This is a genomic window from Pseudomonas sp. PvP089 (assembly GCF_017875165.1).
In the GTDB taxonomy this organism is placed as follows: domain Bacteria; phylum Pseudomonadota; class Gammaproteobacteria; order Pseudomonadales; family Pseudomonadaceae; genus Aquipseudomonas; species Aquipseudomonas fortuita.
On record NZ_JAGGME010000001.1, the window covers coordinates 1306631 to 1363408 of the forward strand.

51 protein-coding genes and 1 tRNA gene (2 of these 52 only partly in view) are annotated in these 56778 nt (G+C 62.2%); 23 read left to right on the plus strand and 29 right to left on the minus strand.

The genetic code is table 11. The features are described 5' to 3' along the window. The 3 genes from J3A71_RS05990 to bglX all read right to left on the minus strand — a co-directional run. Window positions 1-628 carry the beginning of a sigma-54 dependent transcriptional regulator gene (locus J3A71_RS05990; protein ID WP_023047318.1) on the minus strand. The gene continues 707 nt to the left of window position 1, outside the view, so only the first 628 of its 1335 coding nucleotides appear in the window; it begins with the start codon at window positions 626-628; its stop codon lies beyond the left edge, outside the window. Beyond that, complete coding sequence (locus J3A71_RS05995; RefSeq protein ID WP_016488856.1) at window positions 622-2379, minus strand: ATP-binding protein; 1758 nt, start codon at window positions 2377-2379, stop codon at window positions 622-624. The genes J3A71_RS05990 and J3A71_RS05995 overlap by 7 nt, the downstream gene beginning before the upstream one ends. Window positions 2380-2526: 147 nt before the next feature. Then, on the minus strand, window positions 2527-4818 hold the full coding sequence (gene bglX / locus J3A71_RS06000) for a beta-glucosidase BglX (protein ID WP_016488855.1): 2292 nt from the start codon (window positions 4816-4818) through the stop codon (window positions 2527-2529). Between the two features lie 186 nt (window positions 4819-5004). Between bglX and J3A71_RS06005 the strand changes: the two genes are divergently transcribed. The 4 genes from J3A71_RS06005 to J3A71_RS31305 all read left to right on the plus strand — a co-directional run bounded on the left by J3A71_RS06005 (window position 5005) and on the right by J3A71_RS31305 (window position 7958). Then, window positions 5005-5622: a TPM domain-containing protein gene (locus tag J3A71_RS06005; protein WP_016488854.1), complete on the plus strand. Its 618-nt coding sequence runs from the start codon at window positions 5005-5007 to the stop codon at window positions 5620-5622. A gap of 144 nt (window positions 5623-5766) precedes the next feature. Beyond that, window positions 5767-6981, plus strand: a complete 1215-nt coding sequence (locus J3A71_RS06010) for an SAM-dependent methyltransferase (protein ID WP_016488853.1) — start codon at window positions 5767-5769, stop codon at window positions 6979-6981. A gap of 189 nt (window positions 6982-7170) precedes the next feature. Continuing rightward, window positions 7171-7446, plus strand: coding sequence for a hypothetical protein (locus J3A71_RS31300; RefSeq protein ID WP_083283771.1), 276 nt, complete (start codon window positions 7171-7173; stop codon window positions 7444-7446). A gap of 5 nt (window positions 7447-7451) precedes the next feature. Beyond that, entirely contained in the window at window positions 7452-7958 is a 507-nt protein-coding gene (locus J3A71_RS31305) for a DNA-binding protein (protein WP_245353427.1), read from the plus strand. A gap of 20 nt (window positions 7959-7978) precedes the next feature. Here J3A71_RS31305 and J3A71_RS06020 read toward each other — a convergent pair whose 3' ends face one another. The 7 genes from J3A71_RS06020 to J3A71_RS06050 all read right to left on the minus strand — a co-directional run bounded on the left by J3A71_RS06020 (window position 7979) and on the right by J3A71_RS06050 (window position 14930). Continuing rightward, window positions 7979-8989, minus strand: coding sequence for a DUF4917 family protein (locus J3A71_RS06020; RefSeq protein WP_096426703.1), 1011 nt, complete (start codon window positions 8987-8989; stop codon window positions 7979-7981). A gap of 217 nt (window positions 8990-9206) precedes the next feature. Then, window positions 9207-10913: a SulP family inorganic anion transporter gene (locus J3A71_RS06025; RefSeq protein ID WP_016488850.1), complete on the minus strand. Its 1707-nt coding sequence runs from the start codon at window positions 10911-10913 to the stop codon at window positions 9207-9209. 210 nt (window positions 10914-11123) lie between these two features. Next, a tRNA-Gly gene (locus J3A71_RS06030) sits at window positions 11124-11197 on the minus strand. Between the two features lie 111 nt (window positions 11198-11308). Continuing rightward, entirely contained in the window at window positions 11309-12196 is an 888-nt protein-coding gene (locus J3A71_RS06035; RefSeq protein ID WP_209952708.1) for an alpha/beta hydrolase, read from the minus strand. Window positions 12197-12541: 345 nt separating this feature from the next. Then, window positions 12542-13234 carry a pseudouridine synthase gene (locus tag J3A71_RS06040; RefSeq protein ID WP_016488848.1) on the minus strand — a complete coding sequence of 231 codons (693 nt, stop codon included), beginning with the start codon at window positions 13232-13234 and terminating at the stop codon, window positions 12542-12544. A 9-nt stretch (window positions 13235-13243) separates the two neighbouring features. Continuing rightward, window positions 13244-13456, minus strand: coding sequence for a cysteine-rich CWC family protein (locus J3A71_RS06045; RefSeq protein WP_080641083.1), 213 nt, complete (start codon window positions 13454-13456; stop codon window positions 13244-13246). Then, window positions 13449-14930 carry a diguanylate cyclase gene (locus J3A71_RS06050; RefSeq protein WP_016488847.1) on the minus strand — a complete coding sequence of 494 codons (1482 nt, stop codon included), beginning with the start codon at window positions 14928-14930 and terminating at the stop codon, window positions 13449-13451. The genes J3A71_RS06045 and J3A71_RS06050 overlap by 8 nt, the downstream gene beginning before the upstream one ends. Before the next feature lie 212 nt (window positions 14931-15142). On the opposite strand from J3A71_RS06050, the gene J3A71_RS06055 reads away from it, so the two are divergent. Beyond that, window positions 15143-15592 carry a hypothetical protein gene (locus J3A71_RS06055; RefSeq protein ID WP_016488846.1) on the plus strand — a complete coding sequence of 150 codons (450 nt, stop codon included), beginning with the start codon at window positions 15143-15145 and terminating at the stop codon, window positions 15590-15592. A 30-nt stretch (window positions 15593-15622) separates the two neighbouring features. On the opposite strand, the gene J3A71_RS06060 is transcribed toward J3A71_RS06055, so the two are convergent. Then, window positions 15623-16729 (minus strand): enoyl-CoA hydratase/isomerase family protein, encoded by a 1107-nt coding sequence (locus J3A71_RS06060; protein WP_016488845.1) that lies wholly within the window; start codon window positions 16727-16729, stop codon window positions 15623-15625. A 125-nt stretch (window positions 16730-16854) separates the two neighbouring features. On the opposite strand from J3A71_RS06060, the gene ung reads away from it, so the two are divergent. Next, window positions 16855-17547, plus strand: a complete 693-nt coding sequence (gene ung / locus J3A71_RS06065) for a uracil-DNA glycosylase (protein WP_016488844.1) — start codon at window positions 16855-16857, stop codon at window positions 17545-17547. A 25-nt stretch (window positions 17548-17572) separates the two neighbouring features. Here the strand turns inward: ung and J3A71_RS06070 are convergent, their stop codons facing one another. The 6 genes from J3A71_RS06070 to J3A71_RS06095 all read right to left on the minus strand — a co-directional run bounded on the left by J3A71_RS06070 (window position 17573) and on the right by J3A71_RS06095 (window position 24888). Further along, complete coding sequence (locus J3A71_RS06070) at window positions 17573-19255, minus strand: bifunctional metallophosphatase/5'-nucleotidase (protein ID WP_016488843.1); 1683 nt, start codon at window positions 19253-19255, stop codon at window positions 17573-17575. Between the two features lie 122 nt (window positions 19256-19377). Continuing rightward, window positions 19378-20403, minus strand: coding sequence for an AbrB family transcriptional regulator (locus J3A71_RS06075; protein WP_016488842.1), 1026 nt, complete (start codon window positions 20401-20403; stop codon window positions 19378-19380). After that, window positions 20396-21910 carry a tripartite tricarboxylate transporter permease gene (locus J3A71_RS06080; protein ID WP_016488841.1) on the minus strand — a complete coding sequence of 505 codons (1515 nt, stop codon included), beginning with the start codon at window positions 21908-21910 and terminating at the stop codon, window positions 20396-20398. Before J3A71_RS06080 ends, J3A71_RS06075 begins: the two co-directional genes overlap by 8 nt. A gap of 3 nt (window positions 21911-21913) precedes the next feature. Then, a complete protein-coding gene (locus J3A71_RS06085) occupies window positions 21914-22372 on the minus strand; it encodes a tripartite tricarboxylate transporter TctB family protein (protein ID WP_016488840.1) in 459 nt (152 codons plus the stop codon). Window positions 22373-22571: 199 nt separating this feature from the next. Next, window positions 22572-23552: a tripartite tricarboxylate transporter substrate binding protein gene (locus J3A71_RS06090; protein WP_016488839.1), complete on the minus strand. Its 981-nt coding sequence runs from the start codon at window positions 23550-23552 to the stop codon at window positions 22572-22574. Between the two features lie 46 nt (window positions 23553-23598). After that, entirely contained in the window at window positions 23599-24888 is a 1290-nt protein-coding gene (locus J3A71_RS06095; RefSeq protein ID WP_016488838.1) for an OprD family porin, read from the minus strand. Between the two features lie 200 nt (window positions 24889-25088). Between J3A71_RS06095 and J3A71_RS06100 the strand changes: the two genes are divergently transcribed. Together J3A71_RS06100 and J3A71_RS06105 are read left to right on the plus strand one after the other, a co-directional pair. Beyond that, the gene (locus J3A71_RS06100) at window positions 25089-25760 is read left to right on the plus strand and encodes a response regulator (protein ID WP_016488837.1); all 672 of its coding nucleotides are present in this window, start codon (window positions 25089-25091) and stop codon (window positions 25758-25760) included. After that, window positions 25753-27132, plus strand: a complete 1380-nt coding sequence (locus J3A71_RS06105; protein ID WP_096426702.1) for a sensor histidine kinase — start codon at window positions 25753-25755, stop codon at window positions 27130-27132. The genes J3A71_RS06100 and J3A71_RS06105 overlap by 8 nt, the downstream gene beginning before the upstream one ends. Before the next feature lie 125 nt (window positions 27133-27257). Here the strand turns inward: J3A71_RS06105 and J3A71_RS06110 are convergent, their stop codons facing one another. Together J3A71_RS06110 and J3A71_RS06115 are read right to left on the minus strand one after the other, a co-directional pair. Continuing rightward, window positions 27258-28064, minus strand: a complete 807-nt coding sequence (locus J3A71_RS06110) for an HDOD domain-containing protein (RefSeq protein ID WP_016488835.1) — start codon at window positions 28062-28064, stop codon at window positions 27258-27260. Between the two features lie 55 nt (window positions 28065-28119). Next, window positions 28120-29061, minus strand: a complete 942-nt coding sequence (locus J3A71_RS06115) for a folate-binding protein YgfZ (protein WP_096426701.1) — start codon at window positions 29059-29061, stop codon at window positions 28120-28122. 134 nt (window positions 29062-29195) lie between these two features. Here J3A71_RS06115 and J3A71_RS06120 point away from each other — a divergent pair, with 134 nt between their 5' ends. Both J3A71_RS06120 and J3A71_RS06125 read left to right on the plus strand, forming a co-directional pair. Beyond that, window positions 29196-29450, plus strand: coding sequence for a succinate dehydrogenase assembly factor 2 (locus J3A71_RS06120; RefSeq protein ID WP_016498168.1), 255 nt, complete (start codon window positions 29196-29198; stop codon window positions 29448-29450). Then, window positions 29434-29892 carry a protein YgfX gene (locus J3A71_RS06125; protein ID WP_016488832.1) on the plus strand — a complete coding sequence of 153 codons (459 nt, stop codon included), beginning with the start codon at window positions 29434-29436 and terminating at the stop codon, window positions 29890-29892. Before J3A71_RS06120 ends, J3A71_RS06125 begins: the two co-directional genes overlap by 17 nt. Window positions 29893-29994: 102 nt before the next feature. Here J3A71_RS06125 and nadB read toward each other — a convergent pair whose 3' ends face one another. Further along, entirely contained in the window at window positions 29995-31599 is a 1605-nt protein-coding gene (nadB, locus tag J3A71_RS06130; RefSeq protein WP_023047119.1) for an L-aspartate oxidase, read from the minus strand. Between the two features lie 445 nt (window positions 31600-32044). Here nadB and rpoE point away from each other — a divergent pair, with 445 nt between their 5' ends. The 10 genes from rpoE (at window position 32045) to pdxJ (ending at window position 42056) form a co-directional block, all read left to right on the plus strand. Then, window positions 32045-32626 carry an RNA polymerase sigma factor RpoE gene (gene rpoE / locus J3A71_RS06135; protein WP_003252049.1) on the plus strand — a complete coding sequence of 194 codons (582 nt, stop codon included), beginning with the start codon at window positions 32045-32047 and terminating at the stop codon, window positions 32624-32626. A gap of 31 nt (window positions 32627-32657) precedes the next feature. Further along, window positions 32658-33254, plus strand: a complete 597-nt coding sequence (locus tag J3A71_RS06140; protein ID WP_016488830.1) for an RseA family anti-sigma factor — start codon at window positions 32658-32660, stop codon at window positions 33252-33254. Window positions 33255-33262: 8 nt separating this feature from the next. Continuing rightward, window positions 33263-34228 carry a MucB/RseB C-terminal domain-containing protein gene (locus tag J3A71_RS06145; RefSeq protein WP_016488829.1) on the plus strand — a complete coding sequence of 322 codons (966 nt, stop codon included), beginning with the start codon at window positions 33263-33265 and terminating at the stop codon, window positions 34226-34228. A 176-nt stretch (window positions 34229-34404) separates the two neighbouring features. Beyond that, window positions 34405-35844: a DegQ family serine endoprotease gene (locus J3A71_RS06150; RefSeq protein ID WP_023047121.1), complete on the plus strand. Its 1440-nt coding sequence runs from the start codon at window positions 34405-34407 to the stop codon at window positions 35842-35844. 182 nt (window positions 35845-36026) lie between these two features. Further along, the gene (lepA, locus tag J3A71_RS06155; RefSeq protein ID WP_024717450.1) at window positions 36027-37826 is read left to right on the plus strand and encodes a translation elongation factor 4; all 1800 of its coding nucleotides are present in this window, start codon (window positions 36027-36029) and stop codon (window positions 37824-37826) included. Window positions 37827-37831: 5 nt separating this feature from the next. After that, complete coding sequence (lepB, locus tag J3A71_RS06160; protein ID WP_016488826.1) at window positions 37832-38686, plus strand: signal peptidase I; 855 nt, start codon at window positions 37832-37834, stop codon at window positions 38684-38686. 161 nt (window positions 38687-38847) lie between these two features. Further along, a complete protein-coding gene (rnc, locus tag J3A71_RS06165) occupies window positions 38848-39537 on the plus strand; it encodes a ribonuclease III (RefSeq protein ID WP_016488825.1) in 690 nt (229 codons plus the stop codon). Next, a complete protein-coding gene (gene era / locus J3A71_RS06170; RefSeq protein WP_003252061.1) occupies window positions 39530-40432 on the plus strand; it encodes a GTPase Era in 903 nt (300 codons plus the stop codon). The genes rnc and era overlap by 8 nt, the downstream gene beginning before the upstream one ends. 156 nt (window positions 40433-40588) lie before the next feature. Beyond that, window positions 40589-41272, plus strand: a complete 684-nt coding sequence (gene recO / locus J3A71_RS06175) for a DNA repair protein RecO (protein WP_016488824.1) — start codon at window positions 40589-40591, stop codon at window positions 41270-41272. A 43-nt stretch (window positions 41273-41315) separates the two neighbouring features. Continuing rightward, on the plus strand, window positions 41316-42056 hold the full coding sequence (pdxJ, locus tag J3A71_RS06180; protein ID WP_095115986.1) for a pyridoxine 5'-phosphate synthase: 741 nt from the start codon (window positions 41316-41318) through the stop codon (window positions 42054-42056). A gap of 128 nt (window positions 42057-42184) precedes the next feature. Here the strand turns inward: pdxJ and J3A71_RS06185 are convergent, their stop codons facing one another. Both J3A71_RS06185 and J3A71_RS06190 read right to left on the minus strand, forming a co-directional pair. After that, window positions 42185-43567 (minus strand): heavy metal sensor histidine kinase, encoded by a 1383-nt coding sequence (locus J3A71_RS06185; protein WP_060519996.1) that lies wholly within the window; start codon window positions 43565-43567, stop codon window positions 42185-42187. Then, window positions 43564-44238 carry a heavy metal response regulator transcription factor gene (locus tag J3A71_RS06190; RefSeq protein WP_016488821.1) on the minus strand — a complete coding sequence of 225 codons (675 nt, stop codon included), beginning with the start codon at window positions 44236-44238 and terminating at the stop codon, window positions 43564-43566. The genes J3A71_RS06185 and J3A71_RS06190 overlap by 4 nt, the downstream gene beginning before the upstream one ends. 258 nt (window positions 44239-44496) lie before the next feature. Here J3A71_RS06190 and J3A71_RS06195 point away from each other — a divergent pair, with 258 nt between their 5' ends. Then, on the plus strand, window positions 44497-44700 hold the full coding sequence (locus J3A71_RS06195) for a hypothetical protein (RefSeq protein WP_016488820.1): 204 nt from the start codon (window positions 44497-44499) through the stop codon (window positions 44698-44700). Window positions 44701-44769: 69 nt separating this feature from the next. Here the strand turns inward: J3A71_RS06195 and cmoB are convergent, their stop codons facing one another. After that, on the minus strand, window positions 44770-45726 hold the full coding sequence (cmoB, locus tag J3A71_RS06200) for a tRNA 5-methoxyuridine(34)/uridine 5-oxyacetic acid(34) synthase CmoB (RefSeq protein WP_096426700.1): 957 nt from the start codon (window positions 45724-45726) through the stop codon (window positions 44770-44772). After that, the gene (cmoA, locus tag J3A71_RS06205; protein ID WP_016488818.1) at window positions 45723-46466 is read right to left on the minus strand and encodes a carboxy-S-adenosyl-L-methionine synthase CmoA; all 744 of its coding nucleotides are present in this window, start codon (window positions 46464-46466) and stop codon (window positions 45723-45725) included. The genes cmoB and cmoA overlap by 4 nt, the downstream gene beginning before the upstream one ends. A gap of 202 nt (window positions 46467-46668) precedes the next feature. Here cmoA and J3A71_RS06210 point away from each other — a divergent pair, with 202 nt between their 5' ends. Both J3A71_RS06210 and J3A71_RS06215 read left to right on the plus strand, forming a co-directional pair. Further along, entirely contained in the window at window positions 46669-47859 is a 1191-nt protein-coding gene (locus J3A71_RS06210) for an alpha-xenorhabdolysin family binary toxin subunit A (RefSeq protein WP_024717449.1), read from the plus strand. Between the two features lies 1 nt (window position 47860). After that, entirely contained in the window at window positions 47861-48796 is a 936-nt protein-coding gene (locus J3A71_RS06215) for an alpha-xenorhabdolysin family binary toxin subunit B (protein WP_016488816.1), read from the plus strand. Between the two features lie 6 nt (window positions 48797-48802). Here the strand turns inward: J3A71_RS06215 and J3A71_RS06220 are convergent, their stop codons facing one another. From J3A71_RS06220 to J3A71_RS06240, 5 genes are all read right to left on the minus strand, one after another. Then, window positions 48803-49195, minus strand: a complete 393-nt coding sequence (locus J3A71_RS06220) for a protease inhibitor I42 family protein (RefSeq protein WP_016488815.1) — start codon at window positions 49193-49195, stop codon at window positions 48803-48805. Between the two features lie 107 nt (window positions 49196-49302). Beyond that, window positions 49303-51720: an endopeptidase La gene (gene lon / locus J3A71_RS06225; RefSeq protein WP_016488814.1), complete on the minus strand. Its 2418-nt coding sequence runs from the start codon at window positions 51718-51720 to the stop codon at window positions 49303-49305. Window positions 51721-51960: 240 nt separating this feature from the next. Next, complete coding sequence (locus J3A71_RS06230; RefSeq protein ID WP_023047124.1) at window positions 51961-54372, minus strand: glucose/quinate/shikimate family membrane-bound PQQ-dependent dehydrogenase; 2412 nt, start codon at window positions 54370-54372, stop codon at window positions 51961-51963. Between the two features lie 32 nt (window positions 54373-54404). Continuing rightward, window positions 54405-55739: a carbohydrate porin gene (locus tag J3A71_RS06235; protein ID WP_023047125.1), complete on the minus strand. Its 1335-nt coding sequence runs from the start codon at window positions 55737-55739 to the stop codon at window positions 54405-54407. Window positions 55740-55958: 219 nt separating this feature from the next. Then, window positions 55959-56778 carry the 3' portion of a TonB-dependent receptor gene (locus J3A71_RS06240; protein ID WP_096426699.1) on the minus strand. 1235 nt of this gene lie beyond the right edge of the window, so 820 of the gene's 2055 nt are visible here — the last part of the coding sequence; its start codon lies off the right edge, out of view; the stop codon is at window positions 55959-55961.

Below are 56778 nucleotides of genomic sequence, written 5' to 3' on the forward strand. Positions count from 1 at the left end.
CGAACAGCGACTCGGGGATGGCCGCGCAGTTGAGTGCGACGAAGGGTTTGCTGGCGCGCGGCCCAAAATCGTGCAGGCAGCGGGCCACGCGCTCCTTGCCACTGCCGGTTTCGCCACGGATCAGCACATTGACCGGCAGGCTGGCCAGCTCCAGTACTTGTCGGCGCAGCTGTTGCAGGCCCTGTGACATGCCCAGCAGCGTGCCTTCCAGGCGGGACTTGAGGTCTGCCTGTTCGTGCAGCCGGCGGTTTTCCAGCACCAGCTGGCGCTTTTCCAGGGCCCGGCGCAGGCTGCCCAGCAGGTGCTGCGGGGTGAAGGGTTTTTCCAGGAAGTCGTAGGCGCCGCTGCGCATGGCCTCCACTGCCATCGGCACGTCGCCGTGGCCGGTCAGCAAGATGACAGGCAAGTCGGGGTCTTCCGCCTGCAGGCGTTCGAGCAACTGCAGGCCATCCATGCCCGGCATGCGCACATCGCTGATGATTACCCCGGGAAAGTGCTGCGGCAGGTGTGCCAGGCACTCTTCGGCGCGTGCGAACAGTTGCACGCCGAAGCCGGACAGGCTCAGCCATTGCTCGACCGCGGTGCGGATACTGGCTTCGTCATCGACGACGATCACTGAATTCAACATACAGGCTCCAGGTCACGGGGCAGGATAAGGCTCAGGCGTGCGCCACCGGGCAGGTTTTCGGCCTGCAACTGGCCACCGGCCTCGTGGACGATGCCGTAGGAAATGGCCAGGCCCAAGCCCAGTCCTTCGCCCACCGGTTTGGTGGTGAAGAACGGGTCGAAGACCTTGGCCAGGTCGGGCTGGGCAATGCCGCCCCCCGAGTCCAGCACACTCAGGCACCACCGCTCGCCCTCGGGCTCGATGCGCACCTCCAGGCGTTTGTAGCGCTTGTCGGCCATGGCGTCGAGGGCATTGCGCAACAGGTTGATCAGCACTTGCTCCAGGCGGATGGCATCGCCGCGTACCCAGGCCGGGCGCGCCAGGTACAGGGCAACCTCTACCTCCTCAGTGCGAATGCGGGTTTCCAGCAGATGCAGTGCCTGGTCGACAACGGTGGCCAGGTCGAGGCGCTCGCGCAGCCCGACCGGGCTGTTGCGGGCAAAGGTTTTCAGGTGGCTGGTGAGCGCGGCCATGCGCGTCAGCATTTGCTCCAGTGGCTCCAATGCCTGGCGCGCTTCGTCATGGCGGCCATGGTCGAGCAGCAGGCGAAGGGTTTCCAGTTGCATGCGCTGGGTGGTCAGTGGCTGATTGATTTCGTGGGCCATGGCGGCTGACATCTGCCCGAGCGCCGCCAGCTTGGCTGATTGCACCAGGCCTTCTTGAGCAGTACGCAGTTCGCGGGTGCGCTCCTCGACCTGGCGCTTTAGTTCTTGCCGGCTGCGTTGGCGCAGACGGGCCAGGCGCAGGCGCTGGCTGACGAACAGGGCGGCGAACACCAGGCTCAGCCAGACGGCAGCGGCGCCGAGGGCGGCATTGCGGCCGTCGGCGGCGACCTGCGGTTTGCGCAGCAGGTGCAGGGTCCAGTTTTCGCTTTCCAGTGGCAGGCTTTCCCACAGGTACTCGGCGCTGCCCTCGGGGCCTTGCACGCGGCTGAGGGTACTGTTGGCGGCAAAGCGCGTCAGCACCTGATGCTGCAACGGCACCAGCGGTTGCTTGTCGTACTGGCGTGTTTCGGCCAGTTCGGCACGGTCGGCACCACTGAGCGGCTGCAGCTCGCGGTAACGCCAGCCGTCCTGGTTGGCAATGAAGGTGATGCCGCGGGCGTCGCTTACCAGCAGGATGTCGCTGCCCTGGCGCCACTCGCGTTCAAGCTCGGGGAACTCCAGCTTCACCACCATGGCGCCGAGGAAGCGGCCATGCTCGTCGTTCACCGCGCTGGCGAGGAAGTAGCCCGGCACGCCACTGGTCACGCCCACGGCGTAAAAGCGGCCACTGCCCTGGCTGCGGGTCTGCTTGAAGTAGGGCCTGAAGCCGTAGTTGGAACCGACGTAGCTGCTGGGCAGCCGCCAGTTGCTGGCGGCGATGGCCAGGCCGGTGCGGTCAAGCAGTTCGAGCGTGGAGGAATTTGCGGCGCCGTTGATGCGTTCGAGCTTGCGGTTCAGGGCGTTCTGCACCTGTTCGCTGACAGGGTCGCGCAGGGCGGCGATCAGTTCCGGGTCCAGCGCCAGCACGGCGGGCAGGGCGCGGTAGCGGTCTATCAGGGTGTGCAAGGTATTGGCGTACAGGCCCAACTGCTGGCTGGCACGCCGGGCGTCGTCTTCCATGGCCTGGCGCTTGGCCTGGTGCATGGCCCACCCGGCACTGAGGGCGGTGCCCAGCACGATCAACAGGGTGATCAGCCCCAGACGCAGGGCGCGAAAGGAAAAGGGCATCGGGGCGGATCCGGATGATGGTGATATCGGGGTTGGCCTCTTCGCGGGCTTGCCCGCTCCCACAGGTACTGCACAGGTCCATCGGGCTGTGAGTATCCTGCGGGAGCGGGCAAGCCCGCGAAAGGGCCGGTACAGGCGACCTTTCAGTTACAGCAGTTCGAAGCTCTGCTGTTGCACCGCCTGGGAATCCAGCCCGACCTGGACATTGAACTCCCCTGGCTCGGCAACCCGCTGCAGCTGGCCATTGTAGAACTTCAGGTCTTCCTCACTGATGCGGAAGGTCAAGGTGCGTGACTCGCCCGGCTTGAGCATCAGCTTCTGGAAGTTCTTCAGTTCCTTTACCGGGCGGCTCATCGACGCCGACACATCTTGCAGGTACAACTGCACCACGGTCTCGCCGGCTACCTTGCCGGTGTTCGCCACCGTCACCTTAGCCTCCAGTGTGTCCCCGCGCTTCAGGTCCTTGTTCGAAAGCTTCAGGCCCGACAGCTCGAAGCTGCTGTAGCTCAGACCATAGCCGAACGGGTACAGCGGGCCGTTGGGCTCTTCAAAGTACTGCGAGGTGTAGTTGCCCGGTTTGCCAGGGGTGAAGGGCCGACCGATGCGGGTGTGGTTGTAGTACATCGGGATCTGCCCGACCGAGCGCGGGAAGGTGATGGCCAGCTTGCCGGACGGGTTGTAGTCACCGAACAGCACGTCGGCAATGGCATTACCGCCTTCAGTTCCGGCAAACCAGGTTTCGAGAATGGCGTCGGCCTGCTCTCGCTCCCAGCTGATCGACAGCGGCCTGCCGTTCATCAGCACCAGCACCAGCGGTTTGCCGGTGGCCTTGAGGGCTTTGATCAGCTCGCGCTGGCTGGCCGGAATTTCCAGGGTGGTACGGCTCGAAGACTCGTGGGACATGCCGCGGGACTCGCCGACCACTGCCACCACCACATCGGATTGCCTGGCCGCCTTGACCGCTTCATCGATCAGCACCGCAGGCGGGCGCGGGTCGTCGACGATTTCCGGGGCGTCGAAGTTGAGGAAGTTCAGGTAATCGAGGATCGCCTTGTCGCCAGTGACGTTGGAGCCTTTGGCGTAGACCAGCTTGGCCTTGCCTTCCACGGCGCGGCGCAGGCCTTCGCGTACGGTCACCGAATGCACCGGTTTACCGTCGGCGGCCCAGCTGCCCATCATGTCGATCGGGGCATCGGCCAGCGGGCCGACCAGGGCGATGGTGCCGGCCTTTTTCAGCGGCAGGGTCTGGTTGCGGTTTTCCAGCAGCACCAGGCTGCGGCGTGCCACGTCGCGCGCAGCTTCGCGGTGCAGGCGGTCGTTGCCGTAATAGTCTTTCAGGTCGGTTTCGGCTTTGCCGATGCGCACGTAGGGGTCCTTGAAAAGGCCCATGTCGTACTTGGCACCGAGCACTTCGCGTACCGCCTGGTCCAGTTCGCGCTGGGTCACTTCGCCGGACTTCAGCAGGCCTGGCAGCTCTTCGCCGTACAGGGTGTCGTTCATGCTCATGTCGATGCCGGCCTTGATCGCCAGCTTGGCGGCTTCACGGCCGTCACGGGCGACGCCGTGGCGGATCAGCTCCTGGATGGCGCCGTGGTCGCTGATGGTCACGCCTTTGAAGCCCCACTCCTTGCGCAGCAGGTCATTCATCAACCAGGTGTTGGAGGTGGCCGGCACACCGTTGATCGAGTTCAGCGCCACCATCACCCCGCCAGCACCGGCGTCAAGCGCGGCGCGGTACGGCGGCAGGTAGTCGTTGTACATTTTCGGCAGGCTCATATCGACCGTGTTGTAGTCGCGCCCGCCTTCCACTGCACCATACAGGGCGAAGTGCTTGACGATGGCCATGATGCTGTCGGGGTTGGCCGGGCTGCTGCCCTGGAACGAGCGCACCATCACCTGGCCGATCTTCGAGGTCAGGTAGGTGTCCTCGCCGAAGCCTTCGCTGGTACGGCCCCAGCGCGGGTCACGGGCGATATCGACCATGGGGGCAAAGGTCATGTCCAGGGCGTCGGCCGAGGCTTCGATGGCGGCAGTGCGGCCGACCTTGGCGACGGCGTCCATGTCCCAGGTGGCGGCCATGCCCAGGCCGATCGGGAAAATGGTGCGTTCGCCGTGAATGGTGTCGTAGGCGAAGAACATCGGGATCTTCAGTCGGCTGCGCATGGCCGCGTCTTGCATGGGGCGGTTTTCGGGTGCGGTGCGCGAGTTGAAGGTACCGCCGATGCGGCCTGCTGCGATTTCTTCGCGGATCTTTTCGTGGGGCATTTCCGGGCCGATGCTGATCAGGCGCAGCTGGCCGATCTTCTCGGCTTCGGTCATCTGGCTGATCAGGTGCTCGATGAACGCCTGCTTGTCCTGCAGGGGCGGGGCGTAGGGGGCGGCAAGAGCCGCCTGACTGGCAAGGCCCATGGCCAGGCCCAGCAAAGACAGTTTCATCATCAATTCCGTTGTGGGGCCTCTGCCGTATCCAGGGTGATACGCGCGCGGCCGGAGTTTTCAGGCGGCTATTGTTGTACGATTTGCAGGCTTAGGTTCCAGCAGCGGATTATGCCTGAATATGTCCCCTGCGGATGAAGCCCCGAGTGCCGGGACAACAACTATAAGAACGCTCAAGAGACCGACGGCATGACCCCCTTCGACGAGTACCATCAACGGCAGATTGCCGAAGCCATTGCGCGTGCCGAACGGCGCACCGATGCCGAACTGGTGACGGTGCTGGCCCGCCGTGCCGACGATTACGCCTATTGGCCGTTGTTCTGGGCCGCCGTGCTGGCGCTGGTTGTACCGGGCCTGTTGCATTGGCTGCTGGGCTGGCCCGGCGTGCGCGGCTTGCTGGTGGCCAACGTGCTGCTGTTCGTCGGCTTGTGCCTGCTGCTACGCAACCCGCGCCTGGCCGGCTGGCTGATCCCCCGTGGCCTGCGTCGCTGGCATGCTTCTCGGCTGGCCCGCCAGCAGTTTCGCGAGCAGAACCTGCAGCGCACCGCAGGCGCCACGGGCGTGCTGATTTTCGTCAGCGAGGCGGAGCGGCATGTGGAGATCCTGGTCGATCGGGGTATCGAACACTGCCTGGATGCTGAAGCCCGCGCGGCCATGGGTGCCCGCCTTGCCGAACAGGTGCGCCAGGGCCAGACGTTGCAGGGCTTTGTCGAGTGCATCGAGGCGTGTGGCGAGCTGCTTGGCCAGCACGTGCCGGCAACCCATGCCCGTAACGAGTTGCCCAACCGGCTGGTGATTCTCGATTGATTCGGATCCGCCTGGCTTGACGCGTTCCCTGTGGGAGCGGGTTCACCCGCGAATGCTGCCTGGAGGCTACCGACGCTTTCGCGGGTAAACCCGCTCCCACAGGGTGTAGAATGCGCTTCCCGCTATTCGAGGCACCGTTTCTCCATGTCCGCCAGTACTTCCGCCCACTCCGCGCCGGATGCGCGCGCTCAGTTTCTCGACCTGCTGAACGCCGCCCTGCACGGCGATACCTTGGTCAAACTGGTGCTGGCGCGCCATGTCGGTGCCGACCAGACATTGCAACGGATCATCGCCAAGCCGCTGCAGGTCAAGGGCCAGCCGTGCCTTTCGCTGGTCTACCGCCACCAGACGCGTGACATCACCCGCAACCTGCCGCTGGACCAGGCCCAGGCGCTGGTCGCCGAGCTGCTGCCAGACAGCTTCCGCAACGCCCACCTGTTCGATGCTGACGGCGAAGTGCAGCTGACCTTCAGCAAGAAGGGCAAGCCGATGCTGCAGCGTCACGGCGCACAGGCACCGCGTGATGTCACTGCCAGCAGCGGCCATGACCGCGAGAAGAAGCGTTACCTGGCGTTGTCGCGCCCGTTTTTGCGTGACCTGGGCGTAACCGATGCACAAGGCGCGCTGATTCCGTCGATGTCGCGCAAATGGAAGCAGATCAACAAGTTCATCGAGGTCTTCGACCACGCCCTGGCCAGCGCTCCGGTGCCGGCCGGGCAGGCACTGCGGGTGGCCGACTTTGGCTCGGGCAAGGGTTACCTGACCTTCGCCATGCACGATTACCTGCGCAACAGCCTGGGCCGCGACGCACAGGTAACTGGCGTGGAACTGCGCCAGGACATGGTCGACCTGTGCAACAGCGCTGCCGCACGCCTCGACCACCCGGGCCTGGAGTTTCAGTGCGGTGATGTGCGCAGCGTGGTGCCTGAGGCCATCGAAGTGATGATCGCCCTGCATGCCTGTGACATCGCCACCGACTACGCCATCCATACCGGTATCCGCTGCAACGCCGCGATCATCATGTGCTCGCCGTGCTGCCACAAACAGATCCGCCCGCAACTGCATAGCCCGGGGTTGCTGCAACCCATGCTGCAGTACGGCCTGCACCTGGGCCAGCAGGCCGAAATGCTGACCGACAGCCTGCGCGCGCTGTACCTGGAAGCCTGCGGTTACGAGACCAAGGTGTTCGAATTTATCTCGCTGGAGCACACCAACAAGAACAAGATGATTCTTGCGGTGAAGCGGCCCAAGGCGGCAGATAACGGGGCGTTGCTGGAGAAGATTGGCCAGCTCAAGGCGTTCTATGGGGTGCAGGAGCATTGCCTGGAGACGTTACTGCGGGCGGATGGGTTGCTCTGACGGCTGCACGTCGGACCTGATTGAGGCGCACATTGGGTATGAATCTCCAATCGATGTAGGGAAATTCCTAATCGCACTTTGCGGCGATTTCTTTCATCAGCCTTTCTGTACTGTGGCGTGCACGCTTGTCGAGCGTTTTGGTTGTCAATTGACAACTCTCGGGTGGCGGGCTCACACTGGAGAAAGCTGATGGCACGCCCCTGTCACGCCAAGAAAGAGGTCGAGCAGGCCTTGAGGCACGCAGAGTCAAAGGGATGGAAAATCGTAGTGGGCGGTGGGCACTGTTGGGGAAAGATGTATTGCCCCCTCAATGATGCCGATTGCCGGTGCGGGGAATACTGCATTGTCAGCGTATGGAGCACGCCGAAGAGTGCTGGCAATTTTGCGCGACAGCTAAAGCGTGTGGTCGACAACTGTTCGGGCAGCCGGAAGGCAGCTCATGCGCCGAATGCTTGGAAGGAGTAATCGCAATGGAGTACGAGTTCACCCTGAAGTATCAATTGGGCGAAAACGAAGATACCGATGTGCTATTGGAGCGTCTGGCTGAAGGCGGGTGTGATGATGCGTTGGTTGGCGTAGGTCAGCCGGGTCGGTTGGCACTGGCATTCATTCGCGAATCTTCCTCTGCCAAAGAGGCTATCGAGAGCGCGCTTGCTGACGTTGGCAAAATTGTTCCGCGGGCTCGCCTGATCGAAGCGACTCCCGATCTCGTGGGGCTTACCGATGTGGCTGAGATCATCGGCATGTCTCGGCAAAACATGCGGAAATTGATGGTGGCGCATTCGGTCAGCTTTCCTGCACCTGTTCACGATGGCAGTACTTCTCTCTGGCACCTTGCCGACATTTTGCTCTGGTTGCAGGAGCGAGGCAGCTACTCGATTGCTCAGGGCACCTTGGAGCTGGCTCGCATAGCGATGGCTGTCAATGTTTCCAGTTCATACAAGCGTGTTTTCGGCGAGTCTGGCTTGGTCCATTGAGCTTGAGCACCGAGCCCACCTCATCTTCGGTTAAGCGGCATCTCAATAGCTAACGCCGCCAGCCCCAACGGATGCGTACTGGCATCAAAGAAATGCACCTGCGTCCCCGCCAGATTTCCGAATCGATCAATATAGTGTTGCTTCTGGTTGATCACTGAAGCCTCGCTCAATGGCCTTATGGCAATCGACAGATGCTGTGGCCGCGCCTGGCGGATGGCTTCGAGCAGGTGCTGGTCACTGCTGTCCAGATGCTGCCCGAACAGGCATAGCCCCTGGCTTTCCCGGGCCAACTGCCCAAGGCACCAGCTCAGGTAGTCCGAGTTGCGGATGGCGCGCAGTTTTTCGTCGCTGCGGTCTTCGTTGACGAACAGCGGCACCTCTGCGGGGATGTTCACCGCAAAGCCATCGAGCAGCTCGGCGTTGTCGGCGCTGCGTTGGCGTGTGGTGCCGTCAGGCAGCTTGAGCAAGTGCAGGCCGCCATGCAGGTGCAGCACCTGGGTGCCTTCGCTACGGGTGCGGCGCACATCGAAAAAGCCTTGCTCGTCGAACAGGTTGGCGAAGCCCTGCGGAGCATGTTGTACGGCCCAGGGCAGCAGCAAGTCGTAGTTGCTGGTGTAGATACTGCGGTAGCCGCGCAGGGCCTGGTTGAGGGCTGCCAGGGTGGTGGCTGGCATCAGTGACCACGGCAGGTGCACCGTGCGCACGGCGTGGATCAACCCTTCCTTGATCGAGTAGTAGCGGTTCAGCGGCGCGGTGGAGTTGATGGCCAGCGCGGCGTTGGCGCGCACGGTGGTGTTGAGGGCGCTGAGCACGGGCTCGAACAGTTCTGTGCCCAAGGATTTGAACAGCGCCTGGTCGCTGACCGCCAGGCCTTTCTTGCGGCCGGCGCGTTGCGCTTCCTCGAACAGCGAGAAGTAGCCAAACGGCTTCCACACTGCGCGGCTGGCACCGTTGCCCAGCAGCAGGGCGTCGCAGGGGTGGCGGGCAGCGAGTTCTGGCCAGGGGGTGAGGGTGGCGTCAAGTGCGGGCATGCTGGGGTCCGTTGGGTGGAGCGGAGAACGGGGGCGACTTTAGCATGCCATGCACGGTGTGCGAGGGTTGGTGTCCACGCCAGGGTCTTGTGTTGGCTGCACTGGCCCTGTCGCCGGCAAGCCAGCGCCTACAGGTACGGCACAGCCCATGAGCCTTGCGTCGTACCTGTGGGAGCTGGCTTGCCGGCGATAGGGCCAGTGGTCATAAAACACCTCTTTAGTCCTGCTCGGCAGCCGGCACACTGCGGTTCCGGTTGCGCCACACCCGGTACGCGCGAATCCCGGCCCGTACCGATCCGAACAGCAGCTTGTCTTCCATTTCCCGCGCCATCCCCGAGCGTACCAGCATGCGCAGGAACGTACCCCGGGCGCGTGCGATGGCAAAGAAGATGCCTTGCGCGGCCAGGGTGTCGCGTACTTCACGCAGGGCAGCGATGCCGCTGACGTCGATGTTGGTGACTGCTTCGGCATCGAACAGCACGGCCTTGGGCTGGTCCTGGCTCTGTACCGCCTCGAGCAGGCGCATCTTGAAGTAGTCGGCGTTGAAGAACAGGATCGCGTCGTCGAAGCGGTACACCACCAGCCCTGGCACGGTGCGCGCGTCCTTGAATTTGCGGATGTCGACCTGGCCTTCGGTCCCAGGCAGCCAGCCCAGTACGGCATCGGTGGGCTGGTAGATGCTGTACAGCAGGCGCAGGATCGCCAGGGTGACGGCAAACACGATACCGGGCAGCACGCCCAGACCCAGTACGCCGACCGTGGTCAGCAGACACAGCCAGAACTCGAAGCGGCTAAGACGCCGGATGCTGCCCAGTGACTTGATGTCGATCAGCCCCCAACCGGCCATGAGCAGCACGGCGCCCAGTGCACCCTGCGGGATCCACGCCATGGGCGCGGTGAAGAACAGCAGGATCAGGGCGATCACCAATGCCGCGATGATGCCCACCAGCTGGCTTTTGCCACCGACCATGTCGTTGACTGCCGTACGCGAGTCGGCGCCGCTGATGGCAAAGCCCTGGGAGATGCCGGCCGCCAGGTTGCTGACGCCCAGGGCGACGAACTCGTGGTTGGCGTTGATCGCATAGCCATGCCGGGCGGCAAAGCTGCGCGCTGTCAGCATCGCGCTGCAGAAGCTGACGGTGGCAATACCCAGGGCGTCGCGCAACAGGCTTTTCATTTCCTCCAGGTTGCTGTGCGGCCAGGCCAGCTGCGGGATGCCGGCAGGTACCGGGCCCAGGACGGCAACGCCGAAGCGGTCAAGGCCGAACAGCCCGGCCAGCAGCATGAACAGCGCCACTACCGTGAGGGCTGCAGGCAGGCGCGGGTAGCGCCGCGGCAGCCAGATCAGCAAGCCCAGGGCGGACAGGCCGATGAGCAACGTGACCCAGTGAATTTCCCCCAGGCGCTGGAAGAAATTGATCAGGCTGAGGATGAAACCGTCGCCTTCGATCTTGAACCCTACCACTTTGGACAGCTGCCCCGCGATCAGGCTCAGGCCGATGCCGTTGAGGTAGCCGATCAGGATTGGCCGCGAGAAGAAGCTGGCGATGAAGCCGGCACGGGCAAGGCCGGCAGCAATCAGCATCACGCCGACCAGCACGGTGACGATTACCGACAGTTCGACGATGCGCTGCGGGTCGCCCATGGCCAGCGGAGCCACAGCACCGGCGATCATCGCGCAGGTGGCGGCATCGGGGCCGACCATCAGTTGCCGCGAGCTGCCGACCAGGGCATAGACCATCATGGGCAGAACGCAGGCATACAGGCCGTATTGTGGCGGCAGGCCGACGATTTGCGCATAGGCGATGGCGATGGGGATCTGGATCGCTGCGACCGAGAGCCCGGCCTGCAGGTCGGCATGCAGCCACTCGCGGCGGTAGTGCAGCAGGTTGGCAAGGCCCGGTAGCCAGCGGGAAAGAAACATGCGTCATCCTTTCGAAATGTTTCACGAATCCATTGAGCATATGCGCCACAAGCCGTTTCGCGTGCACGCGTATACATCCGCAGGGCATTGAAGCGGATCAGCAGGCAATTGGCCATGGGCCAGGTCAACGTGGGGGCAGAAACGAAAAAAGGAGCCAAGGCTCCTTTTGACTGCGATGACGTTGCTGGAACGTCATGCTGGAATGCAATGTGGAGCGGGTAGAGGGAATCGAACCCTCAACTAAAGCTTGGGAAGCTTTCGTTTTGCCACTAAACTATACCCGCGTCTGCGCAGCACTTTTTACCAGAACCCTCCAAGAATTAGAAGCCCAAGTTATAAAAAAAGCTTGTCGGCACCCCATGGCTTGCGGGATCAGCTACAGAGTGCCGAGGCGCTCAGATGGCCAACGCATGCTGCCCCTGCTGAACCTGCCGGTAGTGTTGACGAGGCTCACGCACAGTCGGCTTGAGGAAGCCCAGCAAGGCGCTACGGGTATTTTCGCAGGCGGTCTTGTTTTCCATGTCGAGGAAATGCCCCGCGTCGCGGATCACGCTGAACTGGCTTCTGCCCACATGCTTGCCGAACTGCCGGGCATCTTCGGCCGTGGTGTATTCGTCGCGGTCGCCGTTGACGAATAGTACCGGGATGTCGATATTCCGCGCACCCTCCAGCGCTCGTCCCAGGTCGTGTTGCAGTACCTGGTTGATGTGAAAGTGCATCTGCGCGTACTCGTGGCTGTCCAGGCTGCTGACGTGCCGGTAGTTGAAGCGCTTGAACAGTGACGGCAAGTGCTTGCCGATGGTGTCGTTTACCAGGTTGCCGACCTGATACCGGTCGCAGGCGGCCAGGTACTGGCAGCCACGGTCCAGATAGTCGCGCATCGGCTCGTTGATCACCGGCGAGAACGAACTCACCACTGCCTTCTTCACGTTCCGCGGCTGGTGCGCCAGCGCCAGCAGCGTGCTTGCGCCACCCCACGAGAACGACATTACATGGTCTGCCTGAAAGTGCTCTATCAGCTCCAGGAGGATATGCGACTCGGTCTCCTTGCTGATCAGGCGCTCCTGACGGTTATGCGGCTTGGACTTGCCGGCATATGGCTGGTCGAACAGTACTACATTGAACTGCGGGTGCAGGTTACGTACCGTCTGGGCGAACGAGGCGGTGGTGGCCAGCGAGCCATTGATCAGGACGATCGTATTCTCGGCCGCATCCGCGCGATAGAACTCCGTGTAAACCCGATACTGACCTTGGATATCAAGTACAGCGATTTCTGGCCTCATGTCATCGACTCCTGGCGCAAAAAGGGTATTCGCGTCACCTAGGGTGCACGTTCTTTATGACAGGTAGGCATTTGCCTGAAGAGAAACCGGGGGGCCCTGTGTCGATCCTTGGCACGTGCGTCGACGGTATTGTTTTTGGCGGGCAATTTGCCGTGCCCCAAGGCATCAAGGCTTTGGGTAGCCGGCAAAAAGTGTCTTCGACTGCAAGCGTGACTTGGTAGTCACATGCAGACTGACGATTTGGATTCAAGCAGTGGGTCGCGGATCGCGCAAGTGCCGTTCGGGGGGAAATGTGACTTTTGTCGCTCAGTGGTCGTATGACGACCCTGCACTGTCTGTGCCGGCCTATACAGTGGCTATTTCTGCCGCCGTCAGCTCCCGGAAGTCCCCCGGCGCCAATCCCGGGTCCAGGCGGATCGCTCCCATGCTCTCCCGGTGCAACATCACCACCTTGTTGTCGAAGAACCCGAACATGCGTTTGACCTGGTGATAGCGCCCTTCGACGATCGCCAGCCGAGCCCGGCGCGGGCCGAGGATATCCAGCTGGGCGGGCTGGGTAGTCAGGTTCTCGAAGGCAAAGTAGAAGCCCTCACGGAACCTGGCCACATAGTGCTCGCCAATTTCGTTTTCGGTTTCCACCAGATAATGCTTTGGCAGCTTGGTGGCAGGCTGGGTCAGGCGCCGAGACCATTGGCCATCGTTGGTCAGGAGCATCAACCCGGTGGTGTTGAAATCCAGGCGCCCGGCAATGTGCAGGTCATCACGCAGTGCTGTGGGCAGCAGGTCGAGCACGGTGGGGTGTTGCGGGTCCTGGGTGGCGCTGACGCAACCCTGTGGCTTGTGCAGCATCAGGTAACGCGCGGGGCGGCCCGCCTGGAGCAATTGCTCGTCCAGCTCGACACGGTTGAATTCACGCACCTCGGTCAGCGGGTCGCTGACTACTCGGCCATCCAGGCGCACACGGCGTTGCGCCAGCATCAGGCGAACTTGCTGGCGGTTGTGGCAGGGGAGGTTGGCGAGGAAACGGTCGAGGCGCATTGGAGCAGGTCAGTGGGGAGTGGTGGAGCGCAGTTGTGCCTCAACGGCGGCGCAGCGCGGGCACAGGCAGGCTTTGTCCCGCAACTCGGCGGGCAGGGCCTGCAGCACGGCCGGATCGATACTGACGCTATAGCACCAGCAAGCCTGGGTGGCCCGACGCGGGTCGGCCAGGCTGCATTGGTTCAGGGCTCCGCAAGCGGGGCAGTGTTGGCTGTCATTCATGGCGGGTTTCACTGCAGACGCGGTTGCGGCCGGCCTGCTTGGCACGATAAAGCGCACGATCGGCGCGGGTCAGCAGGGCGTGCAGGGTATCCCCTGGCTGCAGGCTGCTCAGGCCGATGCTGATAGTCAGGCGCAGCGGCTGTTCTTCGTAGCTGAAGGTCAACTGTTCGGCACGGCGGCGGATCTTTTCCGCCACCTCGATGGCCTGTCGGCCTTCGGCTTCACGCAGCAGCACGATGAATTCCTCACCGCCCCAGCGGCACAGTATATCTGACTGGCGCAGGCTGCCTTGCAGTACATTGGCGAATTGGCGCAGCACTTCGTCGCCTGCCAGGTGGCCATGGGTGTCGTTCAGCGCCTTGAAGTGGTCCAGGTCGATCAGCAATGCCACCAGCGGCCCACTGTCGCGCTGGGCTTCGTGCAGGGCTTGGGCGGCGAGCAGGTCGAAGCTGCGCCGGTTGGGCAGGCCGGTGAGGCTGTCGAGGGTAGCCAGGGCTTCGGTGCTGGCCTGGTGACGGCGGACCATGGCATGCACCAGCGCCAGGACCACCAGCGTAATCATCGCGCAGATGGCCAGGTTCAGGTACAGAGAGTGGCGGATGCGGTCGAGGGCGCCGGTTTCGCGCTTGTCCACCAACAGGTACCAGTCCAGTTCGGGCAGGTGGCGCACATTCAGGAAGTGGCTGTGGTTGTCGCTGTCGCGGTATTCGTGGCTGCCTTCACCGGGCACCAACTGCTCGGCCAGTACGTCGTTCAGTTCGGGGTTGTCGCTGAGCGGCTGGCCGACCCGCAGACCATGCGGGCCACCTTCCGAGCCGGTCATCAACACCCTGCCCTTGGCGTCGGTGAACACCACCGAACGCTGGTAGCGGCGTTGATACTGGTCGATCAGCTTGACTACCGACGATACGCTCAGCCCGACGCCGGCGGCACCGATGAAGCGGTGCTGGTAGTCGTGCACCTGGTAGTTGATGAAGACCGCCAGGCTGTCCTGGTTGGCCATGTCCAGATCGACGTTGATCTCATAGGGGGCTTTGAGGTCACGCAGGCGGAAATACCAGGCATCTCGCCAGGTGCCTGGTTCGACGTGCTTCAGCACGCCTTTGGCCTGGTAATAAGTGAGGGTGCGGTCAGACACGAAAAAGGATGTGGAAGTGTCCTGCTTGCCCATGACTTCGCCAAGGTAGCGCGTCATGCGCTCGGTATCCTGCTCGCCGGACAGCACCCAGTCGCGCAGGAAGGTGTCCTGGGCCATCATCGAGGCGATCAGCACCGGACGGATAAGGTCCTTCTGGATTTCCGAGTAGACCGTGTCGGAAGTCAGCGGCAGTTCGGTATTGATGATGCCGTCGCGAATGGCGCTGCGCGAGGCGAAGTAGCTGAGCAGTGAAGTGGCGAGGAAGCCGCAGGCCAGTAGCACCAGCAGGGTAAAGATCAGCGAGCGCTGCGAAAACAGAGCGGAACGTAACGGCATGATCTTCCCGTGATGTGTGCCAGGGCGCCCATTCTAGTGAGATGGCCGGCAAATGACTGCAAGTTTTTTGGGGTTATCGCACCTGTATCAAATTATTGCATAAACGGCACTGCACCTCGGCTTCGCGGTCTTATTCAGTGTCGATGAACGCGTTATGCATCGATGCTCGCCAGCGCCGCTGTTCGGGCACTCCAGCGGTCCAGGAGGCCGCCATGTACTCTCGAATCCTGTTGATCGCCCTCTTGGGGCTGATGACTTCTGCCTGCGCCCCGTACTACGAGAGCGGGGGCTATTATCGCTCGGATTACTACTCTACCGACCGCTACGTGTCGCCAGGGTACTACCGCTATGACCGTTACTACGTGGCGCCGCAACCGCGCTATTACTACCAGCCGGCACCGCGTTATTACTATCGGTCGGCGCCCGCGCCGCAATACCGGCCGTATCCGCAGCCGGGTGTGAACCAGTGGCACGGCAACCCGCGCTATGACTATGGCAACCGCAATCGGCAGGACTACAGGCAGGATCGGGACCGGCATGATTATCGTGATGGCAGCCAGCGCTACCAGCACGGCGACTGGCACTCCAATGGGCAGGGTAATGATGGCGGACGCCGGGATGGCCGACCTGGGCAAGGGCGAGGCGGAAACTGGCAGCGTTAGTTGAATGAACGCTGCCCCAGATCCTTGAAGTCAACTCAGATCCGCCAATGGATGCCGCCCCTCCCACGCCTTGGAAAAATGCGCCTCGACTACCGCCGCCGGCACCTGAGCCACGTCCGGCCAGTGCCAGCGGGGGTGGTTGTCCTTGTCCAGCAAGCGGGCTCGCACGCCTTCGCTGAATTCCGGGTGGCGGCAGCAATTCAGGCTCATGCAGTATTCCATCTGGAACACTTGCGCCAAAGACAGGTGCTGCGCCCGGCGAATCTGTTCCCACACCAGGTGCGCGGTCAGCGGGCAGCCGTCGTGCAGCCGCTGGCCTGCTTCTGCAAGCAGTGGGTCGTCATGGTGCTTGAGCCCCTCCAACGCCCGCCAGGCCGCTGCAGCATCGGCCACATCCAGCAACGCATCGATCACCTGCCGCCGTGGCAGCCACTGGGCTTCGGGCAGCTCGGCGCAGGCGCGGTGCTGTTCGGCCTTGAGCAGGCTGTTCAATTGCAGGGCGGTCTGCTCCTGCCAGTTCAGTTGCAGCAGCTCTTCGATCAGTGCCTCTTGCTGGTGCTCCCCAAAAAAGCGGTCGGCCAGGCCCAGATCGAGGGCGTCGCGTGCATTGATCGGCGCTCCGGTCAGCCCCAGAAACAACCCCAGCTTGCCCGGCAGCCGGGCGAGGAACCAACTGGCACCCACGTCGGGGTACAGGCCGATACTGATTTCCGGCATCGCCAACCGGCTACTGGGTGTGACAATGCGTACATTGGCGCCCTGCAGCAGCCCCATGCCGCCGCCCAGCACATGCCCATGGCCCCAGCACAGCAGCGGCTTGGGGTAGGTGTGCAGGGTGTAATCCAGGCGGTATTCGGCGGCGAAGAACGTGGCGGCCAAGGGCGGCACGCTGCCGGGGTGCTCACGGCAAGCCTGCACCAGTGCCCGCACATCGCCCCCGGCGCAGAATGCTTTGCTGCCGTTACCGCGCAGCAGCACGCAGACGACCCCAGGGTCGCGCGCCCAGTCATGCAGTTGTTCGCCCAGCACCTCGATCATGGGCAGGTTCAAGGCATTGAGCGCCTTGGGCGCATCCAGGGTTGCGATGCCGATGCGGGCGCCGTCGGCGCCGGTGAGTACCTCACAATGAATGGCCATGGACTACCTCGCTCAGTCATCGCACAAGTATGGCCTGCCTGCCCGAACATGCCGGTCGTCGGTCGGATCGTTTGACAAGCGGGATGGGCTTACCTAGTGTCGCGCCATTGTTTACGGACGCCCCCATGACTGACGACGATCGCATCAAACTCGAACCCAGCTGGAAAGCCGCACTGCGCGCTGAATTCGACCAGCCCTACATGCATCAACTGCGCGAGTTCCTGCGCAGCGAGCGGGCCGCCGGGAAGGAAATCTACCCGCCAGGGCCGCTGATCTTCAATGCGCTCAACTCGACACCGCTGGATCAGGTGAAGGTGGTCATACTCGGCCAGGACCCCTATCACGGGCCGGGCCAGGCGCACGGCCTGTGTTTCTCGGTGCAGCCGGGCGTGGCCACGCCGCCGTCGCTGGTCAATATCTACAAGGAATTGCAGCGCGACCTGAACATCCCGATCGCCAGCCACGGCTACCTGCAGAGCTGGGCCGAGCAGGGCGTCCTGCTGCTCAACACCACCATGACTGTGGAGCGTGCCAATGCCGCGTCGCATGCCAAGAAGGGTTGGGAGTTGTTTACCGATCGGGTGATCCAGGTGGTCAGCGAGCAGTGCCCGAACGTGGTGTTCCTGTTGTGGGGGGCGCATGCGCAAAGCAAGCAGAAGCTGATCGACGGGACCAAGCACCTGGTGCTGAAGTCGGTGCATCCGTCGCCGTTGTCCGCTTACCGCGGGTTTCTGGGGTGTGGGCATTTCAGCCGGGCCAACAGCTTCCTGGAGCAGCGGGGGCTTGTGCCCATTGACTGGGCACTGCCCCCGTTGTGAAAAACCCAGTGGGGTACGTGATTGCTCAGGGGGTCATGCTGATACGTGGCTCGCCGCTTTGGCCAATTGCAACACCCCGCGCATGGTTCTGGCGCACATACGCAACCAAGGCCTCCACGTCGGAGATGCCAGCGTCCTGACGTTGCCTTCCTTCCTTGAGCGTGGTCAAACCACCGCCACCATCGGCCAGGAACAGATTGCTGACCACCCGGTAATAGGTCGATGGTTCAACGCGTTTACCGTCGAGACGTACACTTTCCTCGACAACCCGGCTGCCAGCCGGCCGTGATCCATCCCATTCATAATGGAAACCTTTGGATACTTGCAGTGGATTGAAATTGCCCCTGTTCCATTGAAGGTTGAGCAGTTCAATGATCTGCTTGCCTGTCAGCTCCTGAACCACCAGTGGGTTATCGAACGGTTGTACGGCGAATAACTGTTCGTAGGTCAGGTCACTGTTGGCAGGCTGTATAAGATCACTTCGCAACCCACCCAGATTGAGGAAGGCAATCTGTGTCTGAAATGCCTGGGTCATGGCCAGTTGGGCATCCGTGACGAAGTTCCCCAAGGTGGTTTCACCGGCGGCATTTACTTTGCGGTTAAGCTCTGCTGTGGCGATGCGGCCTATGGGTTCGAGCAATTTTTCCCCGGAGCGGTGACGCACTTCTTCCAGCAAGCTGGTCAACTTGGCATTCGGCACGTAAGCCTGCGGATCTACCGGAAGATTGCGGGCGGTGATGGTTTTGACGTTATGGGTTCCTGGCGTTACCTCCAACTTCAACTGGGTCATGAAGTGGCCGTATTTGCCAGCCTGGGTAATGCTCAGGTCACCGACCTTGCATTGATAGCTGGCATGCGAATGGCCGCTGATCACGGCATCTACTGCGGGATCCAGCCGTTTCGCCACGTTTACGATTGCGCCATCCAGCTGGCTGCAATCCTGCTTGTCGAACGGCTCGGAGGTATGTCCCCCCTGGTGCATGACTGCAATGATTGCATTGACGCCTTTGGCTTTCAGCTCCGGAATCACTTCATTGATGGCGTGCGCTTCATCCGTGGCTTTGAGCCCTGCGAATGCTTTCGCCGAGACCACTTTTTCCATGTTCCGCGGCACTGCACCGACAAACGCTATCTTGACGCCTTTTACCTCCTGGATATGGTAGGCCGGCAGCAAGCGTTTGCCCGTCGTGGTATCGATCAGGTTGGAGGCTATGTAAGGGAAGCCACTTCCTGGAAAGGTGCCGCGGAACTTGCACGCCTTTTCCGGGCGCGTTGATTCGCATCCTCCGTGAATCTGGCGGAGGAACTCCGCCTTGCCGGCATCCAGTTCGTGGTTCCCGGATGAGCTGACAATCATGCCCATCGAGTTCAGGGCCTCAAGCACTGGCTCGTCAGCCCAGAGCGCTGAAGTTGCGGGGCTGCCCCCTATCAGGTCGCCCGCCCCAATGAACAGCAGTTCGGGGTCTTGCTTTCGCAGTTCATCGAGCATGGCGCCGAGTGTGGCAATGCCGCCATAAGTCAGGCGGGTAACACCCTGCGCGCTGGGGTAGTCTTGAGGGTTGGGTTCCATGTAACCATGAAGATCATTGATGGCGACCACGTTGATCTGGACGGGTGCAGGTGACTCTGCGGCAAGACTGCCTCCACTGAAGGCAAGGCAAGCCCAGGCAATGGCCGAGCGACAGTTGCAAGAAAGACGGACCTTCATCATTACCTCTTGAGTGCCGGGAAGTGTGTGGGTTTGCCGCCGATGAGGGCAGCAAACCGACTCTATTCACCCAGGCACTGGGCAAGTGGTAACTATCTATTTTCAGGGGGCTTGCAGCGCGATTACCTGTTATCCCACAAGCGGAAAAGCGGTTCTGCGAGAAACAACACCAAGATCAACCGCATCACCTGCAGCGCCGTCACCAGCGGCACTGACAATTGCAACGTTTCGGCCGTGAGGCTCATTTCGGCGATACCTCCAGGCATCATGCCCAGGGTAAGCGAACGAAGGTCCAGCGCTGTCATCTCACTCAACACCCACGCGGCACTGCCGGCAATGGCCATGCACAGTGCCGTGGCCAGCAGCGTGCGGGCCAGAAACGACGGGGCCCGGCGGAAGAATGCGCGGTTGAAGTGACAGGCCAGGCCGCTGCCGATCAGCCACTGGCCGATCTGGCTGGCGCCATTGGGCAGGGCGATCTGCAGGTTAGCGGCCAGGCTGACGGTGGCCGCCACCAGTAATGGCCCGAACAGCCAGGGGTTGGGTTGGCGCAACCGTTGCCAGAGGAATGCCACGGCGATGCCGAGCGGAGTGATCACCCCCAGCCAGCCCCAGCTGACGCTACCGGCGTGATTGAGCGGCACCCCGTCACCCAGCAGAAACTTGAACAGCGCGGGCACGCACAGCACCACCGCCAGTACCCGCAGGCTCTGCGCCGCCGCCACTTGGCTGAGCACTGCACCGTTACGGGCCCCCAGGTTGACCATCTCACCCGAGCCTCCAGGCATGCTGGCGAAGAATGCCGTGGCGCGGTCTTCACCGGTGCGCCGTAGCAGCCACACGCTGATTACGCTGGACAGGGTGGTGAACAGGGCGCCGAAGAGGATCAGCGCAAAATGGCTGCCCACCTGTTCGATCACCGCTGGCGTAAAGTGCAGGCCAATGCCGATGCCGATGATGCACTGCCCGCATTTGCGGCCGTTGGGAATCTCCGGCAGTTGCCAAGGTGTCAGGCAGCGCACCAGTATGATCGCCAGCAGCGAACCCACCATCCATGGCAAAGGCCAGCCGACCTGGCTGGCGAGGTAACCGCCAGCAAGGCCGACCAGCCCGGTTGCGACAAACAGCGGCAACGGTCGATCAGGCATCGGCCAGGGCCCGACGCTGCAGGCTGCGTTTGCGCCAGATGCGCAGCAGCGGCAGGGTAAGCATCAACACCACCAGCGCCCATACGCCCATGCTGATCGGGCTCGACCAGAGGATGCCCAGTTCACCGTTGGAGATCGACAGTGCGCGGCGCAGGTTCTGCTCCATCAGCCCGCCCAGGATGAAGCCGAGCAGGATCGGCGACAGCGGGAAGTCCAGCTTGCGCAGGATGTAACCCATGATGCCGATGCCGACCATCAGGAACAGGTCGAAGGTGGTGGCATGCACGGCGTATACGCCGATGGCCGTGATGATGGCGATCACCGGCACCAGCGCCCAGTTCGGCACGGCGAGGATACGGGTGAAGATGCGGATCATCGGAATGTTGAGGATCACCAGCATGATGTTGGCGATGAACAGCGAAGCGATCAGGCCCCAGACAATGTCCGGCTGCTGTTCGAACAGCATTGGGCCGGGGGTGATGTTGTACAGGGTCAGGGCGCCGATCATCACTGCGGTAGTGCCAGAGCCAGGTACCCCCAGGGTCAGCATCGGGACCAGCGCGCCACAGCAGGACGCGCCGATGGCGGTTTCCGGGGCTGCCAGGCCACGGGCATCGCCCTTGCCGAACTTGCCGCTTTCCCCAGCCAGGCGTTTCTCGGTCATGTAGGCCACGGCGCTCGCCAGCGTTGCACCGGCGCCAGGCAGAACGCCCATGATGAAACCGAGCAGGCCGCAACGGATGTTGACCACAAATACCGAAGCCGCTTCCTTGAAGTTGAACAGCATGCGCCCGGTCGCTTTTACCGCCTGGTGACCATGGTGGGTCTTTTCCAGCAGCAACAGGATTTCACTGATGGAGAACAGGCCCAGCACCAGCACCACGAACTGGATACCGTCGGCCAGGTGCACGCTGTCACCAGTGAAGCGGTAAACGCCGCTGTTGGCATCGATGCCGACGGCCGACAGGAACAGGCCGATCAGGGCGGCAATGAAGGTTTTCAACGGTTTGTCACCCGCCATGCCGCCCAGGGCGACAATGGCGAACACCATCAGTACGAAGTATTCCGCCGGCCCGAAGGCGATGGCCCATTTCGCCAGCAGCGGGGCGAACAGCACCATGCCGCAGGTGGCGATGAAGGCGCCGATGAACGAGCTCCAGGCCGACAGCGACAGGGCAACGCCTGCCAGGCCTTGGCGAGCCATCGGGTAGCCGTCCAGGGTGGTCATCACGGTCGAGGCTTCGCCCGGGATGTTCAGCAGGATCGAGCTGATACGTCCGCCGTATTCGCAGCCCAGGTACACCGCGGCCAGCAGGATCAGCGCCGACTCTGGCGGCAGGCCCAGGGCGAAGGCGATGGGGATCAGCAGGGCCACGCCGTTGATCGGGCCCAGGCCCGGCAGCAGGCCGACCACAGTGCCGATCAGGGTGCCGGAGAGGGCGGTGACCAGGTTGTAAGGGGACAGGGCAACGCCGAAGCCCTGGCCCAGGTAGCTCAAGGTATCCATGTGTCAGTTCTCCAGTACGCTGAGCAGGCCAAGGGGCAGGGGCACGTCCATCACGCGGTCGAACAGCCAGTAGAGAAGCAGGCTCATGCCGGCTACCACGATGGCGCTCTGCAGCCAGCGGCCGCCATACAACCGGGCCATGGGCAGGCCGACCAGGATGGCGCTGAGGATGAAGCCCAGGGCTTCGAAGGTGGCCGCGAAGACGATCAGCAGGCCTACGCAGGCGGTGATCTTGGTCAGGGTTTCGCGGTCCAGTTCCGGTTCGTCGTCCTTGCGCACGATGGGCGTGGGGCGGAACACCAGGTACAACAGGCCCAGGCTCATGAGGCCAAGCATCAGCAGTGGGTAGGCGCGCGGGCCTACCGGTTCATAGGAAAACGCCGCCTGGTAGGGCCAGGCCATCACGGCCAGGGCGGCGCACACCGCCAGCAGGGCCAGGGCGAAGATGCGTTGCAGGATCATTGGGGAATCCTCGTTGGGATTGCTCAAGTGAGATGCAAGTCCTGTAGGAGCGGCCTTGTGTCGCGATGGGCCGCACAGCGGCCCCTGGCACAGCCGATACGATGCTTCGGGCACATCGCATCGGCAGGTTTAGCGGCCGCTTCGCGCCCGATCGCGACACAAGGCCGCTCCCACAGGGGTGGTGGTGAATCCGACAGGCTTACTGGATCAGGCCAAATTCCCTGGCCAGTGCCTTGTAGTCGGCCACTTGCTTCTTCACGTAGCCGTCCAGCTCTTCGCCGGTCATGGCGAACGGGAACAGCTCGCGCTGGTCACGCAGCTTGGCGAAGTCTTCCGAAGCCAGCATCTTGTCGAACGAAGCCTTCCACCAGGCATAGTCCTCGTCGCTCACCTTTGGCCCAAGGTAGAAGCCGCGCACTACCGGCCAGACGATGTCGTAGCCTTGCTCCTTGGCGGTGGGGATGTCTTTCATCTCGGGCTCGTCCAGGCGGTTTTCCGAAAACACTGCAAGGATGCGCATGTTGCCGCTCTGAATGTGCGGCATGGAGTCGGAAATGTCGGTAGAGCCGACCTGGATGTGACCGCCCAGCAGCGCCGTGGCAATTTCGCCACCGCCTTCCAGGGCCACGTAGCGCAGGTCACGCGGGTTGATGCCGGCAGCCTTGGCGATCAAGGCAGTCTGCATCCAGTCCTGGCTGCCGACGGTGCCGCCAGAGCCGATCACCACCTTGCTCGGGTCTTTTTTCAATGCCGCGACCAGGTCATCGAGGGTCTTGTAGGGCGAGTCGCTTTTCACGGCGATGGCGCCGTAGCTGGTGCCGACAGCCGCCAGCCACTTCACTGCGTTTTCGTCGAAGCGGCCGAACTTGCCTTGGGCCAGGTTCAGTAGTGAGCCGCTCGACCAGGCCACCAGGGTACCGGCATCGGCCGGGCGTTGGGCGACCACGGCGTTGTAGGCCACCGCGCCAACACCGCCGGGCATGTAGGTGACGCGCATGGGTTTGCTGAGGATCTTTTCCTGCACCAGGGCGCTTTGCACCAGCTTGCAGGTCAGGTCGAAGCCACCGCCCGGCGAGGCGGGGGCGATGCATTCAGGGCGTTTCGGTTCGGCGGCCAGAGCGTTGCCGGCCAACAGCAGGCAGCCGGTAGCGAGAACGAGGCGGCGCAGTGAAAAGGTCATCGTCTATCTCCGTGAGCGTTGTTGTTATTGGATTACCGCTATGGGGTTACCACAGCGCCACGCTGTAGCTGACCAACAGCCTCACTTCGTCCGCGTCGCGGGCGAAGTTGGAGCGGAAGGTGGCGTTGCGCAGGCGCACGGCGACGTTCTTCAACGGGCCGCTTTGTACCACGTACTTCAGTTCGGTGTTGCGTTCCCACTCTTTGCCTTCACCACCGGTCGCGCGGCTGACATTGTCACCGCTGATGTAGCGGGTCATGAAGGTCAGGCCCGGTACGCCGAGCGCGGCAAAGTTGTAGTCGTAACGCGCCTGCCAGGAACGCTCGTCGGCACCGGCGAAGTCGTTGATCTGGACGAAGTTGACCAGGTACGGGTCGGCGCCATCGACATACGGGAAGGCGCTGTCGCCCGACAGCTGCTGCCAGGCAGCGCTGACCTTGTGCCCGCCCAGGGCGTAGCTGAGCATGCCGTTGATGGTGGTGTTGTCGATGTTGCCGGCCTTGGCGGCGCCAGCATCGTCGCTCACTGCCAGGCGCAGGTCGGCACCGAAGGTGCCCGGGCCCCAGGGTTGGGTGGCGACCATGCCGATAAAGTGCTGGCGGTAGATATCGTCGAGCTGGGCGAAGTGGTAGCTGCCAGTGATGCGGTCGGTGAACTGGTAGTCCAGGCCGCCCAGGGTCAGGTTGTCGGCGCTGAAAGTGCCACCGAAGCGGCCATTCTTGTTGTTCAGCGCCAGGTCTTCCCAGTTGGTGTCGTTGCGGTCCTTGGCCTTGTCCAGGCGCCCGCCGGTGAAGGTCAGGCCCTTGATTTCCCTGGACGTGAGCAGGCCGCCTTCGAAGGTTTGCGGCAGGATGCGCCCGTCGTTGGGCTGAAGAGTCGGCAGTTCAGGGATCAGGGTGCCGATTTTCAGCTCGGTCTGGGAGAGCTTTACTTTGCCGGTCAGGCCCAGCTTGGAGTATTCGTCGGCGGCCTTGCCGTCATCGTGGGTCGGCAGCAGGCCGGTATCGGTGCGGTCGGGGCTGGAGTCGAGCTTGACGCCGAGCATGCCCAATGCGTCCAGGCCAAAGCCTACGGTGCCATCGGTATAGCCGGACTCAAAATTGAGGATGAAGCCCTGGGCCCACTCGTCGCGCTTGGATTGTTGCGCGCTGGTACCGTCGCGAAAGTCGCGGTTGAAGTACATGTTGCGGGTTTCGAAGGTGGCCGTGCTGTCTTCGAAGAAGGCGGCCTGGCTCATCGGGGCGACACCGGCAAGCGCGAGGGCGCTGGCGATGGCTGAGGGGCGTGCGGCAAAGGAACGGGTAGGCGTGAACGCCTGCGGCTGCGATGACAGCATCGTCGATGACTCCGTTTATTGTTCTTATTTGTTGCACCTTGCTGGTGCTTTTTTCGGCGCGAGGAGCGACCGTGGTGCGATGCTAGGCAACGAACCTTTCGCTAACCTTTCAGTGAGAAAGGTTTGTTACAAGGGGCTTCACAGGCCTGAGGACAGCGGTACACTCCGCGCCACCGCCCCACCCGAGCAGGGAGAAACCGATGCGTGTGCTGCTGGTCGAAGACCACCTGCAACTGGCCGAAAGCGTGGCCCAGGCCTTGAAAAGCCACGGCCTGACCGTGGATGTGCTGCATGACGGCGTGGCTGCCGACCTGGCTCTGGCCAGTGAGGAGTACGCCGTGGTTGTGCTGGATGTCGGCTTGCCGCGCATGGATGGCTTCGAGGTGCTGGCGCGCCTGCGTGGCCGTGGCAAGACCGTGCCGGTGCTGATGCTGACGGCGCGCAGTGACGTCAAGGACCGGGTCCATGGCCTTAACCTTGGCGCCGACGACTACCTGGCCAAACCGTTCGAGTTGACCGAGCTGGAAGCACGGGTCAAGGCCCTGCTGCGCCGCAGTGTGCTTGGTGGCGAGCGTCAGCAACGCTGCGGGCCGCTGGTTTACGACCTGGATACCCGGCGCTTCACCCTCGGTGACGACAACCTGACCCTGACCTCGCGTGAGCAAAGCGTGCTGGAAGCGCTGATCGCCCGCCCGGGCCGGGTGATGAGCAAGGAGCAGTTGGCGGCGCAGGTGTTTGGCCTGGACGAAGAGGCCAGCCCCGACGCCATCGAAATCTACATCCACCGCTTGCGCAAGAAGCTCGACGGCCACCCGGTGGCCATCGTCACCTTCCGCGGCCTGGGCTACCTGCTAGAGCACCGCGATGCGTGACAACGGCAGCCTGCGCGGGCGCTTGCTGGGTAATCTGGCGCTGCTGCTGGTAGTGCTGATGCTGGCCAGCGGCCTGAGCGCTTACTGGAATGGCCGCGAGGCCGCCGACACTGCTTACGACCGCACCCTGCTGGCCTCGGCGCGGACCATCGCCGCCGGCCTGTCGCAGCGTGACGGTTCGCTGAGCGCGGATGTGCCCTACGTGGCGCTGGACACCTTCGCCTACGACAGTGCCGGGCGTATCTACTACCAGGTACTGGACATCAAGCAGCGGCTGATTTCGGGCTATGAGAACCTGCCGCCGCCGCCGCCAGGCACCCCACGCACCGATGACTACCCGGCCCTGGCACGGTTCTACAACGCCACCTACCTTGGCCAGGATGTACGGGTGGTCAGCCTGCTGAAGGCAGTGAGCGAGCCCAACATGAACGGCATGGCGGAGATCCGCGTAGCCGAAACCGAGGAAGCGCGGGTGCGCATGGCCCGTGGGCTGATGGCCGATACCCTGCTGCGTTTGGGCATGCTGGCGCTGGGCGCGCTGGTGATGGTGTGGTTTGCCGTGAGCGCGGCGTTGCGGCCGCTGGAGCGCCTGCGCACGGCGGTGGAGGAGCGCCAACCGGATGATTTGCGGGCCTTGCCGGTGGTGCAGGTGCAGCGCGAGCTGAGCCCGTTGGTGCGAGCCTTGAACCACTTTACCGAGCGCTTGCGCGGCCAGTTCGAGCGCCAGGCGCAGTTCATCGCCGACGCCGCCCATGAACTGCGTACGCCGCTGGCAGCCCTGAAGGCGCGGGTCGAGTTGGGGTTGCGCTCGTCCGAGCCGCAGGAGTGGCGGCAGACCTTGGAATCTGCCGTCCAGGGCACCGACAAGCTGACCCACCTCGCCAACCAGCTGTTGTCATTGGCGCGGGTCGAGAACGGTGCACGGGCAATTGCCGAAGGCGGTGCGCAGCGCCTGGACCTGAGCCAGCTGGCCCGTGAGCTGGGCATGGCCATGGCGCCCCTGGCGCACAAGCGCGGGGTGGCGCTGGCCCTGGAGGCCGAGGCCCCCGTATGGCTCAAGGGTGAACCGACGCTGCTCAACGAGCTGTTGAGCAACCTGGTGGACAATGCCCTGGCGCATACGCCGGCGGGGGGCAATGTGATTTTGCGGGTGGTGGCGCCAGCTGTGCTGGAGGTAGAGGATGATGGGCCAGGTATTCCCGAGGCTGAGCGCGAGCGGGTGTTCGAGCGGTTTTACCGGCGCAGTGCGCAGGGTAGCGGGCTTGGCCTGGCGATTGTCGGCGAGATCTGCCGGGCGCATCTGGCGCAGGTGAGCCTGCATGATGGCGAGAAGGGCGGGTTGCGGGTACGAGTGAGTTTCATCGCCGATTGATGTGTTGATTCCGCTGGCCCATCGCCGGCAAGCCAGCTCCCACATAACACCGCATGGCTTGAGGTCAAGGCAGTCGAAGTGGGAGCTGGCTTGCCGGCGATAGGGCCCGGCCAGGCTGACACAGCTCAGCGCAACATACTGCGCGCCTCAAGCAGTTCATCCACTTCCAGCTCGGTACCAAAAGGCAACCTCAGGTGGCGGTACGCGGGCAGTGCCGCCAACGGACGTTGACGACCACGCTGGCTGATACAGCGGGCGATCTGCACGATGTCGATGTAGTCGACCTTGTCGGTCTGCCGGTCCAGGTCCTGAACCTGGCTCGGCAAATTGATCAACTGCTCCGGAAACTCCCAGGCCTTGAGAATCTTGTCCCCCAGTACCGGCTGGATCTGCTCGATCACGTAATGCAGGCAAACCGGGTCGGACAACAGCTCGTTGTGCTCTTCGGCATAGATCAGCACTGGCAGCGCACCGATCTGGTTGACCAGCCCGCCCAAGGTGGCCTGTTCAGGCTTGAGCTGGGTATAGCGGCGACAAATTTCGTAGCTGATGCCTGCCACTTCCAGGCTGTTGGTCCAGATCTCGCGAAGCTTCTGTTCAACTGCCGGTGAGCGTGCATGGAAAATCTGCTCGATCACCAAACCAATGGCCAGGTTGCAGCTGTAGTTGATGCCCAGTCGCGTGATGGCGGTATGCAGGTCGGTCACCTCGACCGCCGCACGCAGCAGTGGGCTGTTGACTACCTTGATCAGGCGCGCTGAAAGGGCCGCATCCCGACCAATCACCTTGCTCAGGGCCGCTACGCTGATCTCGCTGTCTTCCGCTGCCTCGCGGATGCTCAAGGCAACCTCGGGCAGGGTTGGCAGGACCAGGTCATCCTTTTCGATGGCATCGAGCAACTGTGCTTGAACCATCTCGGCCAGCTTGTTCATTGACGTGTCTACCGCAGTGGTGGTGCGGCCCCGCCACGGGGGCGGGGCAGGCTGGTCAGCGCTGGATTTCCCGGTCGCGGTCCAGTTCGTAAGGCAGGGTCAGCACCTGCAGGCGTGGGCCTTCGAGGCTGCCCAGGTGCAGGTTGTCGTCTTCCACCGCGTCGGCGCTGAGCACCGCGAGCAGTTCGCAGCCAGCACCGTTGCCGGCGGCAATGACTACTTCACCGACCGCCGAGCCGTGGGTGGGCGAGAAGATCGCGGCACCCGGGGCCGGGATGGCCTGCTGGTCCAGTGCCAGTCGGTACTGGCGGCGCTTGAGCTTGCCCAGGTACTGCATGCGGGCGACGATTTCCTGACCGGTGTAGCAGCCTTTCTTGAAGCTGACGCCGTCGACGGCCTGCAGGTTGATCATCTGCGGGATGAACAGCTCACGGGTCGGTCCCATGACCTGGCCGATACCGGCACGAATCTGGCCTAGCAGCCATTCGTTGAGGCTGCCTTCAGGCAGGGCGCTGGCGAGGGCCTGGCGTACCGTGTCGGCATTGTCCGCCGGTACCCACAACTCCACACGTCCTGCGGACACGGCAATGGCGATCAGGCCTTCATGGCGCACGGTACTGCCGGCGTTTGCAGGCACGTCGAGCCCAAGCGCCTGTAGCGCAGCGTCACCGCCTTGCAGCCCGAAGCGTGCCCAGGCGGCGCTTTCGTCGGTCAGCGTGGCCTTGGAGAACACAGCGTACTTTTTCAGGTCGGCCAGTTGCGCCTCTATCAGTTCGCTGGCCATGGCCAGCAGGTAACCGTTGCCTTCGGGCAAGATGCGAAAGCTCGACTGCATGCGCCCCTTGACCATGCAGCGGGCGCCGAGGCTGGAATGTTCCTGGCTGAGGTAGGTGATGTTGCAGGTCAGCTGGCCTTGCAGGAACTTGCCTGCATCGGAGCCGCGGACGGCGAGGATGCCCTCGTGGGACAGGGGGCAGAAGAAAGCGGAATCGGCCATGGGTCATCGCGGTGGCTTAAAGACTGGCGGCCATCATAGAACGCCGGTAACAAAATAGGTAGGTGACTAGACCAACGCCCGGTGTCGCCATGCTCGCCTGCCTGTATACTGGCGGGCCATTCGAGGAGGGCCCCATGGTCGAACAAACTGAACTCAACCGGCTTTTCTGGCATAGCCGCCGCGGCATGCTGGAACTGGACGTACTGCTGGTGCCTTTCACCCAGGAAGTCTACTCCACCCTCAACGAGACCGATCGCGAACTGTACGTGCGTCTGTTGAGCTGCGAGGACCAGGACATGTTCGGCTGGTTCATGGAGCGCACCGAGTCCGAAGACCCGGAGCTGCAACGCATGGTCCGCATCATCCTGGACCGTGTCCAGCCCAAGTGAGTGCTTCGAGTGCCGCTGGCAAGGCTCGCGCCTGCTGCTAGCGGCCTACCTGGGTTGCCAGGTGCTGGCGTGGCTTGCCGTGTGGGCGAGCCCGTTGCCTGATTGGCTTTCTTTTTCTGTTGTCGCCGCCTGTATCGCCCACGCTGGCTGGGCCATTCCCCGACGAATCCTGTTAACCCATGAGCATGCCGTTGTTGGGCTGCGCCGTGATGTGCGCGGCTGGCAGGTGTTCTGCCGTGCCCGTGGCTGGCAACCGGTGCGGTTATGCCGGGACAGCGTGGCGTTGCCGCGGCTGGTGGTGTTGCGCTTTGAGCGGGCGGGGCGATGGATGGGGCAGAGCCAGTGCATACCGCAGGATGCGCTGGGGGGGGATGAGCATCGGCGCCTGCGGGTGCGGCTGAAGTTCAGCCGACGGCGCTGGGCAACGACAGCGGTGGGGTAGGGCCGAGAGGTGTTCGCCGTGGCAGGTTCAGAGCCCGGGAGACCGAGCGCAGCTCGCGATGCGCCGCGCGGGCGGCGCTCGATCTCACACACGCTGCACATTTCAGAGTGGGCTGAGGATGGTGTCCTTGGCCTCGTCCAGCATCCCCGGGTAATCCAGTGTGTAATGCAACCCACGGCTTTCCTTGCGCTGCATGGCTGACAGAATCATCAGTTCGGCCACCTGCGCCAGGTTGCGCAGTTCGATCAGGTCGCGGCTGACCTTGTAGTTGCTGTAGAACTCGTCGATTTCGTCCAGCAGCAGGCGAATGCGGTGTTGGGCCCGCTGCAGGCGCTTGCTGGTGCGCACAATACCCACGTAGTCCCACATGAACCGCCGCAGCTCATCCCAGTTGTGCGCGATGATCACATCCTCGTCCGAGTCGGTGACCTGGCTGGCATCCCACCCTGGCAGGGCCTTGGGCATTGTCACGTGTTCAAGGTGCGCCTGGATGTCGGCAGCGGCGGCGCGGCCATAGACAAAGCATTCCAGCAGCGAGTTGCTGGCCATACGGTTGGCGCCGTGCAGGCCGGTGAAGCTGGTTTCGCCGATGGCGTACAACCCTGGCACGTCTGTGTGACCGCGGTCGTCGACCATCACCCCGCCGCAGGTGTAGTGCGCCGCCGGTACGACCGGGATCGGCTGGCGGGTGATATCGATGCCAAAGGCCAAGCAGCGTTCGTACACGGTGGGGAAGTGGCCCATGATGAAATCGGCCGGCTTGTGGGTAATGTCCAGGTACACGCAGTCCACGCCCAGGCGTTTCATCTCGTGGTCGATGGCGCGGGCCACAATGTCGCGCGGGGCAAGCTCTTCGCGCGGGTCGAAGCGTGGCATGAAGCGCTCGCCATTGGGCAGGCGCAGCAGCGCACCTTCACCGCGCAGGGCTTCGGTAATCAGGAAGCTTTTGGCCTGTGGGTGATACAGGCAGGTCGGATGAAACTGGTTGAATTCCAGGTTCGCCACCCGGCAGCCCGCACGCCAGGCCATGGCGATGCCATCACCACAGGCGCCATCGGGGTTGCTGGTGTACAGGTAGACCTTTGCTGCACCGCCGGTGGCCAGTACGGTGAAGCGCGCGCCGAAGGTGTCCACCTCACCGGTGTTGCGGTCGAGCACGTAGGCGCCCAGGCAGCGCTCGCCCGGCAGGCCCAGGCGACGTTCGGTGATCAGGTCGACCGCCACGCGCTGCTCCAGCAACTGGATGTTCGGGCGCCGGCGGGCCTGTTCCAGCAGCGTGGTGAAAATGGCTGCGCCAGTGGCGTCGGCGGCGTGGATGATACGCCGATGGCTATGGCCGCCCTCGCGGGTGAGGTGGAATTCGAAGCCTCCATCGTCAACGCTGGAGTGCTCGTCGCGGGTAAAGGGCACACCTTGCTCGATCAGCCACTGGATCGCTTCGCGGCTGTGTTCGACGGTGAAACGCACCGCCTCTTCATGGCACAGACCGCCGCCGGCATTGAGGGTGTCCTCGACATGCGACTGCACGGTATCGGTGTTGTCTAGTACTGCCGCGACCCCGCCCTGGGCCCAGAAGGTCGAGCCGTTGGCCAGGTCGCCCTTACTGAGGACGGCAACACGCAGGTGGCTGGGGAGGTTCAGTGCCAGGCTGAGACCGGCGGCACCGCTGCCGATCACCAGGACATCATGTTGGAATTGTTGGCTCATGTCGGGACACTAGTAATCTTTAGAGGGGGCGCGGCACAATAGTCACGCGCAGATGGCATTGTGAAACTATCGTTAAACTTGGCCAGGTTGCCTTTATAGCAGCCCGAGGTGGCCAATTTCCATGCCACTTGGCCACTTACCGAGGCGCGCGGCAACCTTTGTGGGAACTTTCCGACATGGCCGGAAATCCTATGAAGGTTGCCCGCACGTCACAATTTGTCGAGGCGACGCGGGGCGGCAAGACCTGTTCGGGTTGTCCCTGCGTATTCGAAACCTGATTATCGACGTAGCCGGCCGTGCCCGCGCCGCGTCTTCCGTGCAAGCCGACCAAGGGCTGCAGGAAACTTGCTTGGAGGGGAGAACTTTTGCGAAAAGCCCGAGTCTATGGTTGCAAGCCTGATCGATGGCTGTTGCAACGCTCCTTCGAGTTCACTGAGGAGTGTTCATGCTAACCCAGGAAGAGGATCAGCAGCTTGTCGAGCGCGTTCAGCGTGGTGACAGGCGAGCTTTCGATCTGTTGGTGCTGAAGTATCAGCACAAGATTCTCGGGTTGATCGTGCGGTTCGTTCACGATACCCACGAGGCCCAGGATGTCGCACAGGAAGCCTTTATCAAGGCCTATCGTGCGCTTGGCAATTTCCGCGGTGACAGTGCGTTTTATACCTGGCTGTACCGCATCGCCATCAACACGGCGAAGAACTACCTGGTGTCCCGTGGAAGACGGCCACCAGACAGTGATGTGAGCTCTGAGGATGCGGAGTTTTACGACGGCGATCATGGCCTCAAGGATCTCGAGTCCCCAGAGCGCTCGTTGTTGCGGGATGAAATCGAAGGCACTGTCCATCGCACCATCCAGCAACTGCCCGAAGACCTGCGTACGGCATTGACCCTGCGCGAGTTTGACGGGCTGAGTTACGAAGACATTGCCAGTGTCATGCAATGTCCGGTGGGTACCGTGCGCTCTCGAATCTTCCGCGCTCGGGAGGCCATAGACAAAGCCCTGCAGCCGTTGTTGCAGGAAACCTGAGACAGCGGCGACAGCCAAGAGAGGAACCGCCATGAGTCGTGAAGCTTTGCAGGAATCGCTGTCCGCGGTAATGGATAACGAAGCGGACGAACTGGAACTGCGTCGGGTGCTGAGCGCCGTAGACGATGCTGAAACCCGTGCCACCTGGTCGCGTTACCAGGTAGCCCGTGCAGCCATGCACAAGGAGCTGCTGCTGCCCAACCTGGATATCGCCTCGGCGGTGTCTGCGGCGCTGGCTGACGAAGCCGTACCGGCCAAGGTCAACAAGGGGCCATGGCGCAGCGTCGCTCGTCTGGCGGTTGCCGCCTCGGTCACCGTTGCGGTGCTGGCAGGCGTGCGGATGTACAACCAGGATGAAATCACCGGCGCCGAGCTGGCTGCGCAGCAGCCTGCGCAACAAGGCCTGAGCATGCCACAAACTCAGGGCCCTGCTGTTTTGGCAGGCTATAGTGAAAGCAGTGAGCAACCGACCGGGCCGATGGCTAACGGCGTGCTGCAAAACCAGGCCGGCTGGGATCAGCGTCTGCCGGGCTATCTGCGCCAGCATGCACAGGAGTCCGCGCTCAAGGGTACTGAAACTGCCCTGCCGTATGCCCGTGCCGCCAGCATGGAAAACCCCGCTAAATAAGGAGGATCATGCGCGCGCTACCTCTTCTGTCGCTGCTGATTGGCAGCTGCATGACGGTGCCGGCATTGGCAGCCAACTCATCGCCCGAGGCGAACGAGTGGCTGAACAAGCTGGCACTGGCCGAGAAAAAGCAAAGTTACCAGGGCTCGTTCGTCTACGAACGCAACGGTAGCTTCTCTTCCCACGATATCTGGCACAGGGTCCAGGACGGCAAAGTCAGCGAGCGGTTGCTACAGCTTGATGGCGCCGCCCAGGAAATACTGCGCGTGGATGGCAAGGTGCAGTGTGTCAGTGGGGCCTTGGTCAGCGGAGTGACCGCCCCTACGGACGCTGCGCAGCGTGTGCTTGATCCGCTGAAACTGATGGGCTGGTACGATTTGAGCGTTGCAGGCAAGTCACGGGTGGCCGGGCGCGATGCCGTGATCTTGACCCTCACTCCTCGCGACCAGCACCGCTATGCCTTCGAATTGCATCTGGACCGCGCCACAGGCCTGCCACTGCGTTCGTTGATGCTCAACGACAAAGGGCAGTTGCTGGAGCGCTTCCAGATGACGCGCCTCGATACCGACGAACCGCCTGTCGACGATGACCTGCGCCCCAGTGCTTCATGCAAGCCGGTGCAGCGTGTTGCCTCTGTCAGCAACGACAGCGTCGCTGGCTGGCGCTCGGACTGGCTCCCGCCAGGGTTCGAGCTTGTCAACAGCTCGGTACGGCGTGATCCCAAACATGACAGCACGGTCAGTAGCCTGATGTACGACGATGGGTTGGCGCGCTTCTCGGTGTTCCTTGAACCCGTGAAGGACGATACCGGGACCGATGTGCGTACCCAGCTTGGCCCGACCTCGGCGGTTTCGCGACGGCTTAACACCCCCAAAGGCAAGGTGATGGTCACCGTAGTTGGCGAAATTCCGCTGGGTACGGCAGAACGCGTCGCGTTGTCGATGCGGCCCCAGGATGCCCAGGCGCGCCAGTAATGGCGCGCTTTTGAGGGCCATGCCAAGGCGAACGGATATGCGCCTGAAATGAAATTAAAGCATTGTCATTTGCAATCTACTGGCAAATTTTCTATAGGTCAGGCTTCTAGGAGCCTGGCCTTTCCTGCATTGTGCAGGGGCCTTTCTAAACTACCGCTCGTTGTGACGGGAGCCGTATGTCTACACCACGCTTGAAATCCTACCTATCGATGTTCGCCGCTGTGCTCATGCTCGGCCAGGTGCTCACCGCCCAGGCCGAGGAAGCCTTGCCGGACTTCACCACGCTGGTCGAGCAGGCCTCGCCCGCCGTGGTCAACATCAGTACCAAGCAGAAGCTGCCAGATCGTCGTATCGCCGCGGGGCAGATGCCGGACCTGGAAGGCCTGCCGCCGATGTTCCGCGAGTTCTTTGAGCGCAACATGCCGCAGCAGCCGCGTTCGCCGCGTGGCGACCGCCAGCGCGAGGCGCAATCGCTGGGTTCGGGCTTCATCATTTCCAGCGATGGTTACGTGCTGACCAACAACCACGTGGTGGCCGACGCCGACGAAATCATCGTCCGCCTGTCGGACCGCAGCGAGCTGCAGGCCAAGCTGGTCGGCACCGACCCGCGCACCGACGTGGCCCTGCTGAAAGTCGAAGGCAAGAACCTGCCGATCGTGAAGCTGGGTGATTCCGAGAAGCTCAAGGTGGGCGAGTGGGTGCTGGCCATTGGTTCGCCGTTCGGCTTCGACCATTCGGTGACCAAAGGTATCGTCAGTGCCAAGGGCCGTACGCTGCCTAATGAGACCTACGTCCCGTTCATCCAGACCGACGTCGCCATCAACCCGGGTAACTCGGGCGGCCCGCTGTTCAACATGAAGGGCGAAGTGGTGGGTATCAACTCGCAGATCTTCACCCGTTCTGGCGGCTTCATGGGCCTGTCGTTCGCCATCCCGATCGATGTGGCGCTCGATGTGTCCAATCAGCTGAAGAAAGATGGCAAGGTCAGCCGCGGCTGGCTGGGTGTGGTGATTCAAGAGGTCAACAAGGACCTGGCTGAATCCTTCGGCCTGGATAAACCAGCGGGTGCGCTGGTGGCCCAAGTGCTGGAAAACGGCCCGGCAGCCAAAGGTGGCCTGCAGGTGGGTGACGTGATCCTGAGCATGAACGGCCAGCCGATCGTCATGTCGGCCGACTTGCCGCACCTGGTCGGTAGCCTCAAGGACGGTGAAAAGGCCAAGCTGGAGATCATCCGCAACGGCAAGCGCCAGACTCTGGACGTCGGTGTGGGCGCCATGCCGGATGACGATGCCGACATCGGTACCGGTGCCGGCGCCGAAGGCAGCGCCGAGCGCAGCAGCAACCGCTTGGGCGTATCGGTGGCTGACCTGACCGCCGAGCAGAAAAAGTCCCTCGAACTCAAGGGCGGCGTGGTTATCAAGGAAGTGCAGGATGGCCCTGCAGCGATGATCGGCCTGCGCCCGGGTGACGTCATCAGCCACCTGAACAACCAGGCCATCGGTTCGGCCAAGGAATTCACCGAAATCGCCAAGGAACTGCCGAAGAACCGCTCGGTGTCCATGCGCGTGCTGCGTCAGGGGCGTGCCAGCTTCATCACCTTCAAGCTCGCAGAATAAGCGGATTTGTAGGCAGGAAAGGGCAGCTACGGCTGCCCTTTTTCATGAAAATTCACAATTGCAGACGCCAAAGCGCTGCACAGCCCGATAGAGGAATCTCCCATATCCCTGCTGCTTGAGGTACAATTCCCGGCTATTTTTCGGCGGGCGTCCCGGCTCGCAGCCTTTTCGAGTGTTGACCCGTGAGTGATTTGAGTCATATCCGCAATTTCTCCATCATCGCCCACATCGACCATGGCAAGTCGACGCTGGCCGACCGTTTCATCCAGATGTGCGGTGGCCTGTCGGCACGCGAAATGGAAGCCCAGGTGCTTGATTCCATGGACCTGGAGCGCGAACGCGGGATTACCATCAAAGCCCACAGCGTGACGCTTCACTACAAGGCGCAAGACGGCAAGACCTACCAGCTGAACTTCATCGACACCCCCGGCCACGTCGACTTCACCTACGAAGTCTCGCGCTCGCTGGCAGCCTGTGAAGGCGCACTGCTGGTGGTTGACGCCGGCCAGGGTGTTGAAGCCCAGTCCGTGGCCAACTGCTACACCGCCATCGAGCAGGGCCTGGAAGTCATGCCAGTGCTGAACAAGATGGACCTGCCCCAGGCCGACCCGGACCGCGTCAAGGACGAGATCGAGAAGATCATCGGCATCGACGCCACCGACGCCGTGGCTTGCAGCGCCAAGAGCGGCATGGGCGTGGACGAGGTTCTCGAGCGCCTGGTGCACACCATCCCCGCGCCCGAAGGCGAGATCGACGCACCTTTGCAGGCGTTGATCATCGACTCCTGGTTCGACAACTACCTGGGCGTGGTCTCGCTGGTGCGGGTGCGCCAGGGCCGCGTCAAGAAAGGCGACAAGATTCTGGTCAAGTCCACCGGCAAGGTGCACCTGGTCGACAGCGTGGGGGTGTTCACTCCAAAACACACCCAGACCGCTGATCTGAAAGCCGGCGAAGTAGGCTTCATCATCGCCAGCATCAAAGACATTCACGGTGCGCCGGTGGGTGACACCCTGACCTTGTCCTCGACCCCCGAGGTCGAAGTGCTGGCGGGCTTCAAGAAAATCCAGCCGCAGGTTTACGCCGGCCTGTTCCCGGTCAGCTCTGACGACTTCGAAGACTTCCGCGACGCATTGCAGAAGCTCACCCTCAACGACTCGTCGCTGCAGTACATGCCGGAAAGCTCCGACGCCCTGGGCTTCGGCTTCCGTTGCGGTTTCCTCGGCATGCTGCACATGGAGATCATCCAGGAGCGCCTTGAGCGCGAATACGACCTGGACCTGATCACCACAGCACCGAGCGTGATCTATGAGCTCGAGCTCAAGACCGGTGAAACCATCATCGTCGATAACCCGTCAAAGCTGCCGGACGTCTCGTCAGTGACCGACTTCCGCGAGCCGATCGTCACCGCGACCATTCTGGTGCCGCAGGAGCACCTGGGTAACGTCATCACCCTGTGCATCGAGAAGCGTGGCGTGCAGCGCGACATGCAGTTCCTCGGCAGCCAGGTGCAGGTGCGTTACGACATGCCGATGAACGAAGTGGTCCTGGACTTCTTCGACCGTCTCAAGTCCACCAGCCGCGGCTATGCTTCGCTGGATTATCATTTTGATCGCTACCAGTCGGCCAACCTGGTCAAACTGGACGTACTGATCAATGGCGACAAGGTCGATGCCCTGGCATTGATCGTGCACCGCGACAACGCGGCCTACAAAGGCCGTGCGTTGACCGAGAAGATGAAGGAACTGATCCCTCGGCAGATGTTCGATGTGGCGATTCAGGCAGCCATTGGCGGCCAGATCATCGCGCGGACAACCGTCAAGGCGCTCAGAAAGAACGTACTGGCCAAGTGCTACGGTGGTGACGTCAGCCGTAAGAAGAAACTGCTGGAGAAGCAGAAGGCCGGTAAGAAACGCATGAAACAGGTCGGCAACGTGGAAATTCCACAGGAAGCCTTCCTCGCCGTGCTCAGGTTGGATAGCTAGGTCCTATGTCGCTAAATTTCCCGCTGTTGCTAGTCATCGCCGTCTTCGTCTGCGGTCTGCTGGGCTTGATCGACCTGCTGTTCCTGGCCCCGCGCCGGCGTGCGGCAATCGCCAACTATCAGGGCAGCGTCAGCCAGCCCGAGATGGCCGTTGTCGAGCGCCTGAACAAGGAGCCGTTGCTGGTCGAGTACGGCAAATCGTTCTTTCCGGTGCTGTTCATCGTGCTGGTGCTGCGTTCATTCCTGGTCGAGCCGTTCCAGATTCCTTCGGGGTCGATGAAACCGACCCTGGAAGTGGGCGACTTCATCCTGGTGAACAAGTTCTCGTACGGCATTCGCCTGCCGGTGATCGACAAGAAGGTCATCGAGGTAGGTGACCCGCAACGCGGTGATGTAATGGTGTTCCGCTATCCGAGCGACCCGAACGTCAACTACATCAAGCGAGTGGTCGGCCTGCCGGGCGACCAGATCCGCTACACCAACGACAAGCGGTTGTTCGTCAACGGCCAGCCGATTGCCGAACAACTGGTGGGTACCGAACCGGGCACCTTGGGCAGCGCCGAGCTGTACAAGGAAAAACTCGGCGCGGCCGAACACCTGATCCGCAAGGAAATGAGCCGTTATCGCATGCCGCCGGACCAGCAGTGGACCGTGCCGGCAGGCCATTACTTCATGATGGGCGACAACCGCGACAACTCCAACGACAGCCGTTACTGGGATGACCCGAACATCCCCAAGGAACTGCACGGCATGGTTCCGGACCGGAACATCGTCGGCAAGGCCTTCGCGGTGTGGATGAGCTGGCCAGAGCCCAAGCTCAGCCACCTGCCCAACCTGTCGCGGGTCGGCCTGATCCATTGATACCCTTCGGCGCTGTCCAGCAGACAGCGCCGAATGCATTTCTGACATAGGCTGTGTTCTCAGGGATCGGGAGATTCGTCGCAAACGGCGGCGGGCCACAGCCAAACAGTCTTTCAGGATGTTGATTTGAACAACGCGTTGAACAACAAACGGGTGGTTGCATGAGTGCTTCCCTTGCCCATCTGGAGCGAAAGCTCGGTTATACCTTCAAGAATCAGGACCAGATGCTTCTGGCGCTGACCCATCGCAGCTATGCCGGGCGCAATAACGAGCGCCTGGAGTTTCTCGGTGACGCCATTCTCAACTTCGTCGCCGGCGAAGCGCTGTTCGAGCGCTTCCCTCAGGCACGCGAAGGTCAGCTGTCGCGGCTGCGCGCGCGCTTGGTCAAGGGCGAGACCCTGGCCCGCCTGGCCCGTGGTTTCGACCTGGGCGAATACCTGCGCCTGGGGTCGGGTGAGCTCAAGAGTGGCGGGTTCCGTCGCGAATCGATCCTGGCCGACGCCCTGGAGGCACTGATCGGTGCCATTTACCTGGACGCTGACATGGACACGGCCCGCGAACGTGTACTGGCCTGGCTGGCCGACGAGTTCGAAGGCCTGACCCTGGTCGACACCAACAAAGACCCGAAAACCCGGCTGCAAGAATTCCTGCAATCACGCAGCTGTGAGCTGCCGCGATACGAAGTCGTGGATATCCAGGGTGAACCGCACTGCCGTACCTTCTTCGTCGAATGCGAAGTCGTGCTGCTGAACAACAAGAGCCGTGGTCAGGGCGTTAGCCGGCGTATTGCCGAGCAAGTCGCTGCCGCGTCCGCACTGATCGCCCTGGGCGTGGAGAATGGCAATGACTGATAGCAACCCGACTCGCTGCGGCTACGTGGCCATTGTCGGCCGCCCCAACGTGGGCAAGTCGACCTTGCTCAACCACATCCTGGGGCAGAAGCTGGCGATCACTTCGCGCAAGCCGCAGACCACCCGCCACAACATGCTCGGTATCAAGACCGAAGGTGATGTGCAGGCGATCTACGTTGACACCCCCGGTATGCACAAGGCCAACGACAAAGCCTTGAACCGCTACATGAACCGCAACGCCTCGGCGGCCCTCAAGGACGTTGACGTGGTGATCTTCGTGGTCGACCGTACCAAGTGGACCGACGAAGACCAACTGGTGCTGGAGCGCGTGCAGTACGTGACCGGCCCGCTGATCATCGCAGTCAACAAGACCGACCGCATGGAAGAGAAGGCCGAGTTGATCCCGCACCTGCAGTGGCTGCAGGAGCAACTGCCAAACGCCGAAGTCATGCCGATTTCTGCGCAGCAGGGGCACAACCTCGAAGCGCTGGAAGCACAGATCGCCAAGCACCTGCCCGAGAACGATCACTTCTTCCCCGAAGACCAGATTACCGACCGTAGCAGCCGCTTCCTGGCCGCCGAGCTGGTGCGCGAGAAGATCATGCGCCAGCTGGGTGCGGAGTTGCCGTACCAGATCACGGTGGAGATCGAGGAGTTCAAGCAGCAGGGCCATGTGCTGCACATTCACGCGTTGATTCTGGTTGAGCGCGACGGCCAGAAGAAAATCATCATTGGCGACAAGGGCGAGCGTATCAAGCGTATCGGTTCTGAGGCGCGCAAGGACATGGAAGTGCTGTTCGACTCCAAGGTCATGCTCAACCTGTGGGTCAAGGTGAAAGGCGGCTGGTCTGACGACGAGCGCGCCCTGCGCTCGCTGGGCTACGGCGACCTCTAAGGCTCAAGGCGGCCCTTGTGGGAGCGGCCTTGCGTCGCGAAAGGGCTGCGAAGCAGCCCCAGCCATTTTGGCGGCAATGCTGAAATCCGGGGGGCCGCGTTGCGGCCCTTTCGCGACACAAGGCCGCTCCCACAATCACGGGCTGGGTGAACGCTAATGGAACAACCTGTCGGCCAGCCAGCCTACGTGCTGCACAGCCGTGCCTACAAGGAAACCAGCGCGCTGGTGGACTTGTTCACGCCGCAGGGCCGCGTGCGCGCCGTACTGCGGCGTGCGCGTGGCAAGGGCGGCAGCCTGGTGCGGCCATTCGTGCCACTTGAGGTGGAGCTGCGCGGGCGTGGCGAGCTGAAGAATGTGGGGCGGATGGACAGCGCCGGCATAGCGGCCTGGCTGCACGGGGATGCCCTGTTCAGCGGCTTGTACCTCAATGAGCTACTCATGCGCCTGCTGCCCGCCGAAGCGCCATTCCCGGCCCTGTTCGAGCACTACGCCCTGACCTTGCAGGCCTTGGCCGCCGGGCGCCCGCTGGAGCCGCTGCTGCGCTCGTTCGAATGGCGGCTGCTGGACGAACTGGGTTATGCGTTCTCCTTGAATCATGACGTCAACGATCAACCCATCGCGGCCGACGGGCTGTACCGCTTGCGTGTGGATGCCGGCCTGGAGCGGGTCGAATGGGTGCAACCCGGCCTGTTCCGCGGCATCGAGCTATTGGCCCTGGCCGACGCCGACTGGGACACCGCAGGCGCTTTGCTCGCGGCCAAGCGCCTGATGCGCCAGGCCCTGGCGGTTCATCTGGGCGCAAAACCGTTGGTCAGCCGGGAACTGTTTCGCAAGCGCTGATCACGACGTATGCTGTGGGGCTAAACCTTCAGGAGAGCCTTTCGTGACTCACAGCAACCGCATGCTTCTCGGCGTAAACATCGACCACGTGGCGACCCTGCGCCAGGCCCGGGGCACGCGTTACCCTGATCCGGTCAAGGCTGCCCTGGATGCCGAGGAAGCGGGCGCCGATGGCATCACCGTGCACCTGCGTGAAGACCGTCGGCATATCCAGGACCGCGATGTGCTGCTGCTCAAGGATGTGCTGCAGACCCGCATGAACTTCGAAATGGGCGTCACCGAAGAAATGATGGCCTTTGCCGAAAAGATCCGCCCGGCGCACATCTGCCTGGTGCCTGAAACCCGTCAGGAACTGACCACCGAAGGTGGCCTGGACGTGGCGGGGCAGGAGGCACGGATCAAGGCGGCAGTGGAGCGTCTTGCCCGCACCGGTGCCGAAGTGTCGTTGTTCATCGATGCTGACGAGCGCCAGATCGAGGCCTCTCGCCGGGTGGGGGCGCCGGCCATCGAGCTGCATACTGGGCGTTATGCCGATGCCGAAACCCCCACCGAAGTGGCCGAGGAGCTCAAGCGTATCGTCGATGGCGTTGCGTTTGGCGTGGGGCAGGGGTTGATCGTCAATGCTGGCCACGGGCTGCATTACCACAACGTCGAGGCGGTGGCGGCGATCAAGGGCATCAATGAACTGAACATCGGCCATGCGCTGGTGGCGCATGCCTTGTTTGTAGGCTTCAAAGCCGCAGTGGCCGAGATGAAGGCACTGATCGTGGCGGCTTCGCGCTGAGAGTTTGGTTGCCTGTTCTGGCCCTTTCGCGGGTAAACCCGCTCCCACAGGGATTGTATAAGCCTCAAGGCCTGTGAAGTCCCTGTGGGAGCGGGTCTACCCGCGAAAAGGCCGGTACAGGCAATCGATTATTCGGCAGGAAACACCAGAGTGAAGCGGGTAGGCCCAAGGGGGCTGCTGTTCACTTCGACCCGCCCGCCATGCAGCTGCATGATCGACTTCACGATTGCCAACCCCAACCCGGTTCCGCCCTCCAGCCGCGAACGCCCCGGGCCCACCCGGTAAAACCGCTCGAACAAGCGCGACTGGTGTTCTGTAGCAATGCCAGGCCCCTGGTTCTCTACCGAAAGCCATACTTCGCTGCCTGAACGTTCAATCCGCAACTCGACTCGCTCACCCTCAGGGCTGTGCCGGATGGCATTGCTCAACAGGTTCGACAATGCCCGCTGAAACATCAGCCGGTCCCCCAGCGCCGTCCCCCAGCCCTGCACACGCAGCTCAATCGCTTTCACCTCGGCACTGAAGGCAAACAGCTCGACCACTCGCGCTGCCTCGTCAGCCAAGGCCAAGGGTTTCAATGCAACCTGCGTTTGCGGCTGGCTGACCTGGGCGAGAAACAGCATGTCATTGATGATGCGGTTGAGCCGGGTCAGCTCCTCGATACTGTCTTCCAGCACTTCCCGGTAGTTGGCGTTGTCCCGCTCACGGGCCAGGGTCACTTGCGCCTTGCCCATCAGGTTGCTCAACGGGGTACGCAACTCATGAGCCAGATCGTCGGAGAACTGCGACAACTGGCTCACGCCCTGATCGAGGCGGTCGAGCATCACGTTGATGCTACTGGCCAGTTGCGCCAGTTCTTGCGGCAGGCCGGTAGCCGGCAGGCGGTGTTGCAGGTCTTGGGCCGACACTTGCCCGGCAATACGCCGGAAGCGCCGCAGCGGTTTCAGGCCGCGCTGCATCAGCCACCAGGCACCCGCGCCGATCAACACCAGAAGCAGTGGCAAGGCGAGCAAGGTCGAGTGCAGGTAGGCTTGCAGCAGGGCGTTGTCGTCGGCGCGGTTCAGCGACATCATCACCTTCACCGGCGTGTTGTCGCGCAGGCGCATCTGCCGGGTCACGGTGAGGAACTGGTTGCCGCTGCTGTCGCGCCATGCGTGAAAGGCCAGGCGGGCATCGGTGTGCAACTCGCTCACCCGCGACTCCAGGGCCGGGCCCAGGCTGAGCAGGTGCGGGTGGCGGCCTTCCAGGGCCAGTACGCTGAGGCTGAGGTTGTCATGCCCCATGACCAGGTCGAGCAGTGGATGGGCGCGACTGCCCAGGTCCTCGCTGCGCAGATCGACGCGCAGGTTGTGCTCGACCTGCAGCATCTTGCGCGCCAGATCCTTGCGTGCGCGGCTGTCCAGTTCGTGATCCAGGGCGAACACGGCCAGGCAGGCCAGCAGCAGCACCAGCGCGGCGCCCATCAGTGTCACGCTCAGGCCCAGGCGCAACGACAGGCTCGCGTTTTTCAAACGCGGGCCTCAAGGACATAGCCTACGCCGCGCAGGGTATGGATAAGCTTGTTGTCGAACGGGTCGTCGATCTTCGCCCGCAGGCGGCGGATCGAAACCTCGACCACGTTGGTGTCGCAGTCGAAATTCATGTCCCATACCAAGGAGATGATCTGAGTGCGCGAAAGCACTTCGCCAGTCTGGCGCATCAGCAGGTGCAGCAGGGCGAACTCCTTGGCGGTCAGGTCGATGCGTTGCCCGGCGCGGTAGGCGCGGTGCCGGCCAGGGTCCAGTTCCAGGTCGGCGACGCGCAGGGTGCTGGGCTGCAGTTGCTGGTCGTTACGCCGCAGCAGGCTGCGGATGCGCGCCAGAAGTTCAGGGAATTCGAACGGCTTGAGCAGGTAGTCGTCAGCGCCCAGGTCCAGGCCTTTGACCCGGTCGGCCAGGCGACCGTGGGCGGTAAGCATCATGATGCGCGTGGCCGATTCGGCTCGCAGCCGCTGCAGCACGGTCCAGCCATCGATTTCAGGCAGGTTGACATCGAGGATGACCAGGTCATAGGGCTGTTGGCGGGCCAGGTGCAGGCCGTCGGTGCCGGTGTGGGCGCAGTCGACCACGTAGCCGTTTTCACGCAGGCCTTGTTGCAGGTAATCGGCGGTACGCAGCTCGTCCTCGATGATCAGTAGGCGCATGGGGTGCTCGGTGTGATGAAAGGGGGCAATTCTCGACCCTGTAGTGACATCAGGGTCAAGAACCAGGATGTTACGGCATGAGAAAAGGCCTGCGGTGCAGATAACGGATTTGTCATTCTGCTGTTATCTGGCTGTAGGCCAGGGCCCTGGTAGGCAACACAAGGCCAGATTGCAGGACTGTAATCCCCGCCTCACCTTGCTGTTAGCTGCCCCTCGCTAGGATGGCCGTGTCTGATCGGTTACCACGAGGCAAACACGATGAACCTGACCAAATACCTGCTGTTGGCCGCCCTTGCCCTGGGCAGTGCCAGTGTCTATGCCGAGGGCGGTGCGGAGCGCTCGAAGCAGTTCTGGCAAGCCTTCCGCGAAGACCAGCAGCGCTTGCACGGCGACAAACAACAGGCCGTCGCCGAACGCGAACGAAAGGCGCAAGAGAAGGCCCGCGAGGTGGCCAAGGATTGAGGTAACAACACCTGCGCCGCGACAGCTCCTCGCCGCAGGTGGATTCAGGCGCCCGACCGGGCGCCTTTTTTATTTGCGCGCCAGCAGGGTGGCGCGGCGGGGGGCAGGCAGGCCTTCGATGGTCTTGCTGTGGTCGTTCGGGTCGAGGAAGTCGCCCAGCGACTGGTAGCGCATCCACTCGGTGCTGCGCTGCTCCTCGACGCTGGTAACGCTCACATCAGCGCAACGCACATCGCTGAAGCCGGCACGGCGCAACCAGCGCGCCAGGGCGGGTACCGACGGCAGATACCAGACGTTGCGCATCTGTGCATAGCGGTCCTCCGGTACCAGCACCTGGTTTTCGTCACCTTCGATTACCAATGTTTCCAAAACCAGCTCGCCTCCTTTGACCAGGCAGTCCTTGAGCGCCAGCAAGTGCTCGATGGGTGAGCGCCGGTGATAGAACACGCCCATGGAAAACACGGTATCGAAGCCTTCCAGGTTTGCAGGCAGTTCTTCAAGGGCGAAGGGCAGGTGCCAGGCTGGCAGCTCCGGCAGGTACTGCTGCACGGCCTGGAACTGGCAGAAGAACAACCAGTTGGGGTCGACACCAATTACCATGTCGGCGCCGGCACCGAGCATGCGCCACTGGTAATAGCCGTTGCCGCAGCCGACGTCGAGCACGCGTTTGCCCTTGAGGTCCAGGTGCGGGCTTACCCGCGACCATTTCCAGTCCGAATGCCATTCGGTGTCTACATGCACGCCAAACAGATCGAACGGCCCTTTTCGCCAGGGCGACAGGCCCATGAGTGCCTGGCGCATCTGCGCGCGGGTAGCGTCGTCGCAATCGCAGTCCAGGCGCAGCCCGTTGACCAGGTCGATTTCGCTGGGTTGCAGGGCAGGCAGGGCATCGAGCGCACCGCGCCAGCGGTCGAGGTCGCCGTGGCCTTTCTCCAGCTTGGCTTCCAGTTGTGCTTGCAGGCCTTGCGACCAGGACGCCAGTGGCGTGCCCGCCAGGCGGCGGACGAGGGGGGACAGATCGATCATGGCAGGGCTATCAACGAGGCGAAGTTAAGGCATTGGAACCACGGCACCACTTTGGAGAAACCGGCGGCGCGCAGGCGCTCCTGGTGTGCTTGGAGCGTATCGGGGCGCATCACGTTTTCGATGGCGCTGCGCTTCTGGGCGATTTCCAGTTCGCTGTAACCGTTGGCGCGCTTGAAGTCCAGGTGCAGTTCATTGAGCAGGTCCTGCTCTTGCTCATCGGCGAAACGCAGCTTCTCCGAAAGGATCAGCGCACCCCCCGGCAGCAGCGCCTGGCGAATACGCCCGAGCAATTCCAGGCGTTGGTCGGGGGCGATGAATTGCAGGGTGAAGTTCATCGCCACTACCGAGGCAGGCTCGAAGGGCAGGGCAAGTATATCGGCTTCCAGCACTTGCACCGGCAATAGCTCCTGGAACATCGAGTCCTGAGCGGTGAGGTACTGGCGGCAGCGTTCGGCCATGGCGGCGGAATTGTCCACCGCGATCACCCGGCAGCCGTCGCTGCGAACATGGCGACGCAGCGACTGGGTGACGGCGCCCAGCGATGCGCCCAGGTCGTACAGAGCGGTGCCTGGCTGGGCGAAACGCGCAGCCAGTACGCCGAGGTTTTCGACGATGGTCGGGTAACCGGGCACCGAACGCTTGATCATGTCCGGGAACACGCGCACCACGTCTTCGTTGAAGACGAAATCGGGCACCTGCTCCAGGGGCTGCGAGAAAAGGCGGTCGGGTTGTTTGCTCACGGTGGGCTCGATACAGGGTGAAACGGGTGCGCATTTTATCCAATGGCCACGCATCTTGCCATGGCAATGCTTCAGGGTCGGAGCGTTCATGCCCGCAGCAGTGAACTTTCCCACAGCGTTAAGTTATCCGGGTGAATGTATTCAGGGTGGTTCGGGTGGACACTCCAACTGCCTTTACTTCATTGGTTTCATGGGTTGAGAAATGAATATAGCAACTGTGCAGGAAGAGCTACCCGTCGATGATCTGGACCTGGTTTCCAGAGTGAAAATATTGCCAGAACGCTATTTTTCATTCATTGAAAGCCGGCTCGATGGTGGTCAGCAAGTTGGTGGCTTGCTGACGGCAGATAATTTGAAATGCATTAAGCGGTACGTCAATACCGTTAACCATTTACCGCGGACGCAGGTGGAAATCGAGAGGGAGGTCGATTACGCCGCCCTCGGTATTAAAGCGTCGATGGTCAATGAGCTTTACGTGGCGCTGCACCGGCATGCCGCTGAATGGGACATACTGGAACGCAGTATAAAACAGCTGGGGCCTGAAATTGAGATGTTTGCCGAAAGCCTGGTGCAGCGTGGCAGTAGCCTTTTGGAAAACCTTGAAAGCAGCGACGTGTTCATGGCGATCAAGAAACGCAAGGCCGAGGAGGGCGACGATGTTTACACCTCGGCGCTCAGCGAACATGAACAAGCACAGATCGCCAGTGTGCTGACGCTCGGCATTTCCGAACTGGTGAAGGAAATTGAATGCACTCGCCGGCGTATCGTTGACGTCGACAGCCGTGCCAACTGGTTCAACAATGAAATCAAGCGTGAACTCAAGCCGCGTATGGGACGCTTGTTGAAGCACTTCGATGAGAAGGTTTCCCATGAGGAAATCCTGGAAAAACGCAAGCAACTCGATCAGTGGGACGAGCAGGTCGACCAGTTGAAGGCTGAGTACGATGCCCATGTTGGCTATGCATTCACCGGTATCTTGTTGGGGCCGATCGGTCTGGTGATAACCGGTGGCGTATTCGGAAACAAGGCAGAAGCTATCAGGGCTACAAAGAATGCGCTGATTGAAAGACGCGATGAGTTGGCCAATGCACTGGGCAAGCTGGCGCCGGCCTTGAAGGACTTCGAGCGTGTTTCGACGCTGGTCAGAGATTTGCAATTCAGGTGCAAGGATCTGTCGGCGGCGACCAAGCGGTTGGCCGATGTTTGGTTGTTCCTCGCTTCGTATGCCGACAACTCTGTCAATGAAGCCAAAGAACTGAGTACCGTCGTCCAGCTTGAATCCTTTGTTCTTGATTTTTCGGAGGTTATCAAACCGTGGACCAAAATAGGCAGTGTGTGCCATACGCTGTCAGAGCTGTTCAATGAACTGATTGACGAGTATGAGGAAGCCTGACATGGAAATTGCCAATACTCAAACCGTCACGCCAGATGTTGTAGAGATGCAAAATCTGCAGGATCAGATATTCCAGCTCATTGGAAGTTGGGAAATGAACGTGCTGCCTGCCGCACGCGAGCAACTGGATGAACTGTGTACACTGTTGCTGGCTGTCGAGCGCGCGTTCAAGGAGAGCTTGATAGGCGGTATCGTATTGCTGGAGGATCGGCGATTTATTCCGGGTGTGGACAGCGCCGCTTCGCAGCGCAGGCTCGCCAGTGTACTGGAGCGTTTGAATCAGCATCACGCGCACTTGGCCAGGAAAAACTTGCGGTTGGAGCTGTTTTCGCTATCGGCGCTTGTCGACGCCTTGCCAGAGTTGGCAGCGCGAACGGCCGGCCTTCAAGTACAGGCAGTCGCATTCGATGAACGATTGATGCAACTGCAACAGCAGCGTGCAGATATTGTCCAGGCTATCGAGCTGTTCGAGAAACCTTCGGTTGCAAGCGCACTGAAAGGCCTCATCCCGAGCGATGATGAAGTCGATCAGATAATGGGATTGATCACCGATCCGAAATTCGACGCCGGCCTGTTCAAGGCTGTGACGCAAAAGCTTGCACGGCATGCTGATGCGCTTGACGGGGCCAAGACATTCGTCGACCTGGGCAAGGCCCGTGGCCGGCTGGATAGCAAGATCGAGGCTGCAGTGGACGACCAGCGGCAGGTGCAGCGAACCCTGCAAGCGGCGCGGGAAGAACTGGAAGCGGTCACGGCGCTGTCGGGCTTGGTGCCGCTGAAGAACGGGTGGCTACATGAGCTTCGCAAGGTAGAGTCTGAGTGGCAGGCGCAGGCCGCCAGACTCAGCGCAACCATGGATCTGGAAGCTGCCACAGTCGCGCTGGACGGTTTGTGTGAGTACCTGAAGGTGGTGCAACTGCTGTATGACCGCAGTTGATTGCCCTCAGCGGACGACAATCTTGCAGTCGAAGGTTTGTACCGGGGCGACTTCTGCAGCCCATGGCTGTTGGTAGACCAGTAGCAACTGGGCATCTCCGGTGCTGGTAGCCTGGAAGCGCCAGGTGGAGACACCGGCGCTTCCGACCACGTCTTGATCATCGGGGGCGTTGTAGACCTCCGGGCCGAGGCTGCGCAGCACAGCTGATGCGGCATTCTTGACGAGCCAGCGATAGCCGGTGGATGGATTGCCGGGCAAGCTCAACGTCAGTGTCTGGCCTACCTGCAGTCGCGTTGGGCATTCACTTTCGGCATCCAGCTCGACAGGCTGTGTGGGGTATTGGGCACAGGCAGAAAGCAGGGTAAAGCTCAGGGGAACGAGCAGACGAGGGGCGGTCATGTTGGCTCCGTAGGCTGACGATGCCTGAGGATAACCGATGCTGGTGGGGTTTTGTGTGCCCGGTGCCGTCCTCTTCGCGGCTAAAGCCGCGAGGAGGACGGAACAGGTCAGAACAGGACTTTGGCCACGTCGGCAAAGCGCTTGGCGAAATGCACTGTCAGGCCTTCTCGCAGGTAGTCCGGCAGCTCCTCGAAGTCGCCGCGGTTAGGCTCGGGCAGGATCAGTTCGAAGATCTTCTGCCGCCGCGCCGCAATCACCTTTTCGCGTACCCCGCCAATCGGCAGCACCTGGCCGGTGAGGGTGAGCTCGCCCGTCATGGCTACGCCTTTTTTCGGTGCCTGATCGCGGGCGAGGGACAACAGGGCACTTGCCATGGTGACGCCGGCACTCGGGCCGTCCTTGGGCGTGGCGCCTTCAGGAACGTGCAGGTGGATGAACGCTTCGTTGAAGAAGCCAGGATCGCCGCCAAACTGTTTGAGGTTGGAGCTGACGTAGCTGTAAGCAATTTCGGCCGATTCCTTCATCACGTCCCCCAGCTTGCCGGTCAGCTTGAAGCCGCGGTTGAGCGTGTGGATGCGGGTCGCCTCGATCGGCAGCGTGGCACCGCCCATGCTGGTCCAGGCCAGGCCGGTGATTACCCCTTTGCCAGCCAGTACCTGCTCACTGCGGAATACGGGAATGCCCAGTGCGGCCTCCAGGTCCTTGGTGCCGATCTTCAGCTTGGCTTCGGGGTCTTCCATCAGCTTGACCACCGCTTTGCGCACCAGTTTGCCCAGTTGCTTCTCCAGCTGGCGCACGCCGGCCTCGCGGGCATAGCCCTCGATAACCAGGCGCAGGGCGCTGTCGCTGATGCTCAGGCTGGTCTTGGAAACGCCAGCTTTTTGCAGTTGCTTGGGCCACAGGTGGCGCTTGGCGATGGCCAGTTTTTCCTCAGTGATGTAGCCGGACAGGCGGATCACTTCCATGCGGTCGAGCAACGGCCCGGGGATCGAGTCGAGGGTGTTGGCGGTGCACACGAACAGCACCTTGGACAGGTCCAGGCGCAGGTCGAGGTAGTGGTCGAGGAAGTCGACGTTCTGCTCCGGATCGAGGGTTTCCAGCAATGCCGAAGCCGGGTCGCCCTGATAGCTTTGGCCCATCTTGTCGATCTCGTCGAGCATGATGACCGGGTTCATCACTTCGACCTCTTTCAGGGCCTGTACCAGCTTGCCGGGTTGTGCGCCGATGTAGGTGCGGCGGTGGCCCTTGATTTCGGCCTCGTCGCGCATGCCGCCAACGCTGAAACGATAGAACGGCCGGCCAAGCGATTCTGCAATGGACTTGCCGATGCTGGTCTTGCCCACCCCGGGCGGGCCCACCAACAGCACGATGGAGCCGCTGATTTCGCCTTTCCAGGCGCCCACGGCGAGGAATTCGATGATGCGTTCCTTGATGTCGTCGAGGCCGGCATGGTGCTGATCAAGGACTTTGCGTGCATGCTTGAGGTCGAGCTTGTCTTTGCCGTACACGCCCCACGGCAGGGCGGTGGCCCATTCGAGGTAGTTGCGGGTGACGGCGTACTCGGGCGAACCGGTTTCGAGAATGGCCAGTTTGCCCATCTCTTCATCAAGGCGCTTGCGCGCCTGGGGCGGCAGGGTCTTGCCTTCCAGGCGCTGTTCGAACTGTTCCAGGTCGGCGCTGCGGTCGTCCTTGGTCAGCCCCAGCTCCTGCTGGATGACCTTGAGTTGCTCCTTGAGGAAAAACTCCCGCTGGTGTTCGCCGATCTGCCGGTTTACCTCGGCCGAGATCTCGTTCTGCAGGCGCGCGACTTCCACCTCTTTGCGCAGCATCGGCAGGACCTTTTCCATGCGCTTTAGCATGGGCACGCAGTCGAGTACTTCCTGCAACTGGTTGCCGGTGGCCGAGGTCAGCGCGGCGGCGAAGTCGGTGAGCGGTGACGGGTCGTTGGGGCTGAAGCGGTTGAGGTAGTTCTTCAGCTCTTCGCTGTACAGCGGGTTGAGCGGCAGCAGCTCCTTGATCGCGTTGATCAGGGCCATGCCGTAAGCCTTGACCTCGTCGGTCGGCTCGGCGGACTGGCGCGGGTATTCGACTTCGACCAGGTAGGGTGGGCGGTGATGCTTGAGCCAGTTGCGGATGCGTACCCGGGTCAGGCCCTGGGCGACGAACTGCAGTTTGCCGTTTTCACGGCTGGCATGGTGCACCTTGACCAGCGTGCCGTATTGCGGCAAGGCCGAGGTGTCGAAATGGCGATGGTCTTCCGGCGGGGTGTCCATGAAGAACAGCGCCAGGCAGTGGTCCGGTGACTTGGCCACCAGGTCGAGGGTTTCGGCCCAAGGTTCTTCATTGACGATGACCGGCAGTACCTGGGCCGGGAAGAACGGGCGGTTGTGGATCGGGATCACGTAGACTTTGTCCGGCAGTTGCTGGCCGGGCAGGGCGAGGGCGTGGCCGGGTTCGGCCGGGGAGGTGTGCTCGACTTCGCTGTGTTCGTCAGGGTGTTCCGGGAAATCCTGCTGGTCGCTCATGGGGCACCTGCGTGAATGGCTATGGTGCTTAGATGGGGCGCAGGGGAATCGGTTTCAATGGTAGATGAAGGGATCAGGGGAGGGTTTCATCTGTGATGGCCTGCACCGGCCTCATCGCCGGCAAGCCAGCTCCCACAGGTATTCCACCGACCTTGAAAATGGTGGGTTACCTGTGGGAGCTGGCTTGCCGGCGATGAGGCCGGTACAGGGGAATGAGCCCTGCAAGCAGGGCTCGGTAACTTAGTCAGCCAATTTGTAAGCGATGATGTAATCGCCCATTTTGGTGCCCAGCGAGCCATGGCCGCCGGCGGTTACCAGCACATACTGCTTGCCATCCTTGCCGGTGTAGGTCATCGGCGTGGCCTGGCCACCCGCTGGCAGGCGGGCACTCCACAGTTCCTTGCCGTTGTTTACATCATAAGCGCGCAGGTATTGGTCCAGGGTGCCGCTGAGGAAGCCGACGCCACCGGCGGTGACGATCGAACCGCCCATGCTCGGCACGCCAACCGGCAGGCCGATCGGTACCGGGGTGCTGTCACGAGTGGTGCCGTTCTTGTGTTTCCACACCACCTTGTTGGTGAACAGGTCGATGGCGGCGACATAGCCCCAGGCCGGTGCCTGGCACGGTACGCCCAGCGGCGACATGAACGGGTGCATGGTGACCGCGTACGGCGCGCCGGTATTCGGCTGCACGCCGCTGGTCTCGCTTTCGCGCTTGCTGCCTTCGGCCACCTGCTCGCGCGGGACCATCTTCGACACGAAGGCCATGTAGTTGGGCGAGGTGAACAGCAGTTGGCGGACCGGGTCGACGGACACGCTGCCCCAGTTGAATACACCCACGTTGCCCGGGTAGATCAGCGAACCCTGCTCGGAAGGCGGGGTGTACTGGCCTTCGTAGCGCAGTTCGCGGAACTGGATGCGGCACAGCATCTGGTCGAATGGCGTAGCGCCCCACATGGCCTGTTCGGTCAGCTCAGGGCCCAGCAGGTTGAGGTCGGAGCGGGCCTGGGTCGGCGAGGTGTGGTCGCCCTTCACTGCGCCTTGCGGGGTGGGGATTTCGCGAATCGGCACGATCGGCGTACCGTCGCGGCGGTCGAGCACGTACAGGCTGCCTTGCTTGGTCGGCACGATGATCGCGGGTTTCACCCCATCGTCAGTCTTCAGGTGGACCAAGGTCGGCTGGCTGCCCACGTCCATGTCCCACAAATCGTGGTGGGTAAACTGGTAGTTCCAGCGGGCCTTGCCGGTGGCCAGGTCAAGGGCGACCACGCCGGCGCTGTACTTCTCGGCGCCCGGGGTGCGGTCGGCGCCCCACTGGTCCGGGGTCTGGTTGCCCAACGGCAGGTAGATCATGCCCAGGTCTTCGTCGACGCTGGCGATCGACCACATATTGGCCGAGTTGCGGCTGTACATCTTGCCGGCGGCCAACGGCTTGGTGTCATCCGGGTTGTTGCTGTCCCAGTTCCACACCAGGTGGCCGTCGTGCACGTCGTAGGCGCGGATCACGCCCGACGGTTCGTTGGTCGACTCGTTGTCGGTGACGTGGCCACCAATGATCACCAGGTCACGGGTGATCGCGGCAGGCGAGGTGGAGTAATAGCCGCCGGCGGTGAAGGGACCGATGCCGGTGGTGAGGTCGATCACGCCCTGGTTGGCGAAGCCTTCGCAGACTTTGCCGTTGTCGGCGTTGATGGCAATCAGGCGGGCATCTGCGGTAGGCAGGTACAGGCGGCGTGGGCAGGCCTGGGCTACGGCCTGGCCGGCGTCGGTAATTTTCGGCGCCGGGCTGCCGTCGCGGCTGACATAGCGGTTTTCGTCATAGTACGAAACGCCGCGGCAGGTCATGTGGGCAAAGCCTTTGAAGGTGCCGGTCGGGCTCTTGACCTGCGGGTCGTAACGCCAGATTTCCGCGCCGGTGTCCGGGTCCAGGGCCAGCAAGCGGCTGTGTGCGGTGCAGGCGTAGAGCATGCCGTTGACCTTCAGCGGGGTGTTCTGGTTGGTCAGCTCCACAGGGTCGTTGTCGGTCGGCAGGTCACCGGTGCGAATGCGCCAGGCTTCTTCCAGGCGGTAGGCATTCTGCGGGGTGATCTGGCGCAGCGGTGAATAACGGTCGCCATGCTCGGTGCGGCCATAAGCCTGCCATTCGCCATCAGGCATGGATGGGGCGGCGCTGGCCATTTCGCTGCTTTCGCGGCCCAGTTCGCCGAACACTTCGCCGGGGTGGGTGAACTGGCTGCCCAGCGCACATGCGCCCGAAGCAACCACCGCAACGCCGAGCAGTGCAGTGTTGGCTTTGCTGGCCGGGCCGATCAACGGACGACGTGCCCACGGCAGCAGCAGCACCACGCCGATGGCAAACCAGATGGCCAGGCGTGGCACCAGTTGCCACCAGTCCAGGCCCACTTCAAGCAGCGCCCATACAGTGCTGCCCAGCAGCACCAGGCCGTACAGGCCCAAGGCAATGCGGCGTTGGGCCAGCAGCAGGATGCCCGAGAGGGCAAAGCCGATACCGGCAATCAGGTAGTACAGCGATCCGCCCAGCTGGCTTAGCTTGATACCACCGGCCAACAGGGCCAGGCCCATCAGCAACAGCAGCGCGCCGATCAGGCGAGGGAGCCAGCGGCTTCCTTGGTTGGCACCTTCAGTGCTCATCGTAGGTTCTCCGTCAGGTCAAAAAAGGGTGGTTAGAAACTGCTCTGGATCTTCAGGCCACCGATCAGGGCGCCATCGACCTGCGACACCCCGCCCGGGTGGCGGATGTACTGCAGGTTGGGGCGTACGGTGAGCCAGTCGGCCAAGTGGATGCCGTAGTACAGCTCGGCGCTGTACTCGGTGTCCTGCACCGGCAGGAAACCTGGATTGTCATAGTCGTAGAGCCCTGCGGCCTGGTTGGCCAGGCGGGCGTTCTTGCGGTAGGCGGGGTTGACGTGCACGCGGGCCAGGGCGAAACCGATGTCGTCCTTGGCGCGGGCGTCGAAAGGCCCTTTGTATACCAGTCCTGCCTGCACATAGTTGTCGATGGCATTGGTCTTCTTGTCGTGCACCGTGGCGTTGGCGAACAGGCTCAGGCCTCGCGACTGGTCGGATGCCAGCGAGGTTACTTGCTGCTGGGCGCCGAGCCACATGCCGTGCTTGCTCGAACTGCTGCGGTAGGCGGCGCCGCTGAGGGCGGCCGGCTGGCCGTTGCTGTCCTTGAGAACATCCTGTGCCTTGGCATTACTGTAGTAGTAGCCAGCGCGATATTCCCCTTTCAAACCTTGGATACGTGGGGTCCATACCAGTTCGACTGGCATTACCGCGCCTTGGGTGCCGCTGCCGCTGAGCTTGAAGCCGTTGCCAGATTCGAGGTTGGAGGGGTTCTGCTCGAACACGCCCACCTGGGTGTAAAGCGTGTCGCTGAGGTTGTAACGCACGCGCAGGGCCCATTGGCTGACCGGCCAGTTGTACCAGATGCCACCCACCCAGTTGCCCACCTGCGAGCCGCAGAAGGCCAGGTTCTGGAAGTCGCAAGGGAAGCTGTTGAAATCTTCGCCTTCGCCGAAGCGACCGAATTTCACATCCAGCGCACCCTCGAAGTACTTCTGCTTGATCCACATCTGCGTCAGCCGCCAGGTTTCGCCACGGCCCCAGACTTCCTGGGCCGAGGTGAAGCCGCCGACGCGAGGATCGTTGATGCGGTCGTTGCTGATGTTGTCGCCGTGGCGCTCGGTAAGGGTCAGCTGGAACTCGGTGTCATGCCAGCCGAAAATCTTGTCCAGGTCCAGGTGGCTGCCAAAGGTGAACTGGTCGCTGTAGCGAGCGGTACGGTCGTGGTCGAAGCCACCGTGCAGGTTGCTGCCCATCTCGCCGGTGTAGCCGAGGGTGAAGTCGTAGCCTTTTTCCAGCAATTCGCTGCGAGTGCCGCCCCAGTCACCGAGCATCCATGGGGAGTCGCTGGCGAACATTTCGCTGGCGGCGGCGGGTGTCGCCAAGGCGCTGAGGGCAAGGCCGATGTAACAGGTTTTGGGCAGTTGGAGCATGAGATAGCGCTATCTTTTTGATTATTGAAAAAACGGCAAGCGCATCGAAGGGCGTGCCCTTCAATGGATATGGCGACAGGATGGTTTCAGTGAAGCGATTCAGCTTCAGGCGGGCAGGATATAGCGGAAGTTGTAAGAAAAAAAGACAAATTGTCGCAGGGGATTGTTGTTCAGCGGGTAACAATAGCCTGAAGAGGGGCGCAAAGCGCCCCCGCGATTTCAGAAGGTGGTACGCAACCCCACTTCGACACTACGCCCCGGCGCCGGCGCGATATCGCGCAGGATCGAGCTGGCATAACGCACGGTCTGGTCGGTCAGGTTTTCGCCGCGCACAAACGCCAACCACTGGCTCTGGCCAACTTCGAAGCGGTAGCCAACGCTTGCACCCAGTGTGGTGTAGCCATCGGTGCTGGTTTCGTTGGCCGGTTTGCGGTGCTGCGACGCGGCATGCTGGACATCGACCCGCGCCTGCCAGCGGTCCAGTTCCCACACCAGGCCGCTGTTCAGGCGCAGCGGGGCGATGCGTGGCAGCGGTTCGCCGCTGTCGAGGTTCTTGGCCCGGGTGTAGTCACCAGACAACTCCAGCGCGAAGCTGCCGTAACGGTTCTCGACCAGTTGCCAGCGGTCCTGGGCCTCGATGCCGTAAAAGCGCGCCCGCACGCCCTGGTACTGGTATTCCGGGAAACCGTCGTGGTCATGGTCATGGTCGTGATCGTGGTCGTCCTCGCCATGGTCGTGATCATGCCCGCCCTCGCGCAGGTTGCCGGTGCCGATCAGCCCGATGTAGTTGCGAAAGTGGCTGTAGAACACCCCGACACTGCCTTTGTGGGTGCCATTGTCGAAGCGCAGCGCCAGGTCGGCAGAGATGGCCTTTTCCTTGTTCAGGCTGGCGTCGCCAACTTCAAAAGCGCCGGTGGCCACGTGCGCGCCATTGGCGTACAGCTCGTAGAACGTCGGGGCGCGCTCGGTGTAGCCGAGGTTGGCGGCCAGCGACCAGATCGGGTCGAGCTGGTACACCGCACCTGATGACAGGCTGAAG

Bases quoted from the DNA above. Each gene is read 5' to 3' on its own strand.
- J3A71_RS05995 (WP_016488856.1), bottom strand. From the start codon at position 2,379: ATGCCCTTTTCCTTTCGCGCCCTGCGTCTGGGGCTGATCACCCTGTTG.
- bglX (WP_016488855.1), bottom strand. From the start codon at position 4,818: ATGATGAAACTGTCTTTGCTGGGCCTGGCCATGGGCCTTGCCAGTCAG.
- J3A71_RS06005 (WP_016488854.1), top strand. From the start codon at position 5,005: ATGACCCCCTTCGACGAGTACCATCAACGGCAGATTGCCGAAGCCATT.
- J3A71_RS06010 (WP_016488853.1), top strand. From the start codon at position 5,767: ATGTCCGCCAGTACTTCCGCCCACTCCGCGCCGGATGCGCGCGCTCAG.
- J3A71_RS31300 (WP_083283771.1), top strand. From the start codon at position 7,171: ATGGCACGCCCCTGTCACGCCAAGAAAGAGGTCGAGCAGGCCTTGAGG.
- J3A71_RS31305 (WP_245353427.1), top strand. From the start codon at position 7,452: ATGGAGTACGAGTTCACCCTGAAGTATCAATTGGGCGAAAACGAAGAT.
- J3A71_RS06020 (WP_096426703.1), bottom strand. From the start codon at position 8,989: ATGCCCGCACTTGACGCCACCCTCACCCCCTGGCCAGAACTCGCTGCC.
- J3A71_RS06025 (WP_016488850.1), bottom strand. From the start codon at position 10,913: ATGTTTCTTTCCCGCTGGCTACCGGGCCTTGCCAACCTGCTGCACTAC.
- J3A71_RS06035 (WP_209952708.1), bottom strand. From the start codon at position 12,196: ATGAGGCCAGAAATCGCTGTACTTGATATCCAAGGTCAGTATCGGGTT.
- J3A71_RS06040 (WP_016488848.1), bottom strand. From the start codon at position 13,234: ATGCGCCTCGACCGTTTCCTCGCCAACCTCCCCTGCCACAACCGCCAG.
- J3A71_RS06045 (WP_080641083.1), bottom strand. From the start codon at position 13,456: ATGAATGACAGCCAACACTGCCCCGCTTGCGGAGCCCTGAACCAATGC.
- J3A71_RS06050 (WP_016488847.1), bottom strand. From the start codon at position 14,930: ATGCCGTTACGTTCCGCTCTGTTTTCGCAGCGCTCGCTGATCTTTACC.
- J3A71_RS06055 (WP_016488846.1), top strand. From the start codon at position 15,143: ATGTACTCTCGAATCCTGTTGATCGCCCTCTTGGGGCTGATGACTTCT.
- J3A71_RS06060 (WP_016488845.1), bottom strand. From the start codon at position 16,729: ATGGCCATTCATTGTGAGGTACTCACCGGCGCCGACGGCGCCCGCATC.
- ung (WP_016488844.1), top strand. From the start codon at position 16,855: ATGACTGACGACGATCGCATCAAACTCGAACCCAGCTGGAAAGCCGCA.
- J3A71_RS06070 (WP_016488843.1), bottom strand. From the start codon at position 19,255: ATGAAGGTCCGTCTTTCTTGCAACTGTCGCTCGGCCATTGCCTGGGCT.
- J3A71_RS06075 (WP_016488842.1), bottom strand. From the start codon at position 20,403: ATGCCTGATCGACCGTTGCCGCTGTTTGTCGCAACCGGGCTGGTCGGC.
- J3A71_RS06080 (WP_016488841.1), bottom strand. From the start codon at position 21,910: ATGGATACCTTGAGCTACCTGGGCCAGGGCTTCGGCGTTGCCCTGTCC.
- J3A71_RS06085 (WP_016488840.1), bottom strand. From the start codon at position 22,372: ATGATCCTGCAACGCATCTTCGCCCTGGCCCTGCTGGCGGTGTGCGCC.
- J3A71_RS06090 (WP_016488839.1), bottom strand. From the start codon at position 23,552: ATGACCTTTTCACTGCGCCGCCTCGTTCTCGCTACCGGCTGCCTGCTG.
- J3A71_RS06095 (WP_016488838.1), bottom strand. From the start codon at position 24,888: ATGCTGTCATCGCAGCCGCAGGCGTTCACGCCTACCCGTTCCTTTGCC.
- J3A71_RS06100 (WP_016488837.1), top strand. From the start codon at position 25,089: ATGCGTGTGCTGCTGGTCGAAGACCACCTGCAACTGGCCGAAAGCGTG.
- J3A71_RS06105 (WP_096426702.1), top strand. From the start codon at position 25,753: ATGCGTGACAACGGCAGCCTGCGCGGGCGCTTGCTGGGTAATCTGGCG.
- J3A71_RS06110 (WP_016488835.1), bottom strand. From the start codon at position 28,064: ATGAACAAGCTGGCCGAGATGGTTCAAGCACAGTTGCTCGATGCCATC.
- J3A71_RS06115 (WP_096426701.1), bottom strand. From the start codon at position 29,061: ATGGCCGATTCCGCTTTCTTCTGCCCCCTGTCCCACGAGGGCATCCTC.
- J3A71_RS06120 (WP_016498168.1), top strand. From the start codon at position 29,196: ATGGTCGAACAAACTGAACTCAACCGGCTTTTCTGGCATAGCCGCCGC.
- nadB (WP_023047119.1), bottom strand. From the start codon at position 31,599: ATGAGCCAACAATTCCAACATGATGTCCTGGTGATCGGCAGCGGTGCC.
- rpoE (WP_003252049.1), top strand. From the start codon at position 32,045: ATGCTAACCCAGGAAGAGGATCAGCAGCTTGTCGAGCGCGTTCAGCGT.
- J3A71_RS06140 (WP_016488830.1), top strand. From the start codon at position 32,658: ATGAGTCGTGAAGCTTTGCAGGAATCGCTGTCCGCGGTAATGGATAAC.
- J3A71_RS06145 (WP_016488829.1), top strand. From the start codon at position 33,263: ATGCGCGCGCTACCTCTTCTGTCGCTGCTGATTGGCAGCTGCATGACG.
- J3A71_RS06150 (WP_023047121.1), top strand. From the start codon at position 34,405: ATGTCTACACCACGCTTGAAATCCTACCTATCGATGTTCGCCGCTGTG.
- lepB (WP_016488826.1), top strand. From the start codon at position 37,832: ATGTCGCTAAATTTCCCGCTGTTGCTAGTCATCGCCGTCTTCGTCTGC.
- rnc (WP_016488825.1), top strand. From the start codon at position 38,848: ATGAGTGCTTCCCTTGCCCATCTGGAGCGAAAGCTCGGTTATACCTTC.
- era (WP_003252061.1), top strand. From the start codon at position 39,530: ATGACTGATAGCAACCCGACTCGCTGCGGCTACGTGGCCATTGTCGGC.
- recO (WP_016488824.1), top strand. From the start codon at position 40,589: ATGGAACAACCTGTCGGCCAGCCAGCCTACGTGCTGCACAGCCGTGCC.
- J3A71_RS06190 (WP_016488821.1), bottom strand. From the start codon at position 44,238: ATGCGCCTACTGATCATCGAGGACGAGCTGCGTACCGCCGATTACCTG.
- J3A71_RS06195 (WP_016488820.1), top strand. From the start codon at position 44,497: ATGAACCTGACCAAATACCTGCTGTTGGCCGCCCTTGCCCTGGGCAGT.
- cmoB (WP_096426700.1), bottom strand. From the start codon at position 45,726: ATGATCGATCTGTCCCCCCTCGTCCGCCGCCTGGCGGGCACGCCACTG.
- J3A71_RS06210 (WP_024717449.1), top strand. From the start codon at position 46,669: ATGAATATAGCAACTGTGCAGGAAGAGCTACCCGTCGATGATCTGGAC.
- J3A71_RS06215 (WP_016488816.1), top strand. From the start codon at position 47,861: ATGGAAATTGCCAATACTCAAACCGTCACGCCAGATGTTGTAGAGATG.
- J3A71_RS06220 (WP_016488815.1), bottom strand. From the start codon at position 49,195: ATGACCGCCCCTCGTCTGCTCGTTCCCCTGAGCTTTACCCTGCTTTCT.
- lon (WP_016488814.1), bottom strand. From the start codon at position 51,720: ATGAGCGACCAGCAGGATTTCCCGGAACACCCTGACGAACACAGCGAA.
- J3A71_RS06230 (WP_023047124.1), bottom strand. From the start codon at position 54,372: ATGAGCACTGAAGGTGCCAACCAAGGAAGCCGCTGGCTCCCTCGCCTG.
- J3A71_RS06235 (WP_023047125.1), bottom strand. From the start codon at position 55,739: ATGCTCCAACTGCCCAAAACCTGTTACATCGGCCTTGCCCTCAGCGCC.